Here is a 57,671-nt window from a genome sequence, read left to right as displayed (position 1 = left end):
GGCGACGACGCTGGGCTCGTAGTGCAGCACCGGGTGCAGTACGAACCCGGCGACGACCAGGGCGAGGACCACCAGGCCCTGGACGAGCAGCCGCGGGTTCTTGATCGCCTCGCGCTCCTCCAGCTCCATGACCTCCTGGGCGCGCTCGGGGTCGTAGATGAAGTACCTGCGGAACAGGAAGCGGCACATCGCGACGAGGACCACGACCAGGACGGCCGACAGCGGGGCGAGGTGCACCACGAAGTCGTTGAAGGTCAGGCCCGCCCGGCTGGCGATGATGATGTTGGGCGGGTCGCCGACGAGGGTCGCGGTGCCGCCGATGTTGGAGGCGAAGACCTCCGCGATCAGGAAGGGCGCGGCGGGCAGCGCGAGGCGCTCGCACACCAGCAGCGTCACCGGGGCGACCAGCAGCACCGTGGTGACGTTGTCCAGCAGGGCGGAGGCCAGGGCGGTGATGACGATGAGCATCGCCATCACGCGGAAGGGTTTGGCCCGTGCCCGTTTCACCGCCCAGATCGCCAGGTACTCGAACATGCCGGTCTTCTTGAGCACGCCGACGATCATCATCATGCCCAGGAGCAGGAAGATGACGTTCCAGTCGATGCCGCTGTGCTCGGAGAAGAAGGCCGAATGGTCGTCGGTGGCGCCGATGGCCAGCATCAGGGCGGCGCCGCCGAGCGCGGCACCCACGCGATGGATCTTCTCGCTGATGATCAGGCCGTATGTGGCCACGAAGACGACGATCGCCGCCCAGCTCTGCCAGCCGTTCACGTTACTCCGACGGGTTGTTGCGGGATGCGGGCGGCAGGAGCACCGCCCGCGGGACGTACGGACTCGGATCAGGCGGTGACATGTGCGACCCCCTCCGTGACACGCTCGGGCCCGTCGCCCTGGTCCACCCGGGCGATGTCCTCGACGTGGAAGAGACGGGCGATCGGCACGTCGGTGGAGCTGTGCGCGACGATCGAGAAGGCGATGCACACGGCGATCAGCGTGAACGCCTCCTCGCCCTGCGGGATCCCGGCCTGGAGCACCAGCAGCCCGTACACCACCGAGGCGAAGCCCTTCGGGCCGAACCAGGCGGCGACCAGCTTCTCCTGCCGGGTGAACCGGGTCCCGATCAGCGACAGCAGCAGCGAGGCCGGACGGATCAGCACGATCGCCAGGACCGCCGCCACATAGCCGCCGAAGGACAGGTCGCCGAAGAGCTGCGGGGTCAGCAGCGCGCCGAACACCAGCAGGGCCGCGAACTTCGCGAGCTCCGCCAGCGCCTCGCCCAGCGGCTCGAAGGCCTCCTTCGCCTCCAGCGAGCGCGCGGTGATCACCGCGCCCGCGGAGAACGCGGCGAGGTAGGGGTTGGCGTGCGTCAGGTGGCACAGCGCGTACAGGATCACGCCGATCGCCAGCGGCAGCAGCGGCTGCAGCTTGGGCTCGGCGCCCAGCAGCCGGAACCGTACGAGCTCGATCACCACGAACGGGACGACGATGCCGAAGACCAGCCCGAGGACCAGCTCCAGCGCGATCTTCCCGAGGTCGGCCTCGGCGTGCCCGGAGGTCGGACCGGCCGCGGCGATGAGGATCAGCACCACCGGCAGGGCGAGCCCGTCGTTGATGCCGCTCTCCACGTTCAGCAGCTGGCGCAGCTTCGACGGGACCTCCTTGCGGCCCACGATCGCGGAGGCGAACACCGGGTCGGTGGGCGCGAGCACCGCGCCGACCAGGAAGGACGTCGTCCAGTCCAGGCCCACCACGAAGTGGGTGACCAGGGCCATGCCGACGAAGGCCAGCGGCATGCCGAGCCCGAGGGCGCGCGCCGGGTTCTTCCAGTTCGCGCGCAGCTTCGGGAAGGAGACATGCATGCCGTCGGTGAACAGCACCGCGAACAGCGCCAGGTCGGCCGTCACCGACACCATTTCGCTGTCCGGCGTGATGTGGATCAGCCCCAGGAAGCCGTCGCTGACCAGGGCGCCGCCGACCAGGAAGAGGAACGACGTCGACAGCACGGTCCGGGCGGCGAGGCCCGACAACAGCACCGCGATGAGCAGGGCCGCACCGAACACCAGGATGAGCACCACGACAGGGACCCCGATTCGACGAGTGACTGAAGAGACTTCTGTCAAAGACGCCGACCAGGCTTCCCGGCACACCGCGGGGAACCTTACCCGCTCTTTACGCGACATTGACAGTGTCCTGGCGCGCAGCCCGGTGGTCGGCACCTTGCCGGATCCCGGCAACCACACCGCCCGGGCATGCGCTAAAAAGGCGTCAAGAGCGGAGTGGGGGCGGACATGGCGGGGCGGGACATGATCGAGGGATACGACGAGTACGTGGCCGGGTACGCCGGAATCCTCGCGGACGCCTCCGCGACCGGCCGCCGGCTGACCCGGGAGGAACTCGACTCACGCCGGCTGCTGGGCGAGCGGGCCGCCGAGGCCGGCCTCGGGCTGCGGGCGCTCGTCGCCGTCCATATGACCGAGACCCGGGGGAACTGGCCGACGGACAACGGCACCTCCGCGGACGCGATACTGGCAGCCGCCGCCCAGGCCCTGGACGCCTTCGCCGAGGGCTACGAGCGGGCCCAGCGGCACGCCGTACGCCAGGAGGAGGCCGCCCGCCGGGAGTTCATCGACGACCTGCTCTACGGCCGCAGCGACCTCGGCCTGCTCGCCCAGCGCGCCGAGCGGTACGGGCTGCGGCTGTCGTACGAGCACGCCGTCGCCGTGGCCCGCGGCCGGGCCGCCTACGACGAGGGCGACCCCGTGCCCCGGGAGGTGGAGCGCTCGCTGATCGGCCGGTTCGGCGACCGCAGCATCCTGCTCACCACCAAGGACGGCCGGATGGTCTGCATCGCGCCCGGCAACCAGGACGAGGTGCTCGTCCACTTCGCCAAGCAGGCCCACGCCGCCACCGACGGCGGACAGGTGGCCATCGGCCGCCCGCAGCCCGGCGCGGCCGGTGTCGTCCAGTCGTACGAAGAGGCCCTCAACGCCCTCGACCTGGCCGACCGGCTGGAACTCGACGACCCGGTGCTGCGCGCGTCCGAGCTCCTCGTCTACCCCGTCCTCACCCGCGACCGGCAGGCCATGGCCGACCTCGTGGTCAGCGCCCTGGGACCGCTGCGGCGGGCCCGCGGCGGCGCCGAGCCGCTGCTCGACACCCTCACCGCCTACTTCGACTCCGGCTGTGTGGCCGCGGAGGCGGCCCGGCGGCTGTCGCTCAGCGTGCGCGCGCTGACCTACCGGCTGGACCGCATCCACAAGCTGACCGGCGCGAACCCGGCCGACCCGGTGCACCGCTACACCCTGCAGACGGCGGTCATCGGGGCCCGGCTGCTGGACTGGCCGGCCAAGTCGTTCTGAGCGCGGCTGACGCAGCCATGGCAGGTTAGGTTTCCTGACGGAATCCGTGCGCGCTCGGCACGAGACTCCGACTGGCATCCGTATGCGGGAAGGCAGCAGGTGACAGGTGGTTCCAACGGGTGGCGGCGCCCGTCCTCCCTGGCGCGCCGGTCGCTGATCACCGCCCATCCGGCCCAGCTGGTCGTGCTGGGCTTCGCGGCGGTGACCGTGCTCGGCACCGCGCTGCTCGCCCTGCCGGTCGCAGCCGAGGACCGCACCGCCACCGGGCTGGTGACCTCTCTGTTCACCGCCACCTCCGCCGTCTGTGTGACGGGCCTCGCCGTCGTGGACACCGCCACGCACTGGAGCGGCTTCGGCGAGGGCGTCATCCTCGCGCTGATCCAGGTCGGCGGCTTCGGCATCATGACCACGGCCTCCCTGCTCGCCCTGCTGGTCTCCGGCAAACTGCGGCTGCGGATGCAGCTCACCGCGCAGGCCGAGACCAAGAGCCTCGACATCGGCGACGTACGCCGCGTCCTCCTCGGCGTGGCCGGCACCACCCTGATCGTGGAACTCACGGTCGGCGCGATCCTCGCCCTGCGCTTCCGCTTCGGCTACGGCAACTCCGTCGGCGACGCCGTGTACCTCGGCTGGTTCCACGCCGTGTCGGCCTTCAACAACGCCGGATTCGGCCTGCACGCCGACAACCTCACCCGTTACGCCCGGGACCCCTGGGTCACCCTGCCGGTCGCCGCCGCCGTGATCCTGGGGGGCCTGGGCTTCCCCGTGCTGCTGGAACTGCTGCGCCACCGCAACCGGGCCCGCACCACAGGCCGCCGCAACTGGACGCTGCACACCAAGCTGACCCTGATCACCAGCGCCGTCCTGCTCCTCGTCGGCACCGTGCTGACCTGTCTGCTGGAGTGGAGCAACAAGGGCACGTTCGGCCCGCTGGACTGGCCCGGGAAGCTGCTCGCGGGCTTCTTCCACTCCGCGATGGCCCGGACCGCGGGCTTCAACTCCGTCGACATCGGCGCGATGCACGCCGCCACGCTGCTGATGACCTGCATGCTGATGTTCATCGGCGGCGGCAGCGCGGGCACCGCGGGCGGCATCAAGGTCGGCACCTTCGCCGTCCTGGCCGTCGCGATCATCGCCGAGGTGCGCGGCGAGCCGAACTCCACCGTGCTCGGCCGCAGGCTCGCCCCGCATGTGCTGCGCCAGGCGCTGACCGTGGCGCTGCTCGGCGTCGGGCTGGTCATGACCGCCACACTGGCCCTGCTGAGCATGACCGACCTGCCCTTCGAGGGCGTGCTCTTCGAGACCGTCTCGGCCTTCGCCACGGTCGGTCTGTCCACCGGCATCACCGCCGACTTCCCCGACGGCGGGCAGCTGATCCTCGTGCTGCTGATGTTCGTCGGACGGCTCGGCCCGGTCACCCTGGTCTCGGCGCTGGCCCTGCGCGAGCGCACCCGCCGCTACGAACTGCCCGAGGAGCGACCCGTCATTGGTTGACTACCTGCACGCCCTGAGGCTGCGCCGCCACAAGCGGCCGGCCGACAAGTCGTCCCGGTCCGCCGGGGACCAACGGGTCGTGGTCATCGGCCTCGGCCGGTTCGGCTACTCGCTGGCCAACGAGCTGATGCGGCGCGGCTGGGACGTCCTCGGCATCGACACCGCCGCCCGCACGGTCCAGAAGTACAGCGACAGCCTCACCCACTCGGCGGTCGCCGACTGCACCGACCCCGAGGTGCTGCGCCAGCTCGGCGTCCACGAGTACCCCAGCGCCGTCGTCGCCATCGGCAACGACATGGAAGCCAGCATCCTCGTCGCGTCCAACCTGCTGGACGCCAAGGTGCCCAACATCTGGGCGAAGGCCGTCAGCCGTCAGCACGGCCAGATCCTGGAGCGCCTCGGCGTCACCCATGTCGTGCTGCCCGAGCACGACATGGGTGAACGCGTGGCCCACCTGGTCACCGGCCGGATGCTGGACTTCATCCAGTTCGACGACGACTACGCCCTGGTCAAGACCGTCGCCCCGGACATCGCCACCGGCCTCCCGCTCGGCGAGAGCCAGGTCCGCAGCAAGTACGGCATCACGGTCGTCGGCATCAAGCGCCCCGGCGAGGACTTCACGTACGCCACCGCCGAGACCGTCGTGCGCAGGGGCGACGTCATCGTGGTCACCGGCAAGACGCATGCGGTGGAGGCCTTCTCCGAACTCTGACCGCGCCCGCGTCAGCGGACCGTCCCGCTGGGGCTCGGGGCGGGGGAGGCGGTGTTCACGCCCAGGTCCGGGCGGGGCTTCAGGGCGAGGACCGGGGAGCCGGGCTGCGGCGGGGGCGGCGTGACCTGGTCGTTGGGCAGCTTCGGCGGCGAGGTCTGCTGGAAGTTGACCTGGTCGTAGTTGACCAGGCCGGTCTTCTCCAGCACGGTGATGTGGTCCAGGACGGTGTCGTTGGCGAGGTCGGCCAGTTGGCGCACCAGGGTGTTCTGGGTGCTGGCGCGGATCTTGGCGACGGTCGGGAAGATCTGGCCGTGGGTCACCCGCATGATGGTGACCGCGGTGGAGTCGAACTCCTTGCCCTCCTTGGAGTCCACCGTCGCCACGAACTGCTGCTGCTGGGGGCTGGCCTGATTGGGCAGCGTGATGCCGAGCTCGGGGGCGATCTTGCGGCACAGCTCGTCGAGGCCCGCGTGACCGACGATCAGATGCTTGCCCGCCTCCTTCATGGCCGCCGTCGTGCCGCGCTGCACGGCCATCTCGCCCAGCGGGTACTCCCACAGCCCTGCCGCCCGCACCTTGACCACGAAGTCCCGGTCCGCCTCGGTCAGCGGCCCGTACCGGGTGTTGGCGATGATGCGGGAGGTGTCGGTCGAGGTTTTCTCCACCCCCAGCATCGCGGGGTAGGCGAGGGCGGAGAGGGTGAGCACCAGGGCGCCGCCGACGAAGACGGTTCCCGCCGTGCTGCGCGAGATGCGCATCGGACCTCCTGAGGCGAACGGCTCGGACACCAGGAGGTACGGACGGGTCGCGCGAAACAATCATCGGTGCGGGCAAAACTTCCCGGCCGGGATGTGTGTCCTGTGTCACGCCGTACGGCGAGGGCTGAGGCCTTGCTCACCGACTGTTGTGATGTGAGTCACAAAGGGTCTAGGGTGAAACCGCTTGGAGGCTCATCGGAGGCGTGTCGAACAGCGGCGCGCGACCGGGCCGTCTCCGGCGAGGGAAGTGATCCCGTTGTCCGTCGCCTGGGACGACATCGGCGGACTCGTCGATGCCCACGCACGTTTCGTCGCCGGAGCCCGCGTCGACTCGGACGTCCGGGACTGCGTGCTGGCGTCCTGGCAACGGTGCAGGTCCGCAGGGCTCGAACCGGACCGGCTGCTCCTTCCCTACGACCCCGATCTCACCCTCGACGAGCTGTTCCTGCACGCCGCCGAACCGGTCCTGCGGGACCTGGCCGCCTCGCTCGCCGACCTGGGCACGACGATTGCGCTGTGCGACGACCACGGCCGCATGGTCCAGCGGCTCGGCGGCGGCCGGGAACTGCTCGCCCTCCTGGACGAGGTGAGCTTCGCCCCCGGCTTCGACGCCTCCGAGCGGACCGCGGGCACCAACGGCGTCGGCACCGCGCTGGCCGAACGCGGCCCCGTCCAGGTCATCGGCCGTGAACACTTCGCCGACTGCCTCCAGCCCTTCGCCTGCGCCGGCGCACCCGTCCGGGACCCGCTCAGCGGGCGCATCGAGGCCGTCCTCGACCTCACCTGCCTGCGCGACCACGGCGACCCCGTCATGCTCCGCCTGGTACGGGAGGCCGCCCACGCCATCGAGGCACGGCTGCTGGAGCAGGCCACCCAGCGGGAGCGGGCCCTGCTCGCCGCCTACCGCAGGGCCGCCCACGGCAACGAGCCCGGCGGCGACGCCCTCGGCCGTATCGACCTGGCCCTGCTGCGGGAGAAGGCCGAGGAACTCCTCGCCGCCCCGCACCGCACCCTCGACGAGGTGACCCTGCCCGGCGGCCGCATCGCCACACTGCTGCGCCGCCAGGTCGTGGGCGCGGCCGGGGAAACGGGCGTGGCGGTCGAGGCCCGCATCCTGGGCGGCGGACCACGGCTGCGGCATGTGCGGGGCGCGGAGTCGGGGGAGGCTGCGGTGGGGAGCGTGGCGGGGGTGGCGGTGGTTGTCGAGGGGACGGGTGACGGGGGTCGGCTGGGGACGGCGGTGGCCGAGGAGACCGGTACCGGTGGCGGTCCGGGGACCCTGGTGGTCGACGACACCGGCGACGGCGGCCGGACCACAACTGCTCTGCCCGAGCCGACGCCGACCGAGGAATCCGGCGACGGCCACGGCGACGGCAGGCTCGTGCTGGTGGGCGACCCCGGTGTGGGCAGGCTCGCGCTGCTCGCGCGCCGGCGGCTGGAGCTGCTGCATGAGGCCGGGGCGCGGATCGGGGGCACGCTGGACGTCACCCGAACCGCGGAGGAACTCACCGAGGTGACCGTCCCCCGGTTCGCCGACTTCGCCGCCGTGGACCTGCCCGACGCCGTGCTGCGCGGCGAGGAGCCGGGGACGCTGGGTGCGGACGTACCGCTGCGCCGGGTCGCCATGACCGCCGTACGCGAGGAAGCGCGTCTCCACGGGGTCGGCGACAGCGTCGTCTACGTCCCGTCCACCCCGCAGGCCCGCAGCCTGGAGGCCCGGCGGGCGGTGCTCGAACCGGTGCTGGCGGTGGCGGGCGGCTGGGTCGCCCAGGACCCGGTACGCACCCGGCGGGTGCTCGCGGCAGGCGCGCACTCCCTGATCACCGTGCCGCTGCGGGCGCGCGGCGCCACTCTCGGCGTCGTCAGCTTCTACCGCAACCAGAACCCCGCCCCCTTCGAGGACGACGACCTCTCGCTCGCCCAGGAGCTGGGCAGCCGCGCCGCGATCTGCATCGACAACGCCCGCCGCTACACCCGCGAGCACCAGACCGCGCTCGCCCTCCAGCGCAGCCTGCTGCCCCGCGGCCGGCCCGAGCAGAGCGCCGTCGAGGTCGCCTACCGCTACCTGCCCGCGCAGGCAGGAGTGGGCGGCGACTGGTTCGACGTCATTCCGCTGTCCGGCGCCCGGGTGGCGCTGGTCGTCGGCGACGTCGTCGGCCACGGCCTGCACGCCGCCGCGACCATGGGCCGCCTGCGCACGGCCGTCCACAACTTCTGCTCCCTCGACCTCCCCCCGGAGGACCTGCTCACCCACCTCGACGACCTGGTCGGACGACTCGACCGGGGCGAGGGCTGGGCCGTGGAGAACGGTCCCACCGACGCCGGCATCATCGGCGCCACCTGCCTGTACGCCGTGTACGACCCGGTGTCCCGGCGCTGCACCCTCACCCGCGCCGGGCACCCCCTGCCCGCGGTCGTCGACCCCGACGGCAGGGTGGAGTTCGTCGACCTGCCGTCCGGACCGCCGCTCGGCCTCGGTGGCATGCCCTTCGAGACCGCCGAGTTCGAACTCGACGAGGGCAGCCTGCTGGTCCTGTACACCGACGGCCTGGTCGAGGACCGCCACCGGGACATCGACACCGGCCTGGACAGCCTCCGCGCCGTCCTCTCCCACCCCGACCGGTCCGACCGGTCCGTCGAGGACACCTGCGAGGCGGTCCTCGACGCCCTGCTCCCGGCCCGCCCGGGCGACGACGTGGCGCTGCTCGTCGCCCGCACCCGCGCCCTCGGCCCCGACCGGGTCGCCCAGTGGGACCTGCCCCGCGACCCGGCGGTCGTCTCCCGCTCCCGCGCCGCCGTCACCGACCAGCTGGCCGCCTGGGGCCTGGACGACCTGGCCTTCACCACCGAACTCGTCGCCAGCGAACTGGTCACCAACGCCATCCGCCACGCCACCGGCCCCGTCCAGCTCCGCCTGCTCCGCGACCGCGCCCTGATCTGCGAGGTCTTCGACGGCAGCAGCACCTCACCCCGCCTGCGCCGGGCCCGCACCGAGGACGAGGGCGGCCGCGGCCTCTTCCTCGTCGCCCAGCTCACCGAACGCTGGGGTACCCGCTACACGCCGAGCGGCAAGATCATCTGGACCGAGCAGGCGCTCCCGGCGAACCGGGGCTGAACTGCCCTTCTCCCGGACTCCGTTCGCGGTCGGGCGCTATTGTCCAAGGGCGGGTAGTACGTAGCAGGGGGGCGGCGCGCCATGCGATTTCTCTTCGTCCACGGCACGGGTGTGCGTCGCGAGCGGCACGACGTACTCTTCGGGCGGATCAGCCGGCACCTGAGGGAGCGCTTCCCTGACGCCGCGGTCGACTCCTGCTTCTGGGGCGAGGAGTTCGGGGTGGCGCCGGGTGCGGGCGCCCGGTCCATACCCGGCTCCGATCGCACGCGCGGTATTGGCGACGACGTCTCCGCGACCCCGCCGCCCGACCGTGAAGCGGCCGAGTGGGGACTGCTGTTGACCGACCCGCTGTGCGAACTGCGGGTGCTGGCCCACCTGGAGGGGGAGCAGGGTCCGCGCTTCACCATGCCGGGCGTCCGCTCGGCAGGCGCCGAAGTGCTGGACCGGCTGGCGAAGTTGCCCGAAGTCCCGGACGACGACCGGCTGGGCGCCCTGCTGCACGAAACCCGGCTGCACGACCACTACCCCGGCGCCCTGGAAGCCGTACGCAGCTCCCAGGAGGCAGACCGGGCGGCGGCCCGCGCGACGTCGGAGTCCGCCGCCCCGGAACTGGCCGTCGCCCTCGCCAGAGCCCTGGTCGCCGCCTCCCTCGCCGCGGCGGGCACCGAAGCGGAGTGCACCGGGGACGAACGTGACCGCATGGTCGAGCTGTTCACGGCCCGCCTGGGCGGCGACGCCCGCGCGCCCGGCGGCCGAGCCGTCGCGGCCCTCACCAAGCTCGCCCTGCGCGTGGCGACCCAGCCGTCCCTCATCAACCTCTGGCGCGGTGAAGTCACCGAGGACTCCGCCCCGTTCCTCGGCGACATCCTCCGCTACCAGGCCCGAGGGGAGGCGCTGCGGGAACGGCTGCTCGACAGCATCACCGCGGCGCCGGGCCCGACCGTACTGATCGGCCACAGCCTCGGCGGGGTGGCGCTCTTCGACCTGCTCGCCCTGAGCGCCGTACAGGGCAGGCCGGTTGAGCCCGCGCGCCTACTGGTGACGGTCGGCTCCCAGGCGCCGTACCTGTACGAACTCGGCGCGCTCGGGGGCCTCGCCCCGGGCGAGAGCCTGCCGGAGACCTTCCCGCGCTGGCTGAACATCTACGACCGCCAGGACCTGCTCGCCTTCCTGGCGCGGCCCGTCTTCCCCGACGACCCCCGCGTCACCGACCACGAGGTCAGCAGCCGCCAGCCGTTCATGCCCTGCCACAGCGCCTACTGGAAGCTCGACAGCGTCTACGACCGGATCGCACAGGCCGTCACGGAGCTCGGGTGACCGACACACACGGCCTGCTCCCCGCCACGCTCTGCCCGGAACGGACCTTCGCACTGGTCGTGGGCGTCGAGAAGTACGACGTGGGACACGGGTGGAACCTGCGCGGCCCGGCGCGGGATGCGCTGCGGTTCGCGCGGTGGCTGATCGGGCAGTGCCGGGTGCCGAACGACAATGTGCGTCTGCTGCTGTCACCGCTGTCCGTCGAGACGCTCGACTTCTCCGGTACGGAGCTCAAGGACCGGTGGCAGCAGGCGACCGAGGAGAACGTCAAGAACGCGCTCCTCGCCGAACTCGCCGAGTGCGACGGCGACATGCTGTGGATCTACTGGGCCGGACACGGCTTCGTCGACCGGCGGCGCGACACGCTGCTGCCGTACGCCGACGCCCACGAGGGGCAGATCAGACACCTCAACCTCGACTCGGCGCTGAACTGGTGGCGCACGGACATGGTGAAGCAGCGGCGCTTCCCGCTCCAGGCGGCCCTGCTCGACGCCTGCCGGATGGAGCCCCCGAGCGACGGAACGTGGAACTTCGGCACCGCCGACTACGGTGGCGGCAGCCGGGAACTGGCCCGGCATCAGTTCCAGTTGTATGCGTGCCGCGTCGGCGAGCTGGCGAGGAACGACGGGGAACGCGAGGAGGGGAAGTTCACCGCCGCCCTCCTCGAAGAACTTGCTGGAAGGCAGCTGGCCGAGGCGATCGGTGACCTTCCCGGCATCGGCCGCAGCATCCACCGCCGATTCGAGGAGCTGAAGCGCACCGGCGACGGATGGCAGCTTCCGCAGTTCGTCAAGGACCGTGGATGGGACGACTGTTCGTTTCTCGACGCCGGGTTGCCCCCGCTGCCGAAGGCAAGACAGCTCGATCAACCCGCCTGGGACGGGCTGGGCGAGGCCTTCGGGGACCACCGTCTGCCCCGGCACACCTACGATGCCTATGCGTGGGCGTTCGAGGTCGCGGGCTGCACGACCCCCGTCTACGAAGGCCTGCCCGCCGAGACCCTGATCGACATCGCCCGGGATCTCGACGGACGGCACGGCGGGAAGCCGGACGTTCCGCTGACGCTGCCGTTCGTACGGTTCCTCAGTGAGCGGGCCACGGACGCGGCGTGGGCGAGCGGGCTGAGGGCGTGGGTCGAGGACACTCAGGGCCGACTGGGCGTTCCGCCCCTGCCACCGCCTCCTCCGCCCTCGCGCGACAAAGCGGTCCTGCACCTGCGGCTGGACCCGGCCGCCGAGGAAGAGGGGCTGTACCTGGCCCGCGAATGGCTGCGCCGGAACAACGACACGCGCGCCGTCTGGGAGTCGGACGGACCGCTGCGACTGGACGAGGTGAAGGCCGTGCTCGGCGGCCAACTGCGGCGTACGGACGAGGCGTTCGGGGACGGTCAGCTCCTGGAGATCGGACGCGTCGAGTTCCACGTGCCCTTCGAACTGCTGGAAACCCCGTTCGACGAGTGGGAGGTACCCGGCCGGACGGCCCGCCCGCTGGGCCTCCTGCACCAGGTGGTCGTGCGCTGCCCGGATGAGCGCCGGGACGCCTGGGCGGCCTGGGAGCGCAAGTGGAGATGGGTACATGCCCGGGGAGGAAGACACCGTGAGGCCGTGCGGCCGGTGACGGACACGGAGGTGACGCACACTCTGGGCATCGAACTCCGTACCGGCGACGCACCCGCCTGCGTGGTCTCCTCCGGGGTGCGTACGCAGGACGTACTCGACGCGAGCCTGGAAGGCGGTGTGCCGGTGACCCTGTGGTGGCGCGGAGCCGGGCCCTCGGCGGGCGACCTGGAATGCGTACTCGCACCGAATGCCGAGGGCACACCGACGACGAACGTGCTGACCCTCCCGGACAGGGTCCACGGATTGCGCATCGCCCGTGCCAGGGAGTACGGCGAGAGCAGGATCGCGTTGCTGTGGGACGATCCCGACTGCACGGTGGCCACCCAGTCCCTGCGCAGTGCACCGACGACGAAGGAAGTCAGGGGGCGACAGTGAAGGACTGGTGGCTCTATCACGGAGCCGGGAGCGGCGAAGAGCGGCTCGCCCGGCTGAGGCAGGCCCCCGCACCGCCATGGCGGGACTTCACGGGCGCACCGGACGCGGAATACAGCCGGCCGGGCTGCGAAGGACCGGCCTGGCAACGGACCGTGGACCGCGGCGCGGACTACGTACCCGACGAGCTGGAGAAAGACGTCGTCAACGCCGCGCTGTATCTGCGCCGGCCGTTGCTGATCACGGGCAAGCCCGGTGTCGGCAAGTCGACCCTCGCGCACAGCATCGCGGCGGACCTGGGCCTGGGGCCGGTACTGCACTGGCCGATCACGAGCCGGACGGTGCTGCGCGACGGGTTGTACCTGTACGACGCGATCGCCCGCCTCCAGGAGGCGAACCTGGACCAGATGCTGCGCGGAACCGGTGGCGCCGAGGAGTCGGCCTCCTCGATCGCCCGCTTCCTGCGGCTGGGCCCGCTCGGCACCGCGCTGCTGCCCCAGGAGCAGCCACGGGTCCTGCTGATCGACGAGATCGACAAGAGCGACATCGACCTGCCCGGGGACCTGCTGACCCTCTTCGAGGACGGCGGTTTCGAGATCCCCGAGCTGGCGAGGCTGGCCGCGGAGGAGCGGGCGGTGCGGATCGCGACGGACGACGCGTCCGGCGGTGACGTGGAGATCGTGGGCGGCCGTGTGCAGTGCCGGTACTTCCCCGTGGTGGTCCTGACGAGCAACGGCGAGCGGGAGTTTCCGCCGGCCTTCCTGCGCCGCTGCGTACGGCTCCATCTGGACGCGCCGGGCGCCGAGAAGCTGGCCCAGATCGTGCGCAAGCGGCTCGGCGTCGATGTGGCGGGGTCGAGCGAGTACCAGCAGCTGCTCCAGGACTTCCTCGACCGCAGGGCGGACGGGGACCTGGCGACGGACCAGCTCCTCAACGCCATTCAGCTGCGGCTGAGCAGGGTCTGGGGGGCCGAGGAGGACCGGGACCGGTTCCTCGGCACGGTGATGCGGCACCTGACGGGGCCGTCGGCGTGATCGAGGGGCTGCTCGCCGCGTTCGCCGAGGGCGGCCCGGAGGTGGGCGCCGAGGAGATCGCGGACATCCTGTGGCTGGCCGCGCGCGTGGATGCCGCGGCCGCGCCGGCCGGGGATGCCGAGCCGCCCGAGCCCGACCTGCCCTCGGCGGGCCACGAGCCGTCCGAACCGGCGCCCGCTCGCAGCGAACCGGAAGCGCAGCTCTTCCCGGCGGGCGGAGGCGGAGCGGGTCACGAGGGGGAGCGGACCGAGGGGCAGTGGGGCGTTCCCCTGCGCGTACCGCGCGCCGCCACCCTGCACAATCCCCTGGCCCTGATGCGCACCCTGCGGCCCATCGGCCGGCGTGCCATCGGCGGGGACGGCGACCTGCTGGACGAACAGGCCACGGTGGAGCGGAGCGTGGAGCAGCGGCTGCTGTCGCCGGTGCTGCTGCCGTCGGAGACCAGCTGGCTGGATCTGGCGGTCGTGGTCGACGCGCATCACTCGATGCTGCTGTGGGCGGACCTGGTCGACGAACTGTGCCGGTTGATGACGCGCAGCGGGGTCTTCCGGGACGTGCGGACCTGGTATCTGTCGGGGACGGAGGCCGGCGGCGCGCCGATGGTCTCGCACCGGCGCGGGGGTGCTCCGCGCAGTCCGGCGGAGATCGCGGACCCGTCGGGCCACCGGCTGATCCTCGTGGTCACGGACACGGTGGCGGAGGGCTGGCGCGGCGGAAAGCTCCACGACGTGCTTGGTCACTGGAGCGGGCACAACTCGGTTGCCGTGCTGAACGTTCTCCCCGAACGGCTGTGGACCCGCGCCGCTGTCAGCCCGGTTTCGCTGCGCCTGCGCGCGGATCGGCCCGCGACACCGACGCGCTCCTGGCACCGCGAGGCCGCGGCGCCCCGGTCACGTCGACGCGCTCGGGACGAGGTGGCGGGGCGGCTGCCGACCGTGGTGCCGATGATCTCGGCGTCGCCCAGGGGTTTGCTGCGTCTGGCCCGGCTCACGGCGGGGGACGGGGGATGGCACCGGCTGGCCTGTCTGAGGCTGGATCCGACGGGGGAGACGAAGGCGGCAGGACGTGCCGAGGCTGCCGTACCGGGCGGCTTGGCAGCGGTCGAACAATTCCGGTCCGGTGCGTCGCCGACCGCGCAACAACTGGCCGCCTATCTGGCGGCAGTTCCGCTGACCTTGCCGGTCATGACGCTCGTACGGCGTTCTCTGCTGCCCGACTCGGAGCACGGGCATCTGGCCGAGGTGGCGCTCGGAGGGCTGTTCGAGCCGTGGAGTGCGGATGCGGTGCCCGACGAGCTGACGTTCGACTTTCTGCCCGGTGTGCGTGACGTGTTGCTGGGGTCGCAGCGACGGAGCGATGTGGCGACCGTGCGGGAGACGGTCCGGGAGAGCGTGTGGGAGTACCTGGCCCGGAACCGGGGCGCCGTACGGGAGTTCAGCGCCACTCAGGTGGTGCGGGGCGGGGACGGGCGGCGTCGGGTCGGGGAGGGGCAGGAGGCGTTCGCGGAGCGGCGGGGGATTGCGGGGGCGGATCGGGGTGGTCTGTACGGTCGTCTGGTCACTGTCACCACCGAGGGTCCGGACGGGGCCACTGGGGCTGGGTTGTTGCTGACACCGCGACTGGTGCTGACCGCTGTGTGGGCACCGACCGCTGTGGTGGCACACCGTGACGGACGGGCGGCTGCTGCGCAAGCGGTCTGGAGGGGGTCGCTGACTGCGGCGTTGCTTCTTGCCGAACAAGATCTGCTCGACGCGCAGACGTGGGAGCGGCTCACCCCCACTCGGCTCCGATGGAGGGACACGCCTCAGGGCGAGCTGCTCTCCGTATGCATTGATGCCTTCTCCGAAGTCGGTGATCCGGTCGAGTTGGGCGGGGTGACGCGCGCCAAGCGGCACCTCCTGGATGTCGAGTTCACCGAGCCGCACCCCACCACGGGCTGGCCGCAGCTCCGTGGTGCGCCGATCTCCCACAACGGCGCTCTCGTGGGGGTGGTCGCCATACAGGAAGCTCGGGGCCAAGAGCCGGTGGCTGTGCCCGCGCGCGAACTCCTCGCTGAAGTGGGGTTCCGCGCGGTACTCGACCAGTACATGGAGCCGCCCTACACACTTGAACAGACCGACGAGGGACTGGGGCAGCCCACTGGCCTTCCTCTGTACCTTGCCGTGGATATCGAACCGTGGGCAGGCGGCTCGCGCGTTGAATCCGCTGACTGGGAGCGTGAGGCCGCAGCGGTCGTGGCCGGCCTGCTGGGCGGGGCTTTCACGACCTGGGGTGTCCGGCCCGATGTGATGGCGGTGCTGGACTCTCCCGTCGCCATGCGTGACCTGGGACGGTTCCTCACCGAAGTGGGGCCGGCCGTGGCCGCGGCCCTTCCCGACGCCCCGCTCAGGATCGGCGTCGTGGTCACGTCGGGCCAGTTCGAGAACGGCCCGAACGGCCCGGTGGGAGAGGCGGTGGACAGGGCCGACCTGTTGAGGGCCGAGTACCTGAGCAGCTTGCGTAGGGAGCGAGGCCAGTTGCTCGTGGTGTCGTCCGAAGTGCTTCGGCAGATCGCCGATCAGCACGGCGCGCAGTGGGCAGACATGTTCGGCGCGCTCGGTGACGCCGAGCCCCGCGGCTTCTACTACGCGGGCGATGTCGAGTCCCTCGGACGGGAGCTAAGGCTGGGGAATCGCCACTGGACGCGGTGCGGGATCTTGGTCGGCGAGTCGTACCTGGGGTGCAACGGGCGGTCACTGCCGGCATTCGGGAGGTGTCTTGCGCATCTGTCGCGCGGGGAGCTGGCGTACTTCTTGGACACGCTGGGCCCCGGGGCCTCGGTCGACTTCTCCGGTACGACCTTCAGCCGGGAACTGCTGGAGCAGCTCCGCGCCGCGCTGCGAGATCCGGAAGACGGCCACCTGCGTCTGGGGCACGCGGTCTTTGATCGGGCCGTGTTTTCCGGCGGATGCAATTTCGGGCGCGCCGAGTTCACAGACGAGGCAAGCTTTCATGGAGCTCGGTTCCTGGGTGATGCGCCGTTCTACGGGGCCGCATTCCGGCGTGAAGCTTCTTTCGAATCCGCGTCGTTCGCTGGAACGGCCGACTTCGAGAGTTGTCGCTTCCACGAAGCCGTCTCGTACGATCACAGTTCCTTTGCCGACGAGGCGAAATGGCGGAGTGCACGGTTCGACGGCCCATGTTCCTTCAGAAGCGTCTCGTTCGAGGGCCCGGTGAGCTTTGAGGGCGTGCGGTTCGAGCGCGAGGTTGCCTTCGACCACTCCACAAGCGCCGGACCCCCGTATTTCGATGGAAGCCGCTTTCAGCAACCGATAAGCCTTGAGGGCGCAACGGGCTTCACCGTCCGGCAGCCCGACCTGCGTGAACTGGTCACCGAGGCCCGAGCCGTCATCTTCGACATCGACGTCCTCCACTGGGCCCAGACGCCGACGCCCTACGCCGACACCCTCCTCGACACCTGGACGGACCGCAGGACGCGATTGGCCGTCATCACGGACTATCCCGCGCTGGTGACCCGGCGCTACCTCGCCGGCCGAGGTCTGGCCGGCGTGTCGAGGAGCCACGTCTATGGTCGCGATCCGGATCGCCCCGCGCACGAATTGGCCACCGATTCCATTCGCCGTGCCGTGGGCGACCTGGGCGTACCTGCTCAGGACACCCTCATGATCAGCTCCCGCCCGGCCGACGTCACGGCGAGTCGGGAGGCGGGCATCTCCTTCCTGGGCTACGCGCGCGACGAGGAGCAGGTCGAGCAGCTGCACGCCGCCGGGGCACCGGTCGTAGTCACTTCGCTTGAGCCACTGCTCGCGCTGCTGCGGGACCTCGGGTGACCTCTCACCACCCCGTCAGCAGCACATGGTTGACCAGCAGCGCCAACCCTGCCTGCGCCGCCAACCACCCCCGCACCCCCGTCAGGAACGCACACGCCGGGAGCAGCCACACCGCGAACGGCAGCCAGATCCGTTCCGTCTCCGCCTTGCTCATCCCGGAGAGGTCGGCGACGAGCAGCGCGAGCAGGGCGGCGCACACGAGTACCGCGAGCCGGACGTCCGCCCCGCTCTCCCGGCGGATCAGTGCCACCCCGGTGCGCCGCAGCCCCGCCACCGTCGCGAGGCCCACCACGAACACCGTGCAGGCGAGGTTCGCCCACACCCAGTAGCCGTACGGGCGAACGCCGCCCGCGCCCTGGTAGTAGCGGGTGACCAGCAGCCGGTAGGCCTCCCACCAGTCGAAGCCGAGGGCGGTGAACACGACCGGGACGACCAGGAATCCGGCCAGCACGAAGGGGAGGGGGCGGATGCGCCGGGAGCCCAGGATCAGCACCGCCGCCGCGAGCACCGCGAACAGTGTCAGGCCGTACGACAGGTACATCGTCAGGCCGAACAGCAGGCCCGCCGCCAGGCCCGTCCACGCCGGGCGGTGGCCCGTCATCGCCAGGGCCAGGAAGGCGATCGCCCACGCGGTGACGGCCGCGAAGTAGCCGTCGGCGGAGGTGCCGACCCACACCGCGCCGGGGGCGAGGACGAGGAAGGGGGCGGCACGGCGGGCCAGGCGCTCGTCGGCGAGGAGGCGTACGGCGATCAGGACGGCCGCCGCCGCGGTCGTACCCACCGTGATGACGAAGGCGCCCGCCCAGCCGCCCCCGCCGAGGCCGATCCGGTCGAGGAGGACGAAGGTGACCGTGGCGCCCGGCGGGTGGCCGGCGACATGGGCGGGCCAGTTGTCCGGGGCGTCGATCAGGATGTGCCGGGTGAAGTCCCGCAGGGCCGCCGGGATGTCGTCGAAGCGGTCGATGACCCGCAGGTACTCGTTCTTGGTCGTGAGCTGTTCGGCGATGCCCCGGTGCCAGCCGTCGACCAGGGCGAGGGACCACGTCCAGGCCAGGCCCGCCGCCCACACGGTCCAGAGCAGCGCGCGCCAGCGCAGGCGGGCGGCGAGGGCGGGGCCGTAGGCGACGACCGCGACCGCGACGGCCAGCGCGGCCGGGGTGCCCGGGCCGACGTGCGGCTCCCAGGTTGCGAGCAGCGGTGGCCACCTGACGCGCAGAGTGCCGTCCCGGTTCTCGATCGCCGTGCCCACCACTACGGCGGTCACGACGAGCACGGTGGCGGCCGCGGCCGCGTACAGGTCACGGAGGAGGTCGCGGTTCACGCCGAAACCGTAGGGCGCCGCGGCTGGCCCGGACGGCTGACAGGCGGCGACGTCAGAGATTCGTCATGGTTCGCGCACCCTTTCCGAGGGCTCCGCGGGCCTACCGTCGGGGCATGAAACGGTCTCCGATCCCGTCTCCCTCCTCGCCCGGCTTCTGGCGCAGCCCGCTGCGCGGCCCCTGGTTCACCTCCGTGCTCGGCGTGGCGCTGCTCGGCGGGATCACGGTGCTGTTCGTGACGGGACTGGTGTCGTACGCCGCCTACAACCCGAACCTGTCGCCGGTGAACGACAAGACCCCGGACAAGGGCATCCTCGGCTTCTACCTCTTCTCCTGGCCGACCGATCCGCACTGGCTGTACCGGCTCAACCAGGGCGTCCACGTCACCCTCGGGATCACGCTCATTCCGGTGCTGCTGGCCAAGTTGTGGTCGGTCGTGCCGCGGCTGTTCGCCCTGCCGCCGGCCCGCTCGCTCGCCCACGCGGCGGAGCGGATCTCGCTGCTGCTCCTGGTCGGCGGCGCGCTGTTCGAGTTCGTGACGGGCGTGCTGAACGTGCAGCTGGACTACGTCTTCCCCGGCTCCTTCTACCCGCTGCACTTCTACGGGGCGTGGGTGTTCTTCGCCGCGTTCGTCGCGCACGCCGTGCTGAAGATGCCCGTGGCGCTGCGCAATCTGCGGCAGTTGAGGGAGGAGAAGAACGACCTCGTCGCCCCGGAGCCCGCCGAGCCGACGGTCTCCCGGCGCGGTGCGCTCTGGTTCGTCGGCGGTGGCTCGCTGCTGCTGTTCGCCACCACGGTCGGGCAGAACTTCGACGGGTGGCTGCGCCGCACCGCGGTCCTCGCCCCGCACGGCGGCGCCGAGCCGGCGAGCGGGCCCGGTGGGTTCCAGATCAACAAGACGGCCGCGCACGTGGGGATCGACGCGGCCGAGACGAGCGAGGACGTCTGGCGGCTGACCGTCACCGGCCGCACCGGCACCGTACGGCTGACCCGCGCGGACCTCCTCCAACTCCCGCTGCACAGCGCCGCGTTGCCCATCGCCTGCGTCGAGGGCTGGTCGACCTCCGACCAGTGGTGGCGCGGGGTACGGCTGCGGGACCTCGCCGCCCTCGTCGGGTACGACGATCCGACCGACGTTTTCGTGGAGTCGCTGCAACGGCGCGGCGCCTTCCGCCGGGCCGCCCTGCGCGCCAACCAGGTCGCCGACCCGCGCTCCCTGCTCGCCCTGTTCGTCAACGGCGAGGACCTGACCCCCGACCACGGCCACCCGGCCCGGGTCATCGTGCCCGCGGCGCCCGGTGTGCTCAACACCAAGTGGGTGGCCCGGATGACGTTCGGAGACCTGTGATGCGCCGACCCCGCCTTGTCGTCGGCAGCCCGCTCCAACTCCTGCTGCTCGCCTGCTCGTTCGCGCTCGCCGGATATGCGGGGGTGCGGCTGCTGGAGGGGGACTGGCTCGGGATCGCGCTGTGGTTCGTGGGCGCGGCGGTCCTCCACGACCTGGTGCTGCTGCCGCTGTACTCGGCCGCGGACCGCTACCTCGTACGGCCCGCGGCCCGGCGTCGGGAGTGGGCGATGTACGTGCGGGTCCCGGCCGCCCTCTCCGCGCTGCTCCTGCTGGTGTGGTTCCCGCTGATCAGCGGGCGGGTGGCCGACCGCTACGACTCCTCCACCGGCTTGTCCGCGGACGCCTTCCTGCCCCGCTGGCTGCTGCTGACGGCCCTGCTGTTCGGGGGCTCGGCGGTGCTGTTCGTGCTGCGGCTGCGCAGGGCGGCGAAGGAGCGTCCGCCCACCGACCACTGACCCCCGGCACGCCAGCCGGCCCGCCGGGCGTGGCGCAGCAGGGCCGGGGTGCCGAGGCGGGCCCAGGGGAAGGGCGTGCCGGCGGCGCCGCGGGCGTCGGCGACATGCACGAGGACCCGCTCGTCGAGGTCCAGACCCGGGACCGTCTCCGCGATCAACAGGCCGCCGGGGAGGAGGAGTTCGGCCATGCGGTCGAGCAGGGCGCGCGGGTCGCCGCCGATGCCGACGTTGCCGTCGATCAGCAGGGCGGTGCCCCAGCGGCCCTCCCCGGGCAGCGGATCGAAGACGGAACGGCGCAGGGCCTGGCCGCCGAGGCTCACCGTGCGGGCCACGGCCGCCTCGCTCACGTCGATGCCGAGGGCGGGCCGGCCCTGGGCGCCGAGGGCCGCGACGAGCCGCCCCGGCCCGCAGCCGACGTCGAGTACGGGTCCCTCGCAGCGGCGCAGCACCTCCAGGTCCGCCGCGTCGGCCTCCGCGCACCAGCGCTCCACGTCCAGGGGGAGCAGCCAGCCGTCGGACCTGCGGAGGTAGAGGGGGCCGCGTTCGGTGCGGAGGGCGTCGGTGTAGGGGTCGGCGGACCAGGGGCGCTGGTCGACGTCGGTGGGGCGGCCCGGCCCTTGCCGGGGCGGCGCGACTGCCCGCGGCCGCGGGACGGTGCTCACGGGTGCCCCACCGCCGTCAGCCGTCCCAGCAGCTCGGCGAAGCGGCCGTTCGGGGCCGCCTCCGCGACCAGCCGGGCGTCGTCCGCCGTGTCCACGTCCCGCAGCACCGGCAGTTCCCGCACCCGCAGATCCGCGAGCCGGGCCCGTTGGGCGGCCCCCGTGTGCGGGGTCGACATCGGTACGCCGCGGAGGCGGGAGGGGTCCGGTTCGGCGAGGCCCAGGGCCCAGAAGCCGCCGTCCTCGGCGGGGCCGAAGCAGGCGTCGCAGTCGGTGAGGTCGACGGTGAGGAGTTCCGGCGTGACTTGGGGAGTGTCCATGCCGATGAGGAGCGCCGGTCCCTCGCAGCACGCGAAGGCCGCGGCCAGTCGCTCGTCGAGGCCGCCCGCGCACTGCGGTACGACCTCGAAGCCGGGCGGCAGCCACGGTCCCGGTGCCCCGTCCAGGACGAGTACGCGGCGCCGCGCGGGCGTGCGGGCCACGACGGACAGGGTGTCCGCGAGCGAGGCCTCGGCCAGCGCGGCCGCCTCCTCGGGGGTGAACGGCGGGGTCAGCCGGGTCTTCACGTGCCCCGGCCGCGGTTCCTTGGCGATGACGAGGAGGGTCGTCATACGGAGGACACCTCCCGCTCCGACAGCACCCGGCTCATGTCCCGCACCGCCTGGTAGGTGCCGCGCCAGGTGCCGGTCACCTTGGAGGCGCCCGTGCGCGGGCGGTAGGGGACGTCGTACTCGGCGATCCGCCAGCCCGCGTCGGCGGCGCGGACGACCATCTGGAGCGGGTAGCCGCTGCGCCGGTCGGTGAGGCCGAGGGCGAGCAGCGGTTCGCGGCGGGCGGCGCGCAGGGGGCCGAGGTCGTGCAGGCGCAGGCCGGTGCGGCGGCGCAGCAGACGGGCGAGCGCGAGGTTGCCGGCGCGGGCGTGTGCGGGCCAGGCGCCGCGGCCCTGCGGGCGGCGCCGGCCGAGCACCAGGTCGGCCCGTCCGGACCGCACCCGGTCCACGAAGGGGACGAGGTCACGGGGGTCCAGGGAGGCGTCGCAGTCGCAGAAGCACACGACGTCGGCCGTGGCCGCGGTCAGGCCCGCATGGCAGGCGGCGCCGAAACCGCGCCGCTCCTCGCGCACGACGGTCGCGCCCAGACGGCGGGCCAGCTCGGCGGAGCCGTCCGTGGAACCGTTGTCGACGACGATCGCGCGCCAGCCCGGCGGGATGCGCTCCAGCACCCACGGCAGCGCCTCGGCCTCGTCGAGACAGGGGAGTACGACGTCGACCGACGCCGGGTCCGGTTCTCTCACGGAAGAGCTTGGGGAAGAGGTCGTCACGCCTTCACCTTACGAGTGCAAAAGGTGCATAACGGAACTCGGCTCCTTACGAAACACGGACGTCAGAAGGGGACGGGCGCACATCCGCGCACGTGGTGCGAGGCTGGCGGCATGGAACAGCAGCAGCATCCGCAGACCGGGGCCCGGGTTCTCGTCGTCGACGACGATCCGACCGTCGCCGAGGTGGTCTCCGGGTACCTCGACCGCGCCGGATACGTCGTGGACCGCGCAGGCGACGGGCCCGACGCCCTCGCCCGGGCCGCCGCGCACTGGCCGGACCTCGTCGTTCTGGACCTGATGCTGCCCGGCATGGACGGCCTGGAGGTGTGCCGCCGGATGCGCGGACGCGGGCCCGTGCCGGTCATCATGCTCACCGCGCGCGGCGACGAGGACGACCGGATCCTCGGCCTGGAGGTGGGCGCCGACGACTACGTCACCAAGCCGTTCAGCCCCCGCGAACTCGTCCTGCGCGTCGAGTCCGTGCTGCGCCGCGCACGCCCGGCGCAGCAGCCGCCCGCGTCCGTCCTGCACGCCGCCGGCCTCTCGGTCGACCCGGCCGCCCGCCGCGCGGTCAAGGAGGGGGTTGAACTCGCCCTCACCATCCGCGAGTTCGACCTGCTCACCTTCTTCGTGCGGCACCCCGGCCGGGTCTTCAGCCGGGAGGACCTGATGCGCGAGGTGTGGGGCTGGGACTTCGGCGACCTGTCCACCGTCACCGTCCATGTGCGCCGGCTGCGCGGCAAGGTCGAGGACGACCCGGCCCGCCCCCGGCTGATCCAGACAGTGTGGGGCGTCGGCTACCGCTTCGACGCCACGACCGAGGAGGTCTGACCGTGCGTGACACCCTCCTCATCGCCCTGTTCGCGTTCGTCGGCGCCGCCGCGGCCGGACTGCTCGGCGCGTTGGTGCTGCGGCTGATCCGGCGCCGTTCGCTCATCGCGCATCTCGCGGTGGTCGCCGGCGTCGCCGTCACCGCGATGCTCGCCGGCACCCTCGCGGTCGCGCAGGCGATGTTCCTGTCCGGGCACGACCTGACCGTCGTCACCACCGTCGTCGCGATGGCCGCCGTGGTCTCCCTGGCCACCGCACTGCTGCTGGGCCGCTGGGTCGCCGCCCGCAGCCGAGCCCTCGCGCTCGCCGCCCGCTCCTTCGGCGACGGCGGCGACTTCACCTCGCCCGACGGGCCCGCCACCGCCGAACTCTCCGAGCTGAGCCGCGAGTTGGAGTCCACCAGCGCCAGGCTCGCCGAGTCCCGGGAGCGCGAGCGCGCTCTTGAGTCCTCCCGCCGCGAGCTGGTCGCCTGGATCTCCCACGACCTGCGCACCCCGCTGGCCGGACTGCGCGCGATGGCGGAGGCCCTGGAGGACGGGGTGGCGGCCGACCCCGACCGCTATCTGAAGCAGATCCGCATGGAGGTCGAACGCCTCAACGGCATGGTCGGCGACCTCTTCGAGCTCTCCCGCATCCACGCGGGCTCGCTGGCGCTGAGCCCGAGCCGGGTCTCGCTGTACGACCTCGTCGGCGACGCCCTGGCGGGGGCCGACCCGCTCGCGCGCGAGCACGGCGTGCGGCTCGTCGGGGACGGCGTGGAGCCGGTGCCGGTCGAGGTGGACAGCCGCGAGATGAGCCGCGTCCTGGGCAACCTGCTGGTCAACGCCATCCGCCGGACCCCGGCCGACGGCACGGTCGCGGTGGCCGCCGAACGCTCTGCCGCCGGCGTGGTGGTGTCCGTGACCGACGGCTGCGGCGGCATCCCCGAGGACGACCTGCCGCGCGTCTTCGACACCGGCTGGCGGGGCAGCCACGCCCGTACGCCGCCGGCGGGTGCGGGACTCGGCCTTGCGATCGTCCGTGGCATCGTCGAGGCGCACCGCGGCAGCGCCACCGTCCGCAACATCCCGGGCGGCTGCCGCTTCGAGGTGACGCTGCCGACGGCTGACGTGTGAGCTCAGTCGGATGGGGCGAACTCCCGCATCCCTTCCTCGGCTTTCCACACCGGCCGGCGGGGCAGCCACGCCCGTACGCCGCCGGCGGGTGCGGGACTCGGCCTTGCGATCGTCCGTGGCATCGTCGAGGCGCACCGCGGCAGCGCCACCGTCCGCAACATCCCGGGGGGCTGCCGCTTCGAGGTGACGCTGCCGATGGCTGACGTGTGAGCTCAGTCGGATGGGGCGAACTCCCGCATCCCTTCCTCGGCTTTCCACACCGGCTGGCGGGGCAGCCACGCCCGTACGCCGCCGGCGGGTGCGGGACTCGGCCTTGCGATCGTCCGCGGCATCGTCGAGGCGCACCGCGGCAGCGCCACCGTCCGCTCACTCGGACCGGGCGAACTCCCGCATCCCCTCCTCGAACCCCACCTCGGCCTTCCAGCCCAGCTCGGCCCGCAGCCGCGCGGAGTCGGCCGTGATGTGCCGTACGTCGCCCAGGCGGTACTCGCCGGTGACCACCGGTTCCGGGCCGCCGTGTGCCGCCGCGAGGGCGTGGGCCATCTCGCCGACCGTGTGCGGGGTGCCGCTGCCGGTGTTGTAGGCGACGAGCGCTGCCGGCGGCGAACTCGCCTCCAGCGCGGCGACGTTGGCCGAGGCGACGTCCCGTACGTGCACGAAGTCCCGCCGCTGGCCGCCGTCCTCGTACACGCGCGGGGCCTCGCCGCGGGCGAGCGCGGAGCGGAAGAAGGAGGCGACTCCGGCGTACGGGGTGTCGCGGGGCATGCCCGGCCCGTACACGTTGTGGTAGCGCAGCGACACCGCCGTACCGCCCGTCACCCGCGCCCACGCCGCCGCCAGATGCTCCTGGGCGAGCTTGGTCGTCGCGTACACGTTTCGCGGATCGACCGGCGCGTCCTCCCCGACAAGTCCGGGTGACAATTCCGCACTGCACTCCGGGCAGCGCGGCTCGAACCGGCCGGCGTCCAGGTCGGCCACGGCCCGCGGCCCGGGACGTACGACCCCGTGCCGGGCGCACGTGTACCGGCCCTCCCCGTACACCACCATCGAACCCGCCAGCACGAGCCGCTCCACCCCCGCCTCGGCCATGGCGGTGAGCAGTACGGCCGTCCCGAGGTCGTTGCGCGAGACGTACTCCGCCGCGTCGGCGAAGCCGGTCCCGAGACCCACCATCGCCGCCTGATGGCAGACGGCGTCAACTCCGACCAGGGCGCGGCGCACGGCCTCGGGGTCCCGCACGTCCGACGCCGGGTCGGCGCCGATGTCGTAGACGACGGGCTCGTGGCCGTGCGCCGCGAGCGCCTCGACGACATGGGACCCGATGAACCCGGCACCGCCGGTGACCAGTACACGCATGAGCCCACGCTAGGGGCGGGCACCGCCCGGCGGACCGGGCCGCGCCCGGCACGTCACGGCTTCGTAAGACTCAGCGGCAGCGACACCGTGAACACCGTCGCCCCGGGCTCGCTGCGCAGCTCGATCGTGCCGCCGTGGGCCTGGATCAGGGAGTTCGCCACGGCCAGGCCCAGGCCGCTGCCGCCGCGGTCGCGGCTGCGGGCCTTGTCGACGCGGTAGAAGCGGTCGAAGACGCGTTCGCGGTCGGCGGGCGGGATGCCGGGGCCGGCGTCGCGGATGCGGACCCGCGCCATGCCGGGGGAGGCCGACACCGCGACGGAGACCTCCGTGCCGGCCGGGGTGTGCACCGCCGCGTTGGTGAGGAGGTTGTCCAGCACCTGCCGGACGCGCTGCGGGTCCAGGCGCATCCGGAGTGCCTCGGGGCCCGGCTCCACCGTCAGGGGATGGTCGGCGTGGCCGGCGCGGAAGGCGTCCGCCGCCTCCTGGACCAGCTCCACCAGGTCGGCCTCCCGCGGCCGCAGCGGGGCTTCCACCTCCGCCGCGTCCAGCCGGGCGAGCAGCAGCAGATCGTCCAGCAGGAAGCCCATCCGGGCCGCCTCCGCGCGCAGCCGCGCCAGGTGCTTGTCCCGTTCCTCGGGGGCGTTGGCGGCCGCGTACTGGAACAGGTCCGCATAGCCCCGTACCGACATCAGCGGTGTGCGCAGCTCGTGCGAGGCGTCCGCGACGAACCGGCGCAGCCGCTGCTCGGCCTCCGTGCGCACGGCGAGGGACTCGTCGATGTGCTCCAGCATCGTGTTGAAGGCGGTGCGGAGCTCCTCGACCTCGGGGCCGCCGCTGCGCCCGTCGTGCCGCACCGGCAGCCGCGCCGAGTCCGTCAGATCGTGCGAGGTGATCCCGCGGGCGGTGTGCGCCATGTCGCTCAGCGGCTTCAGACCGCGCCGCAGCAGCGACCGCCCGGCCACCACCAGGGCCAGCAGCGCCAGCCCGAAGGTGACCGCCTGGATCGTGATCAGCTGTCCCACGGTGTCGTCGATGTCGTTCATGGGCGCCGCGCTGACCAGGATCACCCCGGGCTCCACCTCGCAGGCGCGCAGCCGGTACCGGCCCTCGCCCGCGAGGTGCTCGGTGCGCAGGACCTCCTCACCCGTGGCGACCCGCGCCCGGGCCACGGCCGTGAACTCCGCCACGTCCTTCGGCAGGTCGGTGGCGACCTCCGGCCTGCGCAGCTCGGGGGTGCCGTCCGGCACGTCGTACACGGCGTAGTACCAGCGGTAGTACTTCTTGCCCGACAGCGTGCCGTAGTCCGCGATGCTCTTGGACTGGGCGACCTGGGCCTGCGCCAGCTGCGTGTCGAGCTGCGCCGACAGGTAGTCGCGCATGTACGTCGTCAGCGCCGTGCCGACGACCGCGAACACCACCAGGGACAGCGCGCCGACCCCCAGCGCGAGCCGGGTGCCGAGCCGCAGCCTGCCGTACGCCCGGCGCAGCCGCCGGATCACTCCGCGGCCTGCCGGATGACGTACCCGAAGCCCCGCACGGTGTGGATCATCGGCGCGCCGGAGTCGTCCAGCTTGCGGCGCAGCCGGCTGACGACCAGCTCGACGACGTTGGAGCGGCCGCCGAAGCCGTACTCCCACACGTGGTCCAGGATCTGCGCTTTGGTCTGCACGGTCGGCGACTTGCGCATCAGGTAGCGCAGCACCTCGTACTCGGTGGGTGTGAGCGTGAGCAGCCGCTCGCCGCGGTGCACCTCACGGGTGTCCTCGTCCATCGTCAGATCGCCCACGCGCAGCACCGAGCGCTGGAAGCCGGGCCCGGCGCTGCGCCGCAGCACGGTCCGCAGCCGGGCCATCAGCTCCTCCACCGCGAACGGCTTGACCAGGTAGTCGTCGCCGCCCCGGGTCAGCCCCGCCACCCGGTCGGCCACGCCGTCGCGCGCCGTGAGGAACACCACCGGCACCATCGTCCCCGAGCGGCGCAGCCGGTCCAGCACGCCGAAGCCGTCCACGTCCGGCAGCATCAGGTCGAGCACGACGATGTCCGGGTGGAACTCGGCGGCCAGCCGCAGCGCCTCCTCGCCGGAGTTCGCGGTCACCGCCTCCCAGCCCTCGTACCGGGCGACCGTCGCCACGAGGTCGGCGATCGGCGGGTCGTCGTCCACGACCAGCAGTCGTACTTTTTCCACCCGCACATAGTGCGTCACCCGGCCCCCCGCGCCCCAGCCCGGCCGCCCCTCCCTGTCACATCGATAACCACTTGAAAGATGTACGACAGGTGATCGACAGCTTTCTGCGGACAAGCTCGGTACCCCGGCCCCGACCCCCATGAGGAGCTGCCGCCCGTGACGACCGTCCAATCACCCCCAGCGCCCCCGACGGCGATACGCCCCAGGGTGGTGGCCCGCACCGGTCTGTACGCCGTGCTGGCCGCGAACGCGGCCGTGGTGACCTGCTTCTTCGTCGCCGCGGGCTTCGGCGCCTCCAACACCCTGGTCGTCCTCGGCCGCCTCGCCGGTCTCTACGGCGCGCTGTTCATGGCCTTCCAGCTGCTGCTGGTGGCCCGGCTGCCGTGGCTGGACCGCCGGATCGGCATGGACCGGCTGACCTCCTGGCACCGCTGGACCGGCTTCGGCATCCTGTGGACGCTCCTCGCGCACGCCGTCTTCATCACCTTCGGCTACGCCGACTCCTCCGGCCTCGACCCGGTCAACCAGCTGGTCGACCTCGCCGAGACCGTCGAGGGCGTGCTGCGCGCCGTCGCCGCGCTGGTGATCATCCTCGTGGTCGGCGCGGTCTCCGGACGCTGGGCCCGCCGCAGGCTCGCCTACGAGACCTGGCACTTCATCCACCTGTACACGTACCTCGCCGTGGTGCTGGCCTTCACGCACCAGGTCGCGGTCGGTACGACCTTCACCTCGTCGTCGGCCGCCACGGCGTACTGGTACGGCCTGTGGGGCGTCGCCCTCGGCTCGGTGCTCGTGGGCCGCGTGGTCCTGCCGCTGTGGCGGAACCAGCGCCACCAGCTGCGCGTGTCGGCGGTGGTCCCCGAATCGGACAACGTCGTGTCGATCCACATCACCGGCCGTGACCTGGACCGCCTCCCGGCCCGGGCCGGACAGTTCTTCCTGTGGCGGTTCCTGACGAAGGACCGCTGGTGGCAGGCGAACCCCTTCTCGCTGTCGGCCGCACCCGACGGCCGCAGCCTCCGCCTCACCGCCAAGGCGGCAGGCGACGGCAGCGCCGCCCTGCGCCACCTCAAGATCGGCACCCGCGTCTTCGCCGAGGGCCCCTACGGCGCCTTCACCGCCCTGCACCGCACCCGCCCGGAGTCCGTACTCATCGCCGGCGGCGTCGGCGTCACCCCCATCCGGGCGCTGCTGGAGGAGCTGGACGGCCACGCCGTGGTCATCTACCGCGTCGCCACCGACCGGGACGCGGTCCTCTACGACGAACTGCGCGAACTGGCCGCCGCCAAGGGCGCGGAACTGCACCTGGTCACCGGCCCGGTCCACCCGGACAAGCTGGCCCCGGCCGAGCTCCTGCGGCTGGTGCCGGACATCGCCGACCGGGACGTCTTCCTCTGCGGGCCGCCCCCGATGATGAACGCGGTGCTGGGCAGCCTGCGCGAGCTGAACGTGCCGCGGCCGCAGATCCACTTCGAGCGTTTCAGCCTGGCGGGATGAGAGGGACACCGTGAAGCGAGCCATACCCGTCCTGGTCCTGACCGCCGTCGGTCTGGTCCCGCTGTGGCGCTACGAGCCGTCGACGGACCCGACGTCCACGACCGAGGCCGTCGCCCCGGCCCCCTCCGCGTCCTCCTCCTCGTCGTCGGGCAGTTCGGCACTGGTCGTCGAGGGCTCGGTGGTCAACACCGAGAAGGGCGCCGTGCAGGTGGAGGTGACGTTCGAGGGCGATGAGATCGCCTCCGTGCGGATGCTTCAGCAGCCGGACCATCCTCAGACGGCGGCGGCGGTGCCGAAGCTGATCGAGGAGACGTTGGAGGCGCAGAGCGCGGACATCGATACGGTGTCGGGCGCGACGATCACGAGTGACGGCTACAGGGAGTCGCTCCAGGCGGCTCTCGACGAGAAGGGCGCCTCTGCTTCGGAGCCCAGTTCGGAGGTCGTCGAGGGCTCGGTGGTCAACACCGAGAAGGGCGCCGTGCAGGTGGAGGTGACGTTCGAGGGCGATGAGATCGCCTCCGTGCGGATGCTTCAGCAGCCGGACCATCCTCAGACGGCGGCGGCGGTGCCGAAGCTGATCGAGGAGACGCTGGAGGCGCAGAGCGCGGACATCGATACGGTGTCCGGGGCGACGATCACGAGTGACGGCTACAAGGAGTCCCTCCAGGCCGCCCTTGACACGAAGGGTGCCTGAGATGCGGCGTGTTGAGCATGTGATGGGTTTCCCGGTCTCGCTGCGGGTGGACGACGAGGGCTTCCCCGCTGAGGCAGCGGACTCCGTCTACGCGTGGCTGCGCGAGGTCGACGAACGCTTCAGCCCCTTCAAGCCGGACAGCGAGGTCTGCCGGCTGGACCGGGGCGAGATCGGCCTCGGCGAGGTCAGTGCCGACCTCGCCGAGGTCCTCGACCTGTGCGAGGAGTACCGCCTCGCCACCGGCGGCGCCTTCGACGTACGCCTGCCGGGGCGGGGCCTGGACCCCTGCGCGGTGGTCAAGGGCTGGTCGGTGCAGCGGGCGGCGGAGCTGCTGACGGCGGCCGGGGCGCGGAGGTTCTGCCTCAACGCGGGGGGTGACGTGGTCGCCGCCGGCGGGCCCTGGCGGGTGGGCGTGCGCCATCCCGAGCAGGCCGACAAGCTGTGCACCGTCCTGGAGATCACCGACGGTGCCGTGGCCACCTCCGCGCTCTACGAGCGGGGCGCGCACATCCTCGACGGCCGCACCGGCCGCCCGGCCACCGGCCTGCTCAGCATCACCGTCGTCGCGGACTCCCTGACCGAGGCCGACTCCACGGCCACGGCGGCCTTCGCGATGGGCCCCGAGGGCATCGAGTGGGCCTCCGCCCGCCCGGGCTGCGAGGTCTTCGCGGTCGACGCGGCCCGCCGGGTGTTCCGCACGGCTGGCGTGCCGGTGGCGGGCAGCCTCAGCGCGGCTTGACCCCGCTCACCGTCCACGCCCGGGCCGTCAGCGCGATCGAGCCGTCCGGCTCTTTCGGTACGGCCGCGCCGAGGGCCTCCCGCAGCCGGTTCCGGGCGTCCGGGGTCAGGGAGGCGACGTAGCCCGGGGCCGGGCCCTGGCCCTCCAGGAACGGGGACCACAGGTCGGACAAGTCGGTGAAGACGGTCGGGACGACGACCGGGGTGACCCGTACGTCGTGCAGGCCCGCCTCCGACCAGAGCGCGTGCAGCGGATCGGGGCGGCAGAGCGGGAAGCGGCGGCCCTCGTCCAGCTCGGCGGCGGCCGGATCCGCCGCGGTGGCCGCGTCCCAGAAGTGGCACAGGAGGCCCATGCCCTCCGCGTAGTCCCAGACGTAGGCGGCGACCAGCCCGCCCGTCCGGACCGCCCGGGTCATCTCGGCGACCCCGGCGGCCGGTTCGGGCAGGAAGTTGAGCGTCAGACCGCTGACGGCCGCGTCGCACGCACCGTCCCCGACGGGCAGCGCCGTCGCGTCCGCCACGACGAACGACACCGGACCGTGCGCCGTCGCCCGGGCCGTGGCCACGAACCCGGCCGAGCGGTCGCAGCCCAGCACCAGCCGGGGCCGGCACCGCGCCGCCACAACCGCCGTCAACGCCCCGGTTCCACAGCCCACGTCCAGCCACCGCAGCCCGTCCGCATGCCCGGCGAGCGTCATGAACCGCTCGGCCACCAGTCGGCTCCACCGGCCCATGTACCGCTCATAGGCGGGCCCCGCCTGCCACACGTCGAACTCCATGGCTCCACCTTGCGGGACAGAGCCCCACGCGGCGAGGCTCCGCCCCGCGCGGCGCGGGAATCGCCCCACCGTGCGGGGCCGTGCGGTGTGGGCGGCAAACGCCCGGTCCCGGTTACCCCGCGGCGCGGGGGTCGGTCCACCGTGTGGGCTCGTGCCGTGTGCGGCGAGCGGCTCGGTTGCTGCGGGGTGTCGGAGTCCGCGGGGACTTGCGGCCCGGGCGGCAGATGTCCCGTCCCGGTTAGCCCGCGGCGCCGGAATCGGACCACCGCCGCGGGTCGCGTCCGGTGTGGCGAGGGCCCTGGCTAGCGTGCGGTGCCGGAGTCGTCCCAGCGGGCGAGGTCGCGTAGCCAGGCTCGGGCGTTTCCGTCGGAGGGGGCTCGCCAGTCGCCGCGGGGGGAGAGGGAGCCGCCTGCCGAGACCTTCGGGCCGTTCGGCATGGCCGAGCGCTTGAACTGGGCGAAGGCGAAGAAGCGGCGGCAGAACTCCTCCAGCCAGCGGCGGATCTCCGGGAGGTCGTAGGCCGTGCGCTCGGACTCGGGGAAGCCGGGAGGCCATGCGCCGGACTCCTGGTCGTGCCAGGCGTGCCAGGCCAGGAAGGCGATCTTCGAGGGCCGGAAGCCGTACCGCAGCACGTGGAAGAGCGTGAAGTCGTGCAGCGCGTACGGGCCGATCCTGGACTCGGTGGACTGCATCTCCTCGCCGGGCACCAGCTCCGGGCTGATCTCCGTGTCGAGGATCGCGGCCAGCGTCTTGCCCGCGTCGTCACCGAACTGGCCGCTGCTGATGACCCAGCGGATCAGGTGCTGGATGAGCGTCTTCGGCACTCCGCCGTTGACGTTGTAGTGGCTCATCTGGTCGCCGACGCCGTACGTGCACCAGCCGAGCGCCAGCTCCGACAGGTCGCCGGTGCCGAGCACGATGCCTCCGCGCTGGTTGGCCAGCCGGAAGAGGTAGTCCGTGCGCAGGCCCGCCTGCACGTTCTCGAAGGTGATGTCGTAGAGCGGCTCACCGGAGGAGAAGGGGTGGTCCATCTCCTTCAGCATCAGCCGCGCGGTCGGCGTGATGTCCAGCTCGGCCGCGGTGACACCGAGGGCCTCCATCAGCTTGTGCGCGTTGCCCTTGGTGTGGTCGCTGGTGGCGAAACCGGGCAGCGTGAAGGCGAGGATGTCGCTGCGCGGCCGCCCCGCCCGGTCCATCGCGCGCGCGGCGACGATCAGCGCGTGCGTGGAGTCCAGACCGCCGGACACCCCGATGACGACCTTCGGGTTCCCGATCGCGCCCAGCCGCTGCTGGAGCGCCGACACCTGGATGTTGTACGCCTCGTAGCAGTCCTGCGCGAGCCGCTCGGCGTCGGCCGGTACGAACGGGAAGCGCTCGACCCGGCGGCGCAGCCCCAGGTCGGTGGTGGGCGGATCGAGCCGGAAGCCCACCTGGCGGAAGTCGCCGGTGGCGTCCCCGTGCGTGCGGCGGTTGTCGTCGAACGTGCCCATCCGCATGCGTTCCTGGCGCAGCAGATCGAGGTCCACGTCCGCGACCGCGTACTGCTCGCCGAGCGGGAACCGCTCGGTCTCGGCCAGCAGCGCGCCGTTCTCGTAGATCATGGTCTGGCCGTCCCACGACAGGTCGGTGGACGACTCGCCAAGGCCGGCGGCCGAGTACACGTACGCGGCGATGCAGCGCGAGGACGCCGAACGGCACAGCAGCCTGCGGTCCTCGGCCCGCCCGACCGTGATCGGGCTGCCGGAGAGGTTCACCAGCACCGTCGCCCCGGCCAGCGCGGCCGGCGCGCTCGGCGGCACCGGCACCCACATGTCCTCGCAGATCTCGGCGTGCAGCACCAGACCGGGCACGTCCTCGGCGGCGAACAGCAGGTCCACGCCGAACGGCACGTCCGCGCCGCCCAGCCGGATCGTCCCGCCGCGCTCGTCGTCGCCCCCGGCGATCTGCCGCCGCTCGTAGAACTCCCGGTAGTTCGGCGGGTACGACTTGGGCACGACGCCGAGGATCCGGCCGCGGTGCACGATCACCGCGCAGTTGTAGAGCCGGTGGCGGTACCGCAGCGGGGCGCCGACGACGAGCACCGTCAGCAGCTCCGCCGACCCGGCCACCACGGTCGCCAGCGCCTCCTCGACCTCGTCGAGCAGCGGGTCCTGGAGCAGCAGGTCCTCGATCGAGTACCCGGTCAGGCACAGTTCCGGGAAGACGGCGACGGCGACCCCGTCCTGCGCGCACCGGCGGCCCTGCCTGAGCACCGCCTCCGCGTTGGCGGGCGGGTCGGCGATGGCGGCGTGGCCGGTGCACGCGGCGATCCGCGCGAAGCCGTGTTGATAGATCGACCAGAAGTTCACCAGGCCACCGTAACCGGCCGGGGCACCGAGAGGTCGGCTACCCAGGGTGGCACCGGCTACCCAGGGTGATCGGACCGTCATCGCCCCTGGTGATCCCGCCACGCATCCGCCAAGGCGCCGCAACACAACCGGTCTAGACTCTCCCCGCAACGGCCCGCTCAACCCCGGCCGGAAGCGGGCGAATTCAGCCAGACCCGAAGGGTATTCGGCGTTTTGATACGGATAGATTCAGTCACCAAGCGGTACCCGGACGGCACGGTGGCGGTCGACCGGCTGTCGCTGGAGATACCCGATCGCTCCATTACCGTCCTCGTCGGCCCCTCGGGCTGCGGCAAGACGACGACGCTGCGCATGATCAACCGGATGGTCGAGCCCAGCGAGGGCACCATCCTCCTCGACGGCAAGGACATCCAGCAGCAGCCCGTCAACACCCTGCGCAGATCGATGGGTTACGTCATCCAGAACGCCGGGCTCTTCCAGCACCGCACGATCCTGGACAACATCGCCACCGTGCCCCGCCTGCTGGGCTGGGGCAAGGAGAAGTCCCGGGCCCGGGCCCGCGAGCTGATGGAGCGGGTCGGCCTCGACGGCTCCCTCGCCAAGCGGTACCCCTACCAGCTCTCCGGCGGACAGCAGCAGCGCGTCGGCGTGGCCCGGGCGCTCGCCGCCGACCCGCCGGTGCTGCTCATGGACGAGCCGTTCTCCGCCGTCGACCCGATCGTGCGCAAGGGCCTCCAGGACGAACTCCTGCGCATCCAGGCCGAGTTGGGCAAGACCATCGTCTTCGTCACCCACGACATCGACGAGGCCGTCAAGCTGGGCACGATGGTCGCCGTGATGCGCACCGGCGGACATCTCGCCCAGTTCGCGCCACCCGCCGAACTGCTGACGAACCCCGCCGACTCCTTCGTGGAGGACTTCCTCGGCGCCGACCGCGGCATCCGGCGGCTCTCCTTCTTCTCCTCCGCGGGGCTGGAGCTGCTCACCGCGCCGGTCGTCGCGATCGACGCCACCGCCGAGCAGATCGCCGCCCGCGACACGGCCGACGCCCCCTACCTCCTCGTCACCGACCTGGACGGCAAGCCCCTCGGCTGGACCGAACCCCGAGACCTGACCCCCGGCGAGGTCCGCACCGACCAACTCCTGCCGTACGGACGCCCGTTCGTCGCGGGAACGGACTCGCTGCGGGCCGCGCTCGACTGCGCCGTACTCTCACCCACCGGCTGGGCCGTCGCCGTGGACGGCGAGGGCCGGGCGGCCGGAGTGGTCTCGCAGCAGACCATCGGCGAGGCGATCCGCGGCGCCCACGAGAACAGCGCCCGGACGGAGAAGGTCGCGCCATGAGCGAGTTCTTCGACATGCCCAGCGACCTCCAGAACAGCTACCTGGGCCTGGTCGTCCTGCACTTGCGCGAGGCGCTGATCCCGGTGCTGGTGGGCCTGCTCCTCTCCCTGCCCATCGCCCAACTCTGCGTGCGCCTGCGCTGGTTGTACCCGCCCGTGCTGTGGGTGACGACCGTCCTGTACGCGGTCCCCTCGCTCGCCTTCTTCGTCGTCCTCATCGACTACACCGGCCTGAGCGAGCTCACGGTGATGATCCCGCTGGCCGTCTACAGCCTGGTCGTGCTGGTCCCGGCGATCGTGGACGGCGTGCGCTCGGTGCCGCAGGAGACGCTGGCCGCCGCCACCGCCATGGGCTTCGGGCCCGTACGCCGCTATCTCCAGGTCCAGTTGCCGATCGCCGCACCCGCGATCATCGCCGGGCTGCGGGTGGCGTCGGTGTCGAGCATCTCCCTCGTCAGCGTCGGCATGCTGATCGGCAACCAGGGAGCCCTCGGCAACCTGCTCAACAGCGGCATGATCTACAACCAGCCGCGTCTGGTGTGGCTCTCCGTCCTCGGCACGGCCGTCCTCGCCATGCTCGTGGACGCCGCACTGATCGGCGTACGGCTGCTGCTGACGCCCTGGATGCCCCGCGGCACCGGCAGGAGCGCACGCACGCTCGTCCTGAAGGAGACCGCCCGGTGAACGTGCTGAACCACATCGGCGCCTTCTTCAGCGACGGCGCCCACTGGACGGGCTACGACGGCATCCCCACCCGTCTCGCCGAGCACCTCGGCTACACCCTGATGGCCCTCGGCATCGCCGCGGCCGTCGGCCTCCCGATCGGCCTGCTCACCGGCCACACCGGCCGCGGCGGCAACACCCTCGCCCTCATCGCCACGGCGGGCCGGGCGCTGCCCAGCTTCGGCCTGATGGTTCTGATGTTCGTGCTGCTGGGCCTGGGTATGGCCCCGGTCATGATCCCCCTGGTGGTGCTGGCGATCCCCCCGATCCTCGTCACGACGTACGAGGCGATGCGCTCGGTGGACCCGGCCCCGGTCGACGCCGCACGGGGCATGGGCATGGCCGAGCCGGAGGTCCTGTTCCGGGTCGAACTCCCGGTGGCGCTGCCCCTGATCCTCAGCGGCCTGCGCTCGGCGGCCATCCAGATCGTCTCGACGGCCACGATCGCCGCCTACGTCAGCTTCGGCGGCCTGGGCCGCTACATCGTCGACGGCCTGTACCAGCGGGACTACGAGAAAGTGGTCGGCGGAGCGACGCTGGTGGCGGCGATGGCGCTGGCGACGCTGGGGCTGTTCTGGGGGGTGGCAAGGCTGACGGTGTCGCGTGGCGTACGACAGACCTGACGTCACCCTTCGGTGCGGGCCAACGCCAACTCCAGGACGACCAGCAGAGCGTCCCGCACCGATCCCCGCTCCCGCGCGTCGAACACCACGACCGGCACCCCGTCGCTCACGTCCAGCGCCCACCGCACCTCGTCCAGCGCGTGCTCCACCTTCCCGTCGAACGCGTTCACCGCCACCGCGAACGGGATCTCCCGGTGCTCGAAGTAGTCGACGGCCGCATAACAGTCGTCGAGCCGCCGCGTGTCGACGATGACGAGTCCGCCCACCGCCCCCTCGACGATGTCGTCCCACATGAACCCGAACCGCTCCTGCCCGGGCGTACCGAACAGATACAGCTTCAGCGTCGGGTCGATGGTGAGACACCCGAAGTCCATGGCGACCGTGGTCGTCGTCTTCCGAGGTGTGTGCGTGAGGTCGTCCACCCCCGCCGCGACCTCCGTGATCGCGGCCTCCGTGGTCAGCGGCGTGATCTCGGAGATCGCCCCGACGGCCGTGGTCTTGCCCACGCCGAACCCACCCGCGATCACCATCTTCACCGGCAGCGGAGGTCGTACGGCGGCGGCCGGTTCAGTCAGTGTCACGGAGTACCCCCCGGGAGTCGGGGATGGCGCGCAGGCCATCGATCACTCTTCGCAGTACGGATGAGTCGTGGACGACATCGGCGTTCGGCACGTACACCGCCAGCCGCCCCTCGGCCCGCAGGTCCTCGGCGAGGACGCGGACCACGTTGAGGTGCAGCCGCAGCCGGGCCGCGATCTCCGCGATGGACTGGGGCTGCCGGCAGGCGGCGACGATGTCGTGCTGTTCGAAGGAGAGCCGGTCGAGCGCGTCGAGCCCCTCGGCGGTGGCCACCACCTGGGTCTCGACGGGCATCGTCCGGCCGGAGGCGCTGGGCGCCACCCGGCCGGCGGTGACCAGGAACGGCCGTACGGCGGGGGCGGGGCCGACCGGGTCGGGGCCCGGGGGTGTGGTGCCGTCCGCCATGGAGTTCGTACCGTCCTTCTCGGCCCGGTCAGCGGGCCGACGCGGCGCCGACGCTGTTCTTCAGTTCGAGGACGAGCTGGGGGCTGAGCGCGGCACCGGCACGGTTGGCGAACAGCGTCATCTCGTAGGCGATGTTGCCCAGCTTGGCCTCCTTGTCGGTGACCACGCCGAGGACGGCGCCGCTGCCGATCGCGGAGACCAGCACATGGCCGCCCTCCAGGTCGATGATGACCTTGTTGAGGCCGCCGAGGCCGTAGTTGCCGGAGGCGCCGGCGGCGAGGCTGGTGATGCCGGAGACGATCGCGGCCAGCCGCTCCGAGTCGGCGTGCTCCCGCAGTTCGGACACCGCGATGAGCAGCCCGTCGGAGGAGACGGCGATGGCGTCGACGACGCCCGCCGTCTCGGTCGCGAAGCGATTCAAGAGCCAGGTGAAGTCGGCCGCGGCGGCCTTGAGTTCGGCCGCGGTGGTGCCTCCGGCCGGCGTGTCACCTGTCGACGTACTCACTGCTCCGCTCCTTCCGGGAGGTGGTTCTGGTCGTGCTTGTCGGGGGTCGTGGACCGGGTGGTCCCGGGGATCGGGGTCTCACCGGTGGTGCTGTCGCGGTGCGCGCGTTCCACCGCGGCCTCGAACTCCTCCAGCGCGGACCGTACGGCGTCCGCGTCGGCGGGGTGAGCGGTCGGGCGTACGGCGGGCCGGGCGCCGGAGTGCTCGGCGGCCCGCAGGGTCGCCCCCCGGACGCGCCGACGGAGCGGCCGGGCACCACCCGGGGTTTCGGCGGGAGCCTCGGGGGAGGCGTCGGCGCGCGTCCCGGCAGGGGCCTCCGGCCGGTCGGCACGGGCATGGTCGGCGGACGGGTCCTCGGCCGCCGCCTCGTGCCGGGGAACCCGGCGGGGGAGCGGACTCTGTTCGTTGCCCGCCACCGCCACGGCCGGCAGCGGCCCGCCCCCGGTGGCGGACGAGCCCGTCGGCGTGTCCGCCGCGGTGTCCGCTGCCACCGTCGGCGGGGCGTGCTCCGCGGCGTCCGCCGCCATGACCGGTAGCTGACCGTCCGCGTCGGCGGACGAGACCCGTGGCGCGCCCGCTGCCAGGGCCGGCAGCTGACCGTCCGCGTCGGCGGACGAGACCCGCGGAGCGCCCGCCGCCACGGTCGGCCGCGGACCGCCCGCGTCGGTGGACGCACCTACCGGAGAGGCGTCCGGCGCGGCACCCACGGCCGCGTCCGGCGCCGGCGCCAGCAGCAGTGTCGACGGTACGGACACCTCCGCCGTCACGCCGCCGCCCGGTGTCCGGGTCAGGGTCACGCCGATGTCCCAGCGGCGCGCCAGCGTGCCGACCACGAACAGGCCGAGCACCTTCGTCGGCACCACGTCGAGGCGTTCGCGGCGGATCAGCCGGGCGTTCTCCTCGGCGAGCCGCTCGGTGCTCATACCGAGACCGTGGTCGGAGATCACGATCAGCGCGGCGGCGTCGTCCCCGCTGCCCACCGTCACCTCGACGGGGCTGCCCGCGGGGGAGAACGACACGGCGTTCTCCAGGAGTTCGGCCACCATCAGCGTCAGGTCGCCGATGACATCGGGTTCCACCACGGCCTCGGAACGCGCGTGCAGCCGTACCCGCTGGAAACCCTCGATCTGGCCGAGCGCGGCCCGGACGACGTTGGTGAGGGCGAGCGGGCCGGAGTCGAGGGCCGACTCGCGGATGCCGGCCAGCAGCATCAGGCTGTCGGCGTTGCGGCGCAGCCGGACCGCGATGTGGTCGATGCTGTAGAGGCGCTCCAGCAGGGCCGGGTCCGTCTCACCGCGCTCGACCGCGTCGATCAGGGCAAGTTGACGTGTCGTCAGATTGCTGACGCGGCGGCCGACGTTGCCGAACATCTCCGCGACGTTGCGCCGGCTGAGCACCTGGCGTTCCAGCAGCGCGGCCGCGGTGGTCTGCACGCGGTTGAACGCCTCGGCGAGGTCGCCGATCTCGTCGCGCGCGGTGACCGGCATCTCCCGCAGCCGCGGCGGCCCGTCGTCCTCGGCGTCGTCGTCGGCCACCCGGGCCAGCTCGCGGCCGGCGATGTCGGCGACCTCCCGGGCGGCGCCGGTCAGAGCCTGCACCGGGCCCACCACCGAGCGGCGGACCGCCACCGACAGCGCGAGCCAGAGGGCGAAGCCGAGCAGGGCCAGGCCCAGCAGCAGGCCCGCCCGCCAGGCGGCGTCGGTGGAGGACTCGTCGGCGCGGTCGGCGATCTGGTCGATCAGGGAGGCGGTGATGCCGAGCCGGACCTCCGCCTGCTCCCGGTAGACGGGGTACGACTCAAGGGCCGCCTCGAACGCCTCGCTGATCTCGGCGGGGGAGTCGGCCTGGAGCGAGCTGGGGTCGATCTGGAGCTCGGCGTACTGGCGGCCGATGGTGGCCTGCGGCGAGCTGTGCTCGATGCCGTGCAGCTCCTCGGCCTGATCCGCCGTGGCGAACCGGGCGAAGCGGTCGGCCTGGTAGGTGTACACCTCGTAGGAGCCGACCGCGCCGATGAACTCGATCAGGGCGTTGGAGTCACCGGTCGCCGCGGAGAACACGCCGGTCTCGAAGGCGCTGTGGGCGGCGTCGGCCCGCAGCAGGGAGTCCAGCAGGTTGCCGGTGAAGGTGGCCGCGAGGGCGGCGTTGCGGTCGAGGCCGAGGCCGTCGATGACGCCCTTGGCCGCGCTCGCGTACGCGGGGTCGATGTTGTCGGCGGGCAGATAGCCCTGCTCGATGGTGTCGCGCAGACTGCCGAGGGCGCTGATCTCCCGCAGGGCCCGCGCCTCGGTGTCCGGCAGCCGGTCGCCGAAGGTCTCGCGGACCTTGATGACCTGGGAGTCCACCGCGGTCTGCGCCTTGTCGTAGGCGGCCGTGGAGGGCCGGGTGTCGCCGTCGGCCGCTTCGTGGCGCACGGAGAGCAGGATGGCCTGCTGGTGCTCGGCCTCCACCCGGTCCACCAGCGTGGCGACTTCGGCGCTGGCCCGGACCAGCCGGGCCGCGTCCGACGCGGAGGAGGACTGCCCGAGCTGGTCGGTGATCAGGTAGGCGAGCAGGACGGCGACCACCGTGAGCGGGACGCCGACCAGGACGTTGAGCTTGCGCCGGAAGGGCCAGCGGTCGGTGAGGCGCCGTATGCCGGGAGGGGAATCGTCTGTCGCGGTGGACGTGTCCACCTCTTTCGTGGACACCTTTCCTCCTCGAAGTGATCGGGCACCTGGCGTCAACTGCGGGGAGACTATCGCCTCTTGAGTCATACGTCTTCACATGCGATCACAACTGACTACTCATTGAGGCCAATCGGTGACCCGGATTCACTTGACTGATCAAGAAGCCGCTGGATTGGATCAGTTCAAGAACTGGAGATCTACCGTCATCCAACCTCCGAGTCCGGATCGGGAATCGTGACTTCTACCGCTTCACGCAGCAGGTCCATCATCGTGCTCGCCGCCACCGCGGCCCTGCTCGCGGGATGTGGCTCCTCCGACGACGAGTCCGACAACCCGCTGACGGAGGACAAGGCGAGCGGCGACACCGTCGTCGTCGGCTCCAACAACTTCGCCGAGTCCATCCTGCTCGCCGACATCTACGGCGAGGCCCTGAAGGCCAAGGGCATCAAGGTCAGTTACAAGCCCAACATCGGCAGCCGCGAGACCACTTACGGCCTGCTGAAGAACGGCTCCATCACGGTCCTGCCCGAGTACAACGGCTCGCTGCTGGCGTATCTGGACCCGAAGGCCGCGCAGGAGTCGGCCGACGCCGTGAACGCCGCGGCCAAGACCAAGCTGGACGCCAAGCTGACGCTGCTGGAGTCCTCGCCCGCCGAGGACAAGGACTCCGTGAGCCTCAACGCGGAGACCGCGAAGAAGTACAGCCTCACCTCCGAGTCCACGCTCGCCGACCTCAAGGACATCGCGCCCGAGATGGTCATCGGCGGCTCGCCGGAGTTCCAGACCCGGCAGCAGGGCCTGGTGGGCCTGAAGGACGTCTACGGCCTGGAGTTCAAGTCCTTCAAGGCGCTCGACGCGGGCGGCCCGCTGACCACGGCGGCGCTGGCGAAGAACACCGTGCAGGCCGCGGACATCTTCACCACGGACCCGAACATCACCAAGGAGAAGTTCGTCGTCCTCCAGGACCCGGAGAACCTCTTCGGCTACGCGAACGTGACCCCGCTGGTCTACAAGTCGGGCCTGTCCCAGGAAGGCGTCGACGCGCTCAACGCGGTCTCCGCCAAGCTCGACACCGAGACCCTGCTGGACCTGGACTCCCAGGTGCAGCTGGAGAACAAGGACCCGCTCGACGTCGCCAAGGCCTGGCTGAAGTCGGCCGGCCTGGACTGAGGCCCGCACACCGACCGCGTCGGCCGCTGATCCCCCGGGCCGGCAGCCGACGCGGAAGGTCGCGTCCCGCTGTTCGGTGCCCGTGGAGACGGGGTCGAACAGGGGCGTGATGCGTACGCGCCAATGAGATCGGCCGTGCCGGCCGACTTCCGATCGTTACGCCGCCACCCCGGCGGACACAGGACACCCGCTTAATGTGGTGGTATGCCCCACCACCCCACCGGCCCCGACGTGCCGCGCGCCCCGCTGCGGCGGCTCGCCGACGCGCTCGGCGCCGTCGTGCCCGAGGCTGCCGGGAGCGGCGCCGTCGAGATCACCGAGGTGGTCATCGCCGAGCCCGGCGACCCGCTCGCCGGTCTGCCCGGCGCCCTGGTCCTCGCGGTCGGCGCCCGCGGGGACGACGCCGTGGCTCAGGTGACGGCGGCCGCCGCGGCCGGCGCCGCCGCCGTAGCCGTACGCACCGACGGGGACGAGCTGCCCGAGGCGGTGCGGCAGGCCGCCGAGCGCGCGGGCGTCGCCGTACTGGGCGTCCCGGCCGCACTGCGCTGGGACCAGGTGGCGACACTCGCCCGCGCCGAGCTGGCCGGCGCCCCGGAAGCACCGCGGGGCGATCTGTACTCCCTCGCCCAGACCCTCGCCTCGCTCACCCACGGCCTGGTCAGCATCGAGGACACCGGGCACCGCGTCCTGGCCTACGCCGGGACGCCGGACGACGCCGACGAGATGCGCCGGCGCTCCATCCTGGGGCGCAGCTGTCCCGAGCCGTATCTCGCCCTGCTGCGCGAGTGGGGCGTCTTCCGGCGGCTGCGGGAGAGCGACGAGGTGGTCGACGTCGAGGAGTGGCCCGAGCTGGACGTACGGCGGCGGCTCGCCGTCGGGATCCGTGCCGGGGCGCGGCCGCTGGGCACGATCTGGCTCCAGCAAGGCAGCGGCCCGTTCGCCGACCGCGCGGAGGAGGCGCTGCGCGGCGCCGCCCGGCTGGCCGCGGCCCAGCTCGTCGACCACTACTACCTCGGCGACTCGGGCGGCCGGGTGCGCTCCCGCGAAGACTTCGCGCACGGCCTGCTCACCGGCCGGTTCAACGCCTCGGCGCTCGCCGTCCACCTCGGCATCGTGCCCACCGCGGGCGCCTGCGTCGTCGCCCTCGACCTGCGCGACGACCCGGGCCGCGGCGATGCCGCCTGGCGTGACGCGCGGCTCGCCGAGGCCGCCGAGATGGTCTCCGTGCATGCCGCCGCGTTCCGGCGCAACGCGCTCGTCGCCCAGGCCTGCGGGCAGATCTACGCGATGCTCCCGGAGCCGCCGGGCGGCCAGGATGCCGACAAGGCCCTCCTGCGCTGGGCCACCGACCTGGTCGCCGTGCTCCGCGGCCATCTGCGGACCCCCGTCCAGGCGGTCGTCGCCGGTACGGCCGCCCGACTCGTCGACATCCCGGCGGTGAAGCTGCGCGGCCACCACGGCCTGGAGGTGCTGGCCCGCACGCCCGACCGCATGGCGGAGACGCACGGGCGGCTCACCTCCTCGCTCATGGTCCGCGAGACGCTGGACGTTCTCGCCCGGCACGGCGGCATCCGCCACGAGGGTCTGGAGGCCCTGGTCACCCACGACGCGGCCCACGGCACCGAGACCGCCCGCTCGCTGCTGATGTACCTGGACGCCTTCGGCGAGGTCGGCACCGTCGCGAAGGAGCTGAACGTCCACCCCAACACCCTGCGCTACCGCGTCCGCAAGGCCGCCGGCCTCGCGGGCCTGGACCTCGACGACCCCGAGCACCGGCTGGCGGCGATGATCGGGCTGCGGCTGCGGCTGCTGATGCGCGAGGGGGCGGAGGGGCGCGGCGAGCCGTTCTTCCCGCACTGAGCGCCGTTCTTCCCGCACTGATCGCCCGTGAACGGGATCCGGCGAGACCGGAGGAAGAGCCCGGTTCAGGCGGGCTCCTCCTCCGGTGGCGCAAAGAGGGGCGGCGCGGTCCGGGCCTGCCTCCTGCGCTGCCGCCGGCCGCGGCGCGGCTCCTGGTCCGGGAGCCAGCCGAAGGCGAGGCAGCTGCCCACGACGCCGAGCAGCAGACCCACGAGGAAGCCGCCCAGGTTCGAGGTGAGCCAGGTGCCCAGGGAGAGCAGCACCCCGGTGAGCGAGTAAAAGAGCCGCTGGGCGGGGTTGAAGAGGATCAACAGGCCCAGCAGCAGCATCAGGGCGGGCAGCAGATAGCCGGCCAGGCCCTGCATGCCGATGTGCAGGACGACCTTCAGGGACGCCTTCTCGGTGAACAGGATCTCCGCCCCGCCGAGGGCGAGCAGCAGCCCGCCCCAGAACGGCCGCGCGTGCCGCCAGCGGCGGAAGGACTGTCGCACCGTCAGCAACCCGAGTCGCTGAAGCGGAGTTTGAGGCCCGGCAGCTTGAACACCCCAGCCGTGGTGGCGTAGTTGGTCTGCCGCAGATTGGCGATGCGCACGGTGTCGGCCTGCTGGCTGAACACGCCCTTCGGTCCCTGCACCCCGCCCTTGGTCAGGGTGCTGGCGTCGTTGCCGATCTCGATGTTGTCGAAGGCGGCGTCGCCCGACAGCTCGGTGGAGTCGGTCGCCAGGTCGGTCGCGGTCACCTTCTCCGCCCCGCTGCCCGCGGTGATGAGCAGGTTGGTGCCGCCGAGGTCGACGCTCTGGCACAGCTTGGTGAGGGTCGCGTTCTTGATCACGGAGGTGACGACCAGCACCTGGCCGCCGGTGTCCCCCTCGTTGGGGCTGCCTGGGGCCATGTTGTCCAGGCCGCCGAACTGCTCGAAGCCGGTGCCGTTCAGCTCGGTGGCGGTCACCGTGAACGGCATGCCGGAGATGGCGAACTGCACACCGAGCGCGCCCTCGGCGGTGAGCACCGCGAGGCCTGCGGCGGCCAGGGCGGCGGGCACCGCCATCACGGCGGCCCGGCGGGCACGGACGCGGCCGCGTCTTGCGGGGACTTCGGGGTCCTCGGTGACTTGAGGGGTGGAACCGCTTGCCATGTCAGCTCCCGGATGATCGGGGACGTTGTCCTGGCGCGGACAGCGGCGGGTGGAAGGGCTTTCTCGTACTCCCCAGTAGCCGAGGAAGTTACCCGGGGTTACATTTGGGAGTCAAGAAGCTTGTGAGGAAAGGGTGTTGAATATGTGTCAGCTGTGAGTGGACCTCAACTCCCTTGATTTTCCTTGACGTTGACCGCCACACAGGTCTACAACTCTCACTGACCGCACCCGGATCCGTGGCGCCGGACCGGGCGGCCCTCCCCTCCCGCGGCCCAGTCCGCGTCTCCCCCCGGCACCCGCACGATCGCTTCCCCCCTTGGACCGTGCGTGGCTGCCGCGCTGCCGTCGCCGGTCCGTGACGTACGGAGAAGGCGTCACGGACCGGCGACGGCGCAGGCCGCACCCCCACCTCTGAAATCCCACCCCCCGCTTCGGAGAAGAGGCCCCCGCATGCGCACTCGCACCCTCGTCACCCTCGCCGGCACCGTCGCCGCCCTCACGCTGCCGCTCACCGTGCCCGCCCACGCGGCCGACATCCCCGTCCTCACCACCGGCAGCGTCGCCGGCACGCCCGTCGCCGTCGGGGACGTCCTCACCGCGCCGCTCGCCGCCGGCACCACCGCCACGCTCCACTCCAGCGCGACCGGCACCAGCGGAATCTCCTGCACGTCGTCGCAGTTCACCGCCACCATCACCGACAACCCGGCCGCTCCGGGCACCGCCACCGAGTCGCTCGGCGCGCACACCTTCGACAGCGAAAGCTGCTCCAGCAACGTCGTCGGCGTGCTCGGCGTCAGCGGCATCACGGTCGACAACCTGCCCTACACCACCACCGTCGCCTCCGACGGCACGGTCACCGTCACCCCGGCGAGCGGCTCCACCATCCAGACCACGGTCCGGCTGCGCACCCTGCTGGGCACCATCACCTGCGTCTACCGGGCGCCGAGCCTGACCGGCACGGCGAGCAACGCCGACAACAGCATCACCTTCACCGATCAGCAGTTCACCAAGTTCTCCGGCTCCTCGCTCTGCTTCGCCAACGGCTACTTCACCGCCAAGTACGCCCCGGTGACGGACGGCGACGCGCTGGTCTTCGTCAACTGACCTGCGCAGGCGTGGAGTTCACCTGCGGCGCAGACGCAGGGCCAGGGCGGCGCCCCCGGTGAGCACCAGCACCGTGGCGGCACCGCCCGCCAGCAGGGGCGCAGATGGGCCCGGGTCCGAGGCGGGTGCCGAGGCCACCGGGCTGCTGTCCGGGGACCGCGGGGCCGGGGGCGTCGTCGGGGGAGCGGTCGTACGGGGCTCCTCCGTCTCCTTCGGGGCAGCCGTCCTGCGGCGCTGCTCCGCCGTGGGAGTCGCGCTGCGGTCCGCCGCAGCCGCCGCGCTCCCACTCGCCGGGAACTCCACGTCGGAGCATGAGTAATAGGTGTCCGGCGTGCTGCTGTTCTGCCAGACCGTGTACAGCACATGCCGCCCGCTCCGGTCGGCCGGCAGCGTCGCCCGGATCCGGTACGCGCCGTCCGTCAGCGCCGGGTCCCGTACCTCGGCGAACGGCCGCTCCGGCAGATCGGACCAGGTCAGCGGGCGAGTCGGGGCATAGCCCGGCTTGGTGAGGTACAGCCGGAACGTGCCCGTGTGCGGGATCGTCGAGACGTACGTCATCGTCAGCGCCGCACCCGGCCGCAGCCGTGTCGCCGGCCAGTCGGCGCGGGCCAGGTCCAGGCCCCGGTAGGCGGGCAGTCCGCCGCTGCACAGTTCGCCGTCGGGGACGGTCTGCCGGTCCCGGCCGTTCACGTTCGCGATGCGCAGGTTGTCCCAGGCGGTGAACGGGGCGCCGTTCGCGGCCACGGCCGCCCGGCACGCCGCCGAGCGGGCGGCGCTTTCGCCCTCGGGGGAGCAGGCGTACACCCGGCTGACCGGATCCGTCGGCGCGCCGTGCGCGGCGGCCGGGGACGCGGCCCACACGGCGAGCAGCAAGGGGGCCGCCATGACCGTGGCGCGGCGCGCACGCGTCCGGTGCAGCGGGGAGGTCTGAGGCATCCGGGGTGTCTCCTCGGCCGGTGCGGAAACGGTCTGCTCCCCAGGAGTACGAGCCACCGGCCCGGCGCGTTCACCGCCCGACGGGTCATGCAAAACAGGGCAGAAGCGGTCAACTTGGCGATGTAGAGGGTTGGTTTCCGGCCGGATCGAGGGTTTCCCCTGTATCCGGACGACCTTCCCTTTGCCTATCGTTCGACCACAGCCGACCCGCAGGTAACCCCGAACGGGTCGTCCCCCCGCGCCTGGCCGGCCATCGCACACCGCTTTTCGGTTCACCCCCCTCCGCTTCGAGGACGAAGCGCATCGACCGCCGCTCCGCGCTGCCCGGAGTCGGCCACGAAAGGCAAAGCCCTTGCGTACCTCTCCCTCCGTGCGACGGAAGCTGATATCCGTCGCCGCGGTCTCCGCCGCACTGTTCACGGCCGCGACCGCCACCGTCGCCGTCGCCCAGGAGTCCGCCGCTCCCCAGGAAGCCGCCCCCGCCGCGGCCGCCGCCGAGGCCACCCCCGCCGAGCGGCTCATCGTCGGCTACAAGTCCGGCGCCGCCGAGGCCAAGTCGAACAAGGCCGCCGCCGCCGACGCCGAGACCAAGGGCGAGGAGGCGGGCGAGAACCTCGACTTCCAGCGCCGCCTCGGCACCGGTGCCGCCCTCGTCGACCTGGGCGCCGACCTGACCCGGTCGGACGTCGCCGACGTCATCGCCGAGTACCAGGCCGACCCGCAGGTCGCCTACGTCGTACCGGACCGCCTGAACAAGCCGCTGGCGACCCCCAACGACACCGAGTACACCAAGCAGTGGGACCTGTACGAGGCCACCGCCGGCATGAACGTGCCCGGTGCCTGGGACGTCGCCACCGGCAGCGGCGTGACCGTCGCCGTCATCGACACCGGCTACGTCACCCACTCCGACCTCGGTGCCAATGTCGTCGCGGGCTACGACTTCATCACCGACACCGCGGTCTCCAACGACGGCAACGGCCGTGACAGCAACCCGGCCGACCCGGGCGACTGGACCTCGGACGGCGAGTGCGCCACCGACTGGACGGCCACCACCTCCTCCTGGCACGGCACCCACGTCGCGGGCACCATCGCCGCCCTCACCAACAACAGCAAGGGCGTCGCGGGCGTCGCCCACGGCGCCAAGGTCTCCCCGCTGCGGGTCCTCGGCAAGTGCGGCGGCTACGACTCCGACATCATCGACGCCATCACCTGGGCGTCCGGCGGCACCGTCTCCGGTGTCCCGGCCAACAGCAATGTCGCCAAGGTCATCAACATGAGCCTCGGCGGCAGCGGCACCTGCTCCTCCGCCACCCAGAACGCGATCAACGCCGCCGTGAACCGCGGCACCACGGTCGTCGTCGCGGCGGGCAACTCCAACGCCAACGCGGCCAACTACTCGCCGGCCAGCTGCAACAACGTCATCTCGGTGGCCGCGACCAACCGCGCCGGCTCCCGGTCGTACTACTCCAACTACGGCACGGTCGTCGACATCGCCGCTCCCGGCGGCGAGACCCGCACCACCCAGAGCGGCGGCATCCTGTCCACGCTCAACAGCGGTACCGCGGGCCCGGGTTCCGAGAACTACACCTACTACCAGGGCACCAGCATGGCCGCCCCGCACATCGCGGGCCTGGCCGCGCTGATGAAGTCGGCGAACTCCACGCTGACCCCGGCGCAGATCGAGTCCGCGATCAAGACCAACTCGCGCGCTCTGCCCGGTACTTGCTCCGGCGGTTGCGGCGCGGGTCTCGCGGACGCGGCCAAGACGGTGCAGGCGGTGAGCGGCAGCTCCGGCGGCTCCACGGGGGGCACCACCTTCACCAGCACCTCGGCCGTCGCCATCCCGGACAGCAGCACGATCGAGTCCCCGATCACCGTCTCCGGCCGCAGCGGCAACGCCCCCTCGGCCCTCCAGGTCGGGGTGGACATCACCCACACCTACCGCGGTGACCTGGTCATCGACCTGATCGCGCCGGACGGCACGAGCTTCCGTCTGAAGTCCGCCAGCTCCTCGGACTCCGCGGACAACGTGAACACCACCTACACGGTGAACGCGTCCGCGGAGGTCGCCAACGGCACCTGGAAGCTGCGGGTGCAGGACACGGCGGCGCAGGACACGGGCACGCTCAACAGCTGGAAGCTGACCTTCTAGCGAGGCGTGCGCCTTGAGGCGGGCGGGCCGGCCGGTGCGGATGGGGCATCGGCCGGCCCGCCGTCATGTCCGGAACATCTCCAGGTGGTCGCTCGCCCACGCCCGGTAGCTCCCCGCGGGCCTGCCCAGCAACTCGGCGACGGTCGGGTCCACTTGGGCCTTCGCCCCGGCCCGTGCGCGTGCCGCACTCTCGGCGAGGGCCTCGGCGATCGGCCCGGGGTAGCGGTCGCGCAGCCGGCGCAGCGCCTCCGCCTCGGTCAACTCCTCGAAGGCGAGCGGCCGTTGCAGCAGCTCGCCGAGGATCTCCGTCTGCCGTACGGCGCTGACGGCCTCGGGGCCGGTGAGGGCGTACGCCCGCCCGGCGTGCGCGTCGGGGTCCAGCAGCACCCGCGCCGCCACCTCGGCGATGTCCCGCGGATCGACAGTCGCGTTGACCGCGGTCCCGCCCGACCCCCGTACGACACCCTCCTCGCGGACGGAGCGGGCCCAGCCGAGGGTGTTGGTCATGAAGGCGCGAGGCCGGAGCAGGGTCCCCGACAGGCCCGATGCTTCCAGGAGTTGCTCGTTGCCCCGCTGCCAGGCCGTGATCAGGTCCGTGGCCCCGGGATCGGTGACCGCGAGCGCCGACAGCTTCACCACGTGCGCCACCTCGGCCGCGCGGGCCGCCGCCAGGAAGTTCTCGTCGTGGGCGTGCGTCAGCGGGTTCGCCGTCACCAGCAGGGCGGCCCGTACGCCGGCCAGCGCGTGTCGCAGGCTCGCCGGGTCCTCGAAGTCGGCGGCCACCACCTCGACTTCGGGGTCGCTGATCCGCTCCGGGCGGCGGGTCATCAGACGCAGCGGCACGGTGCCGCGCAGCCGTCCGGCGACCAGCCGTCCGACGGTGCCGGTCGCCCCGGTCAGCAGGATCACCGTTCGGCCTCCGGCATCGAGGCGCGGACGCGGACCCCGCGGTCGGGCCGGGAGTCCAGGCGCACCAGCAGACCCGGCACCGCGACACTCGGCAGAACGTGCGCCCACAGCACGGAGATCCGGTGCGCCAGGTCCTCCCGTCCGCTGAGCGCCCGGGACATCAGCTGAATGCCGGCGAACGCCCCGACCAGCAGCTCCACCGTGTCCCGCGGCTCCACGGCGGGCAGCAACTCACCCTGTTTCCGCGCCTCTTCCATCAGCCCCGTCAGATGCTCCGCCCACAGCCGGAACGGCCCGGAATGATCGACCCCGGGCGGCGCGCACTGGTCCACGGTCAGCCGCACACTGCCCTGGAGCAACGCGTTGTCCAGCAGGCGCTGTCCGAAGACGAACGTGATGTCGACGATCTCCTGGAGTTTGCACGGGTGCGGCGGCACGGCGCCCAGCCCTAGTTGCTCGTCCAGCACAGCCTGGGCGAGCGATTCCTTGGATTGGAAGTGGAAATACAGGGCGCCCTTGGTCACTTCGGCCCGCTCCAGCACCATCGCAATGGTGGTCGAGGTGTAGCCGTGCTCGTCGAAGACCGCCCCCGCGGCTTCCAGGATTGCCCTGCGCGTCCTGATGGCGCGCTCCTGCTTCGCCATAAGAGCCCCTCTGCTGCGCCGAGTCGACCGCGTGGCCGGAAGCGGCCGGGCCGGGTCGGCGCCGATCCCCAGTCACCTGGGTCTCATTGAAAACAAACCGGTCGGCTCGTACTCTAGCGCTCACGGCACGGGCACCTCGCCGTCTGCCACCGCTGTCGCGGGGAACCCAGGGAGGGACATGCCTCAACTGCCGCAACTCGCCGAATTACCGACGGCGTCCGAGGTTCTCACGGCCACCGTGCCGCGCCAACTTGTCCATCGCGCGGCCGTCGCCGAGACCTTCCTCACCGGCTGGCGCCGCACGGGCCCCGACCTGTTCGGGGTGTCCGCGCAGTGGCCGCGGGCACACCAGTTGCACGTCTCGCCGGACCGGTCCGCCTACGAGCCGCTGCTCGTCGCCGAGACCGTCCGCCAGTGCGGCGCACTGCTCGTGCACGCCGAGTACGAGGTGCCGCTGGACCAGCAGTTCGTGCTTCAGGAGCTCCGGGTCACCACGTACCCCGAGCGCCTCGAAGTCGGCACCGTCCCGGCCGAACCCGAGCTCGCCATCGCCGTCTTCGACATCCGCCGCCGTGCGGGCCGCCCGGCCGCGATCCGCTACAACGCGGACGTCCGGCTGGACGGGGTGCGGGTCGCCACCGGCCATGTCGCCGTGTCCTGGATGGGCCCGTCGGTCTACCGCAGGCTGCGCGGCGGCCGTACCCCCGCCACCGTCTCCTCGCTCGCCGTGCCGCCCGCGCTGCCGGCCATCTCCGTCGACCGGGCCCTGCCCGCGGACGTCGTGCTGGCGCCGCCGGACCGGCCCGGGTGCTGGCAGCTGCGAGTCGATACCGAACACCCTGTTTTCTTCGATCATCCCCTCGATCACGTTCCCGGCATGCTGCTGCTGGAGGCCGCCCGCCAGGCCGCCGGGGCCGTGCATGCCGGGCAGCGGGCGCCGGTGTCGTTCCACGCCGCCTTCCATCGGTACGCCGAACTGGACCTGCCCACTTGGATAGAGGCGGAGCCCGGTGTGGGCGGTGAGGTCAAAGTCGTAGGAAGGCAGGTGGAGTCGACGGTCTTCGAATGCCGGGTCGGCACGGTGGCGCGGTGAGCTATCGTGTACGGGCAGTAAAAAACAAACGGCATGACCCGTTCTTTTCCGCCCCAGGAGTATCCAGTCAATGCCGAGGCAGTTACGCGCTGAACAGACCCGCGCGACGATCATCACGGCCGCAGCCGACCTGTTCGACCGCCACGGCTACGAATCGACCAGCCTGAGCGACATCGTCGAGCACGCCCAAGTCACCAAGGGAGCCCTGTACTTCCACTTCGCCGCCAAGGACGACCTGGCCCAGGCGATCATGGAGCTCCAGTCCCGGGCCTCGCGTCAGGTCGCCGGCGAGATGGACGCCCGCGGCTACTCCTCCCTGGAAGCGCTGATGCGCACTACGTTCGGCGTCGCCCGGCTCTCCGTGGAGGGCCCGATTCCACGGGCCGGACTCCGGCTGGCCATCGGCGGAGTCCCCGTCAAGTCCCCACTCCAGCACCCCTTCACGGAGTGGCTGGAGCTCGCCTCGCGCAAGTTCCTCGGCGCGGCCAAGGAGTCCGACGTCCACCCGGACGTGGACATCGACGCCGCGGCCCACTCCTTCGTCTGCTTCTTCGTCGGCACCCGAGTCGTGGGCCGCTCCCTGGAGCCGGTCGCACGGCAGCCCCGCCGGGTGGCCGAGATGTGGCACATCCTGATCCGCGGCCTGGTCCCGGTACCCCGTCGCGCCCGCTACCTCACCCTCGCCACGCAGCTGGAACGCGAGGCGCGGATCGTCTGAGAGCCAGGGCGGACGGTGCGCGATACGGTGAGCCGCATGCCCGACACCCCGCCCGTGATCCTCGGCAATGAACCCGGCTCGTTCCCGCACAGCGTCCTCGCCGAGCGCCACCCGGCCATCATCCGGCAGGTGCGCGAGGCCTTCCCCTACGGGCCCGAGCAGCGGGACGCACTCGACGCCCTGCTCGCGAACTGCACCAAGGGCACGATCGAACCGCTCCCCGCCGACGCCCACGACGCGGACCGCTGGCGGGCCTGGGGAGTGGACACGTACACGGGCCGCCCCTGGTTCGACGTGCCGTGGCTGTGGTCGGAGAGCTACTTCTACCGCCAACTCCTGCACGCCGTGGACCACTTCACCCCCGGCCCCTGGCAGGGCATCGACCCCTTCCGGCCGGCCAAGCTGGCCGAGCTCGACGCCCCCGAGACGGACGAGGAACTGGCCGCCCTCGACGACCTCGCACGGCTGCCCGCCGGCGACCGGGCGCAGGCCCTGCTGCACGGCTCCCTGTGGGGCAACCGCGCCGACCTCGGCTTCCGTCTGTCCGCCGCGCACGGCGCGACCCCGGACGGCACCCCGCCCCTGGTCGCCGACGACAGCGACGCCCTGTGGTCCCTCCTGCCGCCCGCCGCGGGCACGGATGCGCTGCTCTGCCTGATCGCCGACAACGCGGGCCGTGAACTCGTCCCCGACCTGCTGCTGATCGCCCACCTCCTGGACACCGGGCGCATCGGCCGGGCCGTCCTGCACGTCAAGCCGTACCCGTACTACGTCTCCGACGCCACGCCCTCCGACGTGCTCGACGCCCTGCGCAGGCTGCGATCGGCCCGGGGTGCCGCGGCAGCCTACGGCGACGTGCTGTGGACGGCGCTGACCGACGGCCGCCTCACGGTCCGCGCCCACGCCTTCTCCTGCGCGCCGCTGCCGTACGCCCGGATGCCCGAGGACCTGCGTACGGAACTCGCGCAGGCCACCGTCACCGTGCTCAAGGGCGACCTCAACTACCGGCGCCTGGTCGGGGATCACCGGTGGCCGCCGACCACCCCGTTCGCCGATGTCACGGCGTACTTCCCCGGCCCGGTCGCCGCCCTGCGCACCCTGAAGTCCGATGTGATCACGGGACTCGACGCCGGGACGGAGGCCGCCCTGGTCGCCGCCGAGGGACAGCGCTGGCGGACCGGAGGGACGCATGCGCTGATCCAGGTGCGCCGGTGAAGACACTCCGAACGGCCGGGTCCGCGGCGGCAGTTCACCGGGTTCTCTAAGGTGATCTTCATGCGAACGAAGATCAGCGCCGCCTCGATGACGCTCCTCCTGATCACCGGCTGCAGCGGCACGAGCGAGGACCCGCGGCCGGCCCCCTCGTCCTCGGCCGAAAAGGGACTCGGCGACATCGTCGTCGACGGCAAGGCCGTCACCGGGAGCAAACCGAGCGGCAACAAGAAGATCCCGTATCAACGCACCTACACGGACGGCGCGTTGTACGCACCGATAACGGGCTACCGCTCCCTGGCCTACGGCACGTCCGGGCTGGAGGCGATCTACGAGTCCGAACTGACCGAAGCGGTGGGCGACGTGACCACCACCATCGAACCGGCAGCCCAGAAAGCGGCGTTCACTGCGCTCGGCGCAGACAAGGGGGCGGCGGTCGTCCTCGACGCGACGAACGGCGACATCCTCGCCATGGTGAGCACCCCCTCGTACGACCCGGGCGCGTTCGCCACGAACGACCCCGGGTCCAAGGCGGCCTGGGAGAAGGCCACCGGGGACGAGCGCGAGCCGATGCTCAATCGCGCCCTGCGCGAGGCGACCGACCCCGGTGGCACATTCGGCGTCGTGATCGCGGCCGCCGCCCTGGAGCACGGTCTGTACACGTCGGTCGACGAGGCCACCCGCGGGGGCCGGGGCAGGTGCGCGGGCGCCACCCTCCGCGAGGCGCTCACCGAGTCCTGCGACGACGCCCTCGCCGCCGTCGCCGACGAACTCGGGCCGGACAAGGTCGGCGAGACGGCCCGGCAGCTCGGCTTCGGGGAGGCGGAGGCGGCCGTGCCGATCCGGGCCGCGGAGAGCACCTACGAGGACGGCGCCGCCAGCGCCACGCCGCTGCAGATGGCCAGGGTCGCCGCGGCACTCGCCGACGAGGGACGGCTGGCCGCCCCCCGGCTGGTGCGGGAGGCGGAGGAGCCGAGCCCGAAGGTCGTGTCCGTGTACACCGCCGAGTCGCTGCTGCCGCTCCTGCGCACGACGCTCCAGTGGTCGCCCGCCGAGGCGGCGGACGGCGCCGCCCTGTCCTGGTCCCTGACCACCGCCCGCACCACGGACGGCCGGACGCTCGCCGTCGCCGCCCGCGTCGAGAGCGACGACGCCGGCCTGGCGACCCGGATCACCGACCGGATCGCCGAGGCGGTGTCCTGAGCCTCATGTCACCCGCACCGGCAGCGACTTGATCCCGTTGATGAAGTTCGACACCAGCCGACCGGCCGGTCCCGCGGGCCGCAGAACCGGAAACGTCCGCAGCATCTCCTGGTGCAGCAGCCGCAGTTGCAGGCGGGCGAAGTGCGCGCCCAGGCAGACGTGCGGGCCGTCGCCGAAGGAGACGTGCGGGTTCGGATTGCGGGACAGGGTCAGCCGGTCCGGAGCCGGGAAGGCCCGCTCGTCGCGGTTGGCGGAGGCGTGGAAGACGACCACCTTGTCCCCGGCGCGGATCCGCCGTCCGGCCAGCTCGGTGTCGCACCCGGCGGTACGCCTGAAGCTCAGCACGGGCGGATGCCAGCGCAGCAACTCCTCCACCGCGTGCCCCGGTTCGGCCTTGCCCGCGCGCAGCCGCTCCTGCGCCTGCGGGTGCTCGGCGAGGGCCAGCAGGCCGCCCGGGGCCGCGCTGCGCACGGTGTCGTTGCCGGCGACGGTGAGCAGGAAGAAGAACATCTCCAGCTCGTCGCGGGTGAGCTCGGCGTCGTGCGCGAGCGTGGTCATCACGTCGTCGGCCGGATAGCGCCGCTTGAACGACGCCAGCTGCTGGGCGTAGTCGAACATGTCCCGCAGCAGCGCGGGCGAGCGCGGATTGACCGGCCGGCCCGCCCGGTCCAGCACCGGGGGACCGGCCTCGTCCGGGTCCTGGTAGCCGATGACCCGCTGCGTCCAGTTCAGCAGCAGCCCGCGGTCCCGCTCCGGCACCCCGAGCAGATCGGTGAGGTTGAGCAGGGCGTAGTCGTCGGTGACGGCGGCGACGAGGTCCACGGTGCCGTCCGCCGCCCGGGCCGTCTCCAGCGCCTGCGCGCACAGGGTCCGGGCCCGCCGCTCGGCGATCACGGTGAACCGCTCCAGCCGGCCCGGGGTGAACGCCCGGCTCACCAGCCGTCGCAACCGGCCGTGCTGCGGCGGATCCTGATTGAGCATCATGCGCCGGATGAACGGCAGGTCCGCCGGATCCGGATCCCGGATCTGCGTGGCACCGATGTACGAGGAGTACGTCGACGAATCCTTGAGCACCCGCACGACATCCGCGTGCCGGGTCACCGCCCAGAACCCGGGCCCGGCCGGCCAGCCCAGCACCTCCGGCTCCTCCTGCCACGCCACCGGATGGTGGTCACGCAGGACTCGGTAGGCGTCGTACGGCACGGCCGTCCCGTACTGGCGTGGATCGAAGACGTCGGGGACCGGCGGGGACGGACTGACGGTCACGCCGGTCCGCCCTTGCCGTCGGCGGCCCGCAGGAAGTCCTCCACCACGCGGACGACGTCCAGCGGGGTCTCGTCCATGCCGTAGTGGCCGGCGGCGCTCAACTCCCGTACCTCGCCGAGTGGATACCAGCACTGCCAGGTGTCCCGCAGCAGCGCGGCGGACAGCGCCGGGTCCAGGCGGCCCGCGACGGCCAGCGCGGGCACCCGTACGCCCTCCACCTCGGTGTGGAAGTCCTCCCCGGCCCAGGAGTCCAGCCAGGCCCGGAACGCCTTCTGGTCGCTGACCGCGAGGGAGCGGGCCACCATGCGGTCGAGCCAGGCGGCGGGGCGGTGGCCGCCGGTGGTGAAGTCGATGATCGCGCGGCGGTTCTCCGGCTTGTGCGCCGCGTCCGCGAACAGGTCCCACTGGTCGCCCGGCAGCGGCAGCCCCGAGGCGGGCACCGGCGAGACCCCGACGATCCGGCGCAGCCGCTCGGGGGCCAGCGCCAGCAGCCGCTGGGCCACCGACCCGCCCATCGAATGCCCCACCACCGAGAAGCGATCCCAGCCGAGCCGGTCGGCCAGCTCCAGCAGATCCTGCGCCGCCTCCGTCGTCGTGTACGCGCCTACGGCGTCCTTCGCCTCGCCGTAGCCGCGCAGATCGACCACGGCGTAGGCGAAGGACGTGACGTCGAGGTCCGGCAGGACGCTCGCGTACGCGGACCGGTCGGCGAACCAGCCGTGCACCGCGAACACCTTGTGGGCACCGTCGCCGTGCAGCTCATGAGGGAGCGTGAAGGAGGTCATGCGACCACGGTGGACCGAGGACGGGGGCTCGGCAAGGGCATGCGGTCACCCGACGTGTACGTCCTGCCACACCAGCCGGTGGTCCGACGTCGGCTGCGCCGCCCCGCCGCCCACGAGCCGGTACAGCGGATCGTCCGAGGCAGGCCAGAACACCCCGTTCGCGCCGGGGACCAGTCCCCGGGACGGAATGACATGGTCGACCCGGAGATTGCCGGGCGCGGTGTCGTTGAAGTCCGAGGTGTCGTACGCCGGGTCGCCGGTGTGCGAGGCGTTGGCGCCGCCCTGGAGCCGCGCCGCCTCGACGCCGCCCGCGCTGGCCGGGGGAGTGCCGGGCAGCCGTACCGCCGGGTGGTCCAGCAGTTGCCGTACGGCGTGGTCGTAGCTG

Annotated in this window: 49 protein-coding genes and 2 pseudogenes (2 of these 51 only partly in view); 27 read left to right on the top strand and 24 right to left on the bottom strand. The window is 72.1% G+C overall.

Annotation, left to right across the window (positions count from 1 at the left end; all coding sequences use genetic code 11):
• Both AB0Q90_RS35780 and AB0Q90_RS35775 read right to left on the bottom strand, forming a co-directional pair.
• On the bottom strand, positions 1-771 hold the 5' portion of the coding sequence (locus AB0Q90_RS35780) for an ArsB/NhaD family transporter (protein ID WP_363163078.1). The gene continues 528 nt to the left of window position 1, outside the view; 771 of the gene's 1,299 nt are visible here — the first part of the coding sequence; it begins with the start codon at positions 769-771; the stop codon falls past the left edge of the window.
• Between the two features lie 68 nt (positions 772-839).
• A complete protein-coding gene (locus AB0Q90_RS35775; protein ID WP_363163079.1) occupies positions 840-2,075 on the bottom strand; it encodes a cation:proton antiporter in 1,236 nt (411 codons plus the stop codon).
• Between the two features lie 213 nt (positions 2,076-2,288).
• On the opposite strand from AB0Q90_RS35775, the gene AB0Q90_RS35770 reads away from it, so the two are divergent.
• From AB0Q90_RS35770 to AB0Q90_RS35760, 3 genes are all read left to right on the top strand, one after another.
• Entirely contained in the window at positions 2,289-3,359 is a 1,071-nt protein-coding gene (locus AB0Q90_RS35770) for a helix-turn-helix domain-containing protein (protein WP_363163080.1), read from the top strand.
• A gap of 99 nt (positions 3,360-3,458) precedes the next feature.
• Positions 3,459-4,853 carry a potassium transporter TrkG gene (locus AB0Q90_RS35765; protein WP_363163081.1) on the top strand — a complete coding sequence of 465 codons (1,395 nt, stop codon included), beginning with the start codon at positions 3,459-3,461 and terminating at the stop codon, positions 4,851-4,853.
• Positions 4,846-5,565, top strand: coding sequence for a TrkA family potassium uptake protein (locus AB0Q90_RS35760; RefSeq protein WP_363163082.1), 720 nt, complete (start codon positions 4,846-4,848; stop codon positions 5,563-5,565). Before AB0Q90_RS35765 ends, AB0Q90_RS35760 begins: the two co-directional genes overlap by 8 nt.
• Before the next feature lie 11 nt (positions 5,566-5,576).
• On the opposite strand, the gene AB0Q90_RS35755 is transcribed toward AB0Q90_RS35760, so the two are convergent.
• The gene (locus tag AB0Q90_RS35755; RefSeq protein ID WP_363163083.1) at positions 5,577-6,323 is read right to left on the bottom strand and encodes a DUF4142 domain-containing protein; all 747 of its coding nucleotides are present in this window, start codon (positions 6,321-6,323) and stop codon (positions 5,577-5,579) included.
• A gap of 256 nt (positions 6,324-6,579) precedes the next feature.
• Between AB0Q90_RS35755 and AB0Q90_RS35750 the strand changes: the two genes are divergently transcribed.
• The 5 genes from AB0Q90_RS35750 (at position 6,580) to AB0Q90_RS35730 (ending at position 17,610) form a co-directional block, all read left to right on the top strand.
• Positions 6,580-9,438 (top strand): SpoIIE family protein phosphatase, encoded by a 2,859-nt coding sequence (locus AB0Q90_RS35750; RefSeq protein WP_363163084.1) that lies wholly within the window; start codon positions 6,580-6,582, stop codon positions 9,436-9,438.
• A gap of 81 nt (positions 9,439-9,519) precedes the next feature.
• Positions 9,520-10,755, top strand: coding sequence for a hypothetical protein (locus AB0Q90_RS35745; RefSeq protein WP_363163085.1), 1,236 nt, complete (start codon positions 9,520-9,522; stop codon positions 10,753-10,755).
• Positions 10,752-12,749 carry a caspase family protein gene (locus tag AB0Q90_RS35740; protein ID WP_363163086.1) on the top strand — a complete coding sequence of 666 codons (1,998 nt, stop codon included), beginning with the start codon at positions 10,752-10,754 and terminating at the stop codon, positions 12,747-12,749. The genes AB0Q90_RS35745 and AB0Q90_RS35740 overlap by 4 nt, the downstream gene beginning before the upstream one ends.
• Positions 12,746-13,780 carry a MoxR family ATPase gene (locus AB0Q90_RS35735; RefSeq protein WP_363163087.1) on the top strand — a complete coding sequence of 345 codons (1,035 nt, stop codon included), beginning with the start codon at positions 12,746-12,748 and terminating at the stop codon, positions 13,778-13,780. Before AB0Q90_RS35740 ends, AB0Q90_RS35735 begins: the two co-directional genes overlap by 4 nt.
• Complete coding sequence (locus AB0Q90_RS35730; RefSeq protein WP_363163088.1) at positions 13,777-17,610, top strand: SAV_2336 N-terminal domain-related protein; 3,834 nt, start codon at positions 13,777-13,779, stop codon at positions 17,608-17,610. The genes AB0Q90_RS35735 and AB0Q90_RS35730 overlap by 4 nt, the downstream gene beginning before the upstream one ends.
• Positions 17,611-17,614: 4 nt before the next feature.
• On the opposite strand, the gene AB0Q90_RS35725 is transcribed toward AB0Q90_RS35730, so the two are convergent.
• Entirely contained in the window at positions 17,615-18,931 is a 1,317-nt protein-coding gene (locus AB0Q90_RS35725; RefSeq protein WP_363163089.1) for a hypothetical protein, read from the bottom strand.
• A 113-nt stretch (positions 18,932-19,044) separates the two neighbouring features.
• Here AB0Q90_RS35725 and AB0Q90_RS35720 point away from each other — a divergent pair, with 113 nt between their 5' ends.
• Positions 19,045-20,277 (top strand): molybdopterin-dependent oxidoreductase, encoded by a 1,233-nt coding sequence (locus AB0Q90_RS35720; protein ID WP_363163090.1) that lies wholly within the window; start codon positions 19,045-19,047, stop codon positions 20,275-20,277.
• A 310-nt stretch (positions 20,278-20,587) separates the two neighbouring features.
• Here the strand turns inward: AB0Q90_RS35720 and AB0Q90_RS35715 are convergent, their stop codons facing one another.
• From AB0Q90_RS35715 to AB0Q90_RS35705, 3 genes are read right to left on the bottom strand one after another with little or no spacing between them, the layout of a single operon-like run.
• Positions 20,588-21,394, bottom strand: coding sequence for a methyltransferase domain-containing protein (locus tag AB0Q90_RS35715; RefSeq protein WP_363163091.1), 807 nt, complete (start codon positions 21,392-21,394; stop codon positions 20,588-20,590).
• Entirely contained in the window at positions 21,391-22,002 is a 612-nt protein-coding gene (locus tag AB0Q90_RS35710; protein ID WP_363163092.1) for a DUF2064 domain-containing protein, read from the bottom strand. Before AB0Q90_RS35710 ends, AB0Q90_RS35715 begins: the two co-directional genes overlap by 4 nt.
• Positions 21,999-22,685: a glycosyltransferase family 2 protein gene (locus tag AB0Q90_RS35705; RefSeq protein WP_363163093.1), complete on the bottom strand. Its 687-nt coding sequence runs from the start codon at positions 22,683-22,685 to the stop codon at positions 21,999-22,001. The genes AB0Q90_RS35710 and AB0Q90_RS35705 overlap by 4 nt, the downstream gene beginning before the upstream one ends.
• Positions 22,686-22,823: 138 nt before the next feature.
• Between AB0Q90_RS35705 and AB0Q90_RS35700 the strand changes: the two genes are divergently transcribed.
• The 4 genes and pseudogenes from AB0Q90_RS35700 to AB0Q90_RS35685 all read left to right on the top strand — a co-directional run.
• Positions 22,824-23,543, top strand: coding sequence for a response regulator transcription factor (locus AB0Q90_RS35700; RefSeq protein WP_363163094.1), 720 nt, complete (start codon positions 22,824-22,826; stop codon positions 23,541-23,543).
• 2 nt (positions 23,544-23,545) lie between these two features.
• A complete protein-coding gene (locus AB0Q90_RS35695) occupies positions 23,546-24,658 on the top strand; it encodes a HAMP domain-containing sensor histidine kinase (protein WP_363163095.1) in 1,113 nt (370 codons plus the stop codon).
• A 48-nt stretch (positions 24,659-24,706) separates the two neighbouring features.
• Positions 24,707-24,868: pseudogene (locus AB0Q90_RS35690) on the top strand (ATP-binding protein); the annotation flags it as partial.
• Between the two features lie 42 nt (positions 24,869-24,910).
• Positions 24,911-25,030, top strand: a pseudogene (locus AB0Q90_RS35685) (two-component sensor histidine kinase); the annotation flags it as partial.
• Here AB0Q90_RS35685 and AB0Q90_RS35680 read toward each other — a convergent pair.
• Genes AB0Q90_RS35680 through AB0Q90_RS35670 form a run of 3 tightly spaced genes read right to left on the bottom strand, consistent with a single transcriptional unit; the run spans position 25,025 to position 28,199 of the window.
• On the bottom strand, positions 25,025-26,014 hold the full coding sequence (locus tag AB0Q90_RS35680; RefSeq protein WP_363163096.1) for an NAD-dependent epimerase/dehydratase family protein: 990 nt from the start codon (positions 26,012-26,014) through the stop codon (positions 25,025-25,027). The pseudogene AB0Q90_RS35685 and the gene AB0Q90_RS35680 sit on opposite strands and share 6 nt — an antisense overlap.
• 53 nt (positions 26,015-26,067) lie before the next feature.
• Entirely contained in the window at positions 26,068-27,513 is a 1,446-nt protein-coding gene (locus AB0Q90_RS35675) for a HAMP domain-containing sensor histidine kinase (protein ID WP_363163097.1), read from the bottom strand.
• Positions 27,510-28,199, bottom strand: a complete 690-nt coding sequence (locus tag AB0Q90_RS35670) for a response regulator transcription factor (protein WP_363163098.1) — start codon at positions 28,197-28,199, stop codon at positions 27,510-27,512. Before AB0Q90_RS35670 ends, AB0Q90_RS35675 begins: the two co-directional genes overlap by 4 nt.
• A gap of 156 nt (positions 28,200-28,355) precedes the next feature.
• Here AB0Q90_RS35670 and AB0Q90_RS35665 point away from each other — a divergent pair, with 156 nt between their 5' ends.
• From AB0Q90_RS35665 to AB0Q90_RS35655, 3 genes are read left to right on the top strand one after another with little or no spacing between them, the layout of a single operon-like run.
• Positions 28,356-29,696 (top strand): ferredoxin reductase family protein, encoded by a 1,341-nt coding sequence (locus AB0Q90_RS35665; protein WP_363163099.1) that lies wholly within the window; start codon positions 28,356-28,358, stop codon positions 29,694-29,696.
• A 10-nt stretch (positions 29,697-29,706) separates the two neighbouring features.
• Entirely contained in the window at positions 29,707-30,390 is a 684-nt protein-coding gene (locus AB0Q90_RS35660) for an FMN-binding protein (RefSeq protein WP_363163100.1), read from the top strand.
• A 1-nt stretch (position 30,391) separates the two neighbouring features.
• Positions 30,392-31,129, top strand: coding sequence for an FAD:protein FMN transferase (locus AB0Q90_RS35655; protein ID WP_363163101.1), 738 nt, complete (start codon positions 30,392-30,394; stop codon positions 31,127-31,129).
• On the opposite strand, the gene AB0Q90_RS35650 is transcribed toward AB0Q90_RS35655, so the two are convergent.
• Complete coding sequence (locus AB0Q90_RS35650) at positions 31,116-31,907, bottom strand: class I SAM-dependent methyltransferase (protein ID WP_363163102.1); 792 nt, start codon at positions 31,905-31,907, stop codon at positions 31,116-31,118. The two genes, AB0Q90_RS35655 and AB0Q90_RS35650, sit on opposite strands and share 14 nt — an antisense overlap.
• Before the next feature lie 302 nt (positions 31,908-32,209).
• Positions 32,210-34,255, bottom strand: a complete 2,046-nt coding sequence (locus AB0Q90_RS35645; RefSeq protein WP_363163103.1) for an NAD(+) synthase — start codon at positions 34,253-34,255, stop codon at positions 32,210-32,212.
• Between the two features lie 213 nt (positions 34,256-34,468).
• Between AB0Q90_RS35645 and AB0Q90_RS35640 the strand changes: the two genes are divergently transcribed.
• Genes AB0Q90_RS35640 through AB0Q90_RS35630 form a run of 3 tightly spaced genes read left to right on the top strand, consistent with a single transcriptional unit; the run spans position 34,469 to position 36,944 of the window.
• Positions 34,469-35,599, top strand: coding sequence for an ABC transporter ATP-binding protein (locus AB0Q90_RS35640; RefSeq protein WP_363163104.1), 1,131 nt, complete (start codon positions 34,469-34,471; stop codon positions 35,597-35,599).
• Positions 35,596-36,282: an ABC transporter permease subunit gene (locus AB0Q90_RS35635; RefSeq protein WP_363163105.1), complete on the top strand. Its 687-nt coding sequence runs from the start codon at positions 35,596-35,598 to the stop codon at positions 36,280-36,282. The genes AB0Q90_RS35640 and AB0Q90_RS35635 overlap by 4 nt, the downstream gene beginning before the upstream one ends.
• The gene (locus tag AB0Q90_RS35630) at positions 36,279-36,944 is read left to right on the top strand and encodes an ABC transporter permease (RefSeq protein WP_363163106.1); all 666 of its coding nucleotides are present in this window, start codon (positions 36,279-36,281) and stop codon (positions 36,942-36,944) included. The genes AB0Q90_RS35635 and AB0Q90_RS35630 overlap by 4 nt, the downstream gene beginning before the upstream one ends.
• Before the next feature lie 2 nt (positions 36,945-36,946).
• Here the strand turns inward: AB0Q90_RS35630 and AB0Q90_RS35625 are convergent, their stop codons facing one another.
• Genes AB0Q90_RS35625 through AB0Q90_RS35610 form a run of 4 tightly spaced genes read right to left on the bottom strand, consistent with a single transcriptional unit; the run spans position 36,947 to position 41,120 of the window.
• Positions 36,947-37,564, bottom strand: coding sequence for an ATP/GTP-binding protein (locus tag AB0Q90_RS35625; protein WP_363163107.1), 618 nt, complete (start codon positions 37,562-37,564; stop codon positions 36,947-36,949).
• Positions 37,512-37,928, bottom strand: coding sequence for a DUF742 domain-containing protein (locus AB0Q90_RS35620; RefSeq protein WP_363163108.1), 417 nt, complete (start codon positions 37,926-37,928; stop codon positions 37,512-37,514). The genes AB0Q90_RS35625 and AB0Q90_RS35620 overlap by 53 nt, the downstream gene beginning before the upstream one ends.
• A 28-nt stretch (positions 37,929-37,956) precedes the next feature.
• The gene (locus AB0Q90_RS35615) at positions 37,957-38,433 is read right to left on the bottom strand and encodes a roadblock/LC7 domain-containing protein (RefSeq protein WP_363163109.1); all 477 of its coding nucleotides are present in this window, start codon (positions 38,431-38,433) and stop codon (positions 37,957-37,959) included.
• Entirely contained in the window at positions 38,430-41,120 is a 2,691-nt protein-coding gene (locus AB0Q90_RS35610; protein ID WP_363163110.1) for an ATP-binding protein, read from the bottom strand. Before AB0Q90_RS35610 ends, AB0Q90_RS35615 begins: the two co-directional genes overlap by 4 nt.
• Before the next feature lie 213 nt (positions 41,121-41,333).
• Here AB0Q90_RS35610 and AB0Q90_RS35605 point away from each other — a divergent pair, with 213 nt between their 5' ends.
• A complete protein-coding gene (locus AB0Q90_RS35605; protein ID WP_363163111.1) occupies positions 41,334-42,269 on the top strand; it encodes an ABC transporter substrate-binding protein in 936 nt (311 codons plus the stop codon).
• A 204-nt stretch (positions 42,270-42,473) separates the two neighbouring features.
• Complete coding sequence (locus AB0Q90_RS35600; RefSeq protein WP_363163112.1) at positions 42,474-44,129, top strand: helix-turn-helix domain-containing protein; 1,656 nt, start codon at positions 42,474-42,476, stop codon at positions 44,127-44,129.
• Between the two features lie 65 nt (positions 44,130-44,194).
• Here AB0Q90_RS35600 and AB0Q90_RS35595 read toward each other — a convergent pair whose 3' ends face one another.
• Complete coding sequence (locus AB0Q90_RS35595; protein ID WP_363163166.1) at positions 44,195-44,626, bottom strand: DUF6114 domain-containing protein; 432 nt, start codon at positions 44,624-44,626, stop codon at positions 44,195-44,197.
• Positions 44,623-45,264 carry a DUF6230 family protein gene (locus tag AB0Q90_RS35590; RefSeq protein WP_363163113.1) on the bottom strand — a complete coding sequence of 214 codons (642 nt, stop codon included), beginning with the start codon at positions 45,262-45,264 and terminating at the stop codon, positions 44,623-44,625. The genes AB0Q90_RS35595 and AB0Q90_RS35590 overlap by 4 nt, the downstream gene beginning before the upstream one ends.
• 450 nt (positions 45,265-45,714) lie before the next feature.
• On the opposite strand from AB0Q90_RS35590, the gene AB0Q90_RS35585 reads away from it, so the two are divergent.
• Positions 45,715-46,368: a Tat pathway signal sequence domain protein gene (locus AB0Q90_RS35585; protein ID WP_363163114.1), complete on the top strand. Its 654-nt coding sequence runs from the start codon at positions 45,715-45,717 to the stop codon at positions 46,366-46,368.
• Between the two features lie 18 nt (positions 46,369-46,386).
• Here the strand turns inward: AB0Q90_RS35585 and AB0Q90_RS35580 are convergent, their stop codons facing one another.
• Positions 46,387-47,304 (bottom strand): lytic polysaccharide monooxygenase, encoded by a 918-nt coding sequence (locus tag AB0Q90_RS35580; protein ID WP_363163115.1) that lies wholly within the window; start codon positions 47,302-47,304, stop codon positions 46,387-46,389.
• Between the two features lie 352 nt (positions 47,305-47,656).
• Here AB0Q90_RS35580 and AB0Q90_RS35575 point away from each other — a divergent pair, with 352 nt between their 5' ends.
• A complete protein-coding gene (locus tag AB0Q90_RS35575; RefSeq protein ID WP_363163116.1) occupies positions 47,657-49,456 on the top strand; it encodes a S8 family serine peptidase in 1,800 nt (599 codons plus the stop codon).
• A gap of 63 nt (positions 49,457-49,519) precedes the next feature.
• On the opposite strand, the gene AB0Q90_RS35570 is transcribed toward AB0Q90_RS35575, so the two are convergent.
• Together AB0Q90_RS35570 and AB0Q90_RS35565 are read right to left on the bottom strand one after the other, a co-directional pair.
• On the bottom strand, positions 49,520-50,365 hold the full coding sequence (locus AB0Q90_RS35570; RefSeq protein ID WP_363163117.1) for an NAD(P)H-binding protein: 846 nt from the start codon (positions 50,363-50,365) through the stop codon (positions 49,520-49,522).
• Positions 50,362-51,009, bottom strand: coding sequence for a ScbR family autoregulator-binding transcription factor (locus AB0Q90_RS35565; protein ID WP_363163118.1), 648 nt, complete (start codon positions 51,007-51,009; stop codon positions 50,362-50,364). Before AB0Q90_RS35565 ends, AB0Q90_RS35570 begins: the two co-directional genes overlap by 4 nt.
• Before the next feature lie 178 nt (positions 51,010-51,187).
• Between AB0Q90_RS35565 and AB0Q90_RS35560 the strand changes: the two genes are divergently transcribed.
• The 4 genes from AB0Q90_RS35560 (at position 51,188) to AB0Q90_RS35545 (ending at position 55,235) form a co-directional block, all read left to right on the top strand.
• Complete coding sequence (locus tag AB0Q90_RS35560) at positions 51,188-52,102, top strand: ScbA/BarX family gamma-butyrolactone biosynthesis protein (RefSeq protein WP_363163119.1); 915 nt, start codon at positions 51,188-51,190, stop codon at positions 52,100-52,102.
• A gap of 70 nt (positions 52,103-52,172) precedes the next feature.
• Positions 52,173-52,820 (top strand): ScbR family autoregulator-binding transcription factor, encoded by a 648-nt coding sequence (locus AB0Q90_RS35555; RefSeq protein WP_363163120.1) that lies wholly within the window; start codon positions 52,173-52,175, stop codon positions 52,818-52,820.
• Positions 52,821-52,856: 36 nt separating this feature from the next.
• The gene (locus AB0Q90_RS35550) at positions 52,857-54,035 is read left to right on the top strand and encodes a damage-control phosphatase ARMT1 family protein (protein WP_363163121.1); all 1,179 of its coding nucleotides are present in this window, start codon (positions 52,857-52,859) and stop codon (positions 54,033-54,035) included.
• 60 nt (positions 54,036-54,095) lie between these two features.
• Positions 54,096-55,235 (top strand): penicillin-binding transpeptidase domain-containing protein, encoded by a 1,140-nt coding sequence (locus AB0Q90_RS35545; RefSeq protein ID WP_363163122.1) that lies wholly within the window; start codon positions 54,096-54,098, stop codon positions 55,233-55,235.
• Between the two features lie 3 nt (positions 55,236-55,238).
• Here AB0Q90_RS35545 and AB0Q90_RS35540 read toward each other — a convergent pair whose 3' ends face one another.
• The 3 genes in view from AB0Q90_RS35540 to AB0Q90_RS35530 are tightly spaced (at most 45 nt apart) and all read right to left on the bottom strand, a layout consistent with a single transcriptional unit that may run on beyond the window.
• Positions 55,239-56,501, bottom strand: coding sequence for a cytochrome P450 (locus AB0Q90_RS35540; RefSeq protein WP_363163123.1), 1,263 nt, complete (start codon positions 56,499-56,501; stop codon positions 55,239-55,241).
• Complete coding sequence (locus tag AB0Q90_RS35535) at positions 56,498-57,286, bottom strand: alpha/beta hydrolase (RefSeq protein WP_363163124.1); 789 nt, start codon at positions 57,284-57,286, stop codon at positions 56,498-56,500. The genes AB0Q90_RS35540 and AB0Q90_RS35535 overlap by 4 nt, the downstream gene beginning before the upstream one ends.
• Positions 57,287-57,331: 45 nt before the next feature.
• Positions 57,332-57,671 carry the 3' portion of an endonuclease/exonuclease/phosphatase family protein gene (locus AB0Q90_RS35530; RefSeq protein ID WP_363163125.1) on the bottom strand. The gene runs 899 nt beyond the window's last position, so only the last 340 of its 1,239 coding nucleotides appear in the window; the start codon falls outside the window, past its right edge; its stop codon occupies positions 57,332-57,334.

Origin of the sequence: Streptomyces sp. NPDC079141 (assembly GCF_040686775.1) — a bacterium.
In the GTDB taxonomy this organism is placed as follows: domain Bacteria; phylum Actinomycetota; class Actinomycetes; order Streptomycetales; family Streptomycetaceae; genus Streptomyces.
The sequence above is the reverse complement of the archived record's forward strand: the minus strand, read 5'-3'. Positions and strand labels throughout refer to the sequence as shown.

Coding starts and splice junctions, on each gene's coding strand:
- AB0Q90_RS35585 (WP_363163114.1), top strand. CDS start 45,715: ATGCGCACTCGCACCCTCGTCACCCTCGCCGGCACCGTCGCCGCCCTC.
- AB0Q90_RS35700 (WP_363163094.1), top strand. CDS start 22,824: ATGGAACAGCAGCAGCATCCGCAGACCGGGGCCCGGGTTCTCGTCGTC.
- AB0Q90_RS35625 (WP_363163107.1), bottom strand. CDS start 37,564: ATGGCCTGCGCGCCATCCCCGACTCCCGGGGGGTACTCCGTGACACTG.
- AB0Q90_RS35620 (WP_363163108.1), bottom strand. CDS start 37,928: ATGGCGGACGGCACCACACCCCCGGGCCCCGACCCGGTCGGCCCCGCC.
- AB0Q90_RS35650 (WP_363163102.1), bottom strand. CDS start 31,907: ATGGAGTTCGACGTGTGGCAGGCGGGGCCCGCCTATGAGCGGTACATG.
- AB0Q90_RS35710 (WP_363163092.1), bottom strand. CDS start 22,002: ATGACGACCCTCCTCGTCATCGCCAAGGAACCGCGGCCGGGGCACGTG.
- AB0Q90_RS35555 (WP_363163120.1), top strand. CDS start 52,173: ATGCCGAGGCAGTTACGCGCTGAACAGACCCGCGCGACGATCATCACG.
- AB0Q90_RS35565 (WP_363163118.1), bottom strand. CDS start 51,009: ATGGCGAAGCAGGAGCGCGCCATCAGGACGCGCAGGGCAATCCTGGAA.
- AB0Q90_RS35755 (WP_363163083.1), bottom strand. CDS start 6,323: ATGCGCATCTCGCGCAGCACGGCGGGAACCGTCTTCGTCGGCGGCGCC.
- AB0Q90_RS35550 (WP_363163121.1), top strand. CDS start 52,857: ATGCCCGACACCCCGCCCGTGATCCTCGGCAATGAACCCGGCTCGTTC.
- AB0Q90_RS35590 (WP_363163113.1), bottom strand. CDS start 45,264: ATGGCAAGCGGTTCCACCCCTCAAGTCACCGAGGACCCCGAAGTCCCC.
- AB0Q90_RS35720 (WP_363163090.1), top strand. CDS start 19,045: ATGAAACGGTCTCCGATCCCGTCTCCCTCCTCGCCCGGCTTCTGGCGC.
- AB0Q90_RS35600 (WP_363163112.1), top strand. CDS start 42,474: ATGCCCCACCACCCCACCGGCCCCGACGTGCCGCGCGCCCCGCTGCGG.
- AB0Q90_RS35580 (WP_363163115.1), bottom strand. CDS start 47,304: ATGCCTCAGACCTCCCCGCTGCACCGGACGCGTGCGCGCCGCGCCACG.
- AB0Q90_RS35655 (WP_363163101.1), top strand. CDS start 30,392: ATGCGGCGTGTTGAGCATGTGATGGGTTTCCCGGTCTCGCTGCGGGTG.
- AB0Q90_RS35535 (WP_363163124.1), bottom strand. CDS start 57,286: ATGACCTCCTTCACGCTCCCTCATGAGCTGCACGGCGACGGTGCCCAC.
- AB0Q90_RS35745 (WP_363163085.1), top strand. CDS start 9,520: ATGCGATTTCTCTTCGTCCACGGCACGGGTGTGCGTCGCGAGCGGCAC.
- AB0Q90_RS35770 (WP_363163080.1), top strand. CDS start 2,289: ATGGCGGGGCGGGACATGATCGAGGGATACGACGAGTACGTGGCCGGG.
- AB0Q90_RS35680 (WP_363163096.1), bottom strand. CDS start 26,014: ATGCGTGTACTGGTCACCGGCGGTGCCGGGTTCATCGGGTCCCATGTC.
- AB0Q90_RS35545 (WP_363163122.1), top strand. CDS start 54,096: ATGCGAACGAAGATCAGCGCCGCCTCGATGACGCTCCTCCTGATCACC.
- AB0Q90_RS35560 (WP_363163119.1), top strand. CDS start 51,188: ATGCCTCAACTGCCGCAACTCGCCGAATTACCGACGGCGTCCGAGGTT.
- AB0Q90_RS35635 (WP_363163105.1), top strand. CDS start 35,596: ATGAGCGAGTTCTTCGACATGCCCAGCGACCTCCAGAACAGCTACCTG.